Origin of the sequence: Streptomyces sp. IBSNAI002, from assembly GCF_052244475.1 — a bacterium.
In the GTDB taxonomy this organism is placed as follows: Bacteria; Actinomycetota; Actinomycetes; order Streptomycetales; family Streptomycetaceae; genus Streptomyces.
Genome location: NZ_JBQPXG010000002.1, coordinates 8,439,269 through 8,496,939, shown reverse-complemented (window position 1 = coordinate 8,496,939; position 57,671 = coordinate 8,439,269). Strand labels below are relative to the sequence as shown.

The following is a 57,671-nucleotide window of genomic DNA, read 5'->3' as shown; positions in this document are numbered from 1 at the left end:
GCTGCGCGTGGCGCCGCCGCCGTGCTCGTACTCTCCACAGCCATCCTTGCCGGCCCGGTCTTCGCGGCCGAAGCAGCCGATGGGGCGGGCAATCCGCAGCAGGAACCCACGTTCACTCTGACCTCGGTGCTCGTCAAGAGCACCCGCATCGAACGCTCGGCTGACCAGGGCATCGGCAGTCAGATCCTCACCACCGCCAACCTCACCAGCGACCGCGACGGCGTCACCGGAGAGGAGGCGACCATGTGCGTCCAGATGACCGGACCCGCTCCCTTCGAAGGCGGCGAGCTGTGCCACGGGACCTGGCGGCTGAGTGACGGAGAGATCAGCTGGCAACACTACGAGCCGCCTCACGCCGCCCCGCCCACCGACTTCGACATCGCCATCACCGGCGGCACCGGCGCCTATTCCACCGCCGCCGGCTACGCCCACATCATCCGCACCTCACTCACTGGACCGGGCGAGTACCAGGTGTTCCTCCAGACGCGCTGAAATCTCGGGAGACTGCAGCACTCGAGGAACAGGAAGAGCACGGCCTGGAAGGTGAGCAGCACTGAAGCGACCGAACTCGGGATCGGGGGCCCGCTCCGGCTGCCGCTCCCGAGCGTCGACCGGCCCCACCCGCCCAGGCGCGAAGCCACCCCTTTTCGCAGTACCGCTGCCCACTTCGAGGGCCACCCGCGGCGAGCCTGTCCACCACGAAGAAGGCTCGGACCGAAGACGTGCAGCAGCGCGGCCGCCCGAGTCAGCTGCTGAGGTCAAACGCGGTCCGGGGCTGGGTGAGGCAGGCCGAGGTCGACGCGGGCGACCGGGACGGTCCGACCAGCGGCGAGCGCGAGCTCGCCGCCCGGACGGCGACACGGGCTCGCCGGTCGTGACCGTTGCACGGCCTCGTGCAGGCTGGGTCTGCCGGATGGCCGATGGCCCTCGCGCTTCCCGAGACGGCCCGCGTGTCAGACGCAGAGGTTCAGTGACAGGGCCTCCAGGCGAAGGCTTCTCCCCGTGGTGCCCAGCGTGATCGTCGGACCCGCGGCCGGAGGGGTCCAGCCCAGGCCCTGTACGTGGCCCCGCCCTGCCACGTTGCCCGATCCGACCCGGATCTCGAGTGCCTCCAGCCGCAGGTGCCGCCCGACGGTCCCCACCTCGGCCTGCTGACCGTCGGCCACGTGCTGCCAGGGCTGCCACCCGATGTTCTGGACGTGGGCACGGACCCACAGGTCCCCGGCGCCTCGTGCCCTGATGCGCAGGGCTTCCAGCGACTCGCCGAGGCCGGTGGTGCCGGCGGTTGTGCCGTTGGCCCCGGTGAAGCCCTGCCAGCCGATGTCCGCCACATGGGCCTGGTAGGCGATGTCCTTGGCCGGGTCGGCTAGCGTGGTGCACGCGTTGTACTGGGCTCCCGTGTGCTGTCGGGACGTCTGCCAGGTACGGAGGTAGCCCTCGGCGCCCCGCATCAGCTCGTCCACCACGTCCTGACCGCCGCTGACCCGGATGTCCTCGATCCAGTCCGGTACGAGGCCGTAGTGGGTACCGCCGCCATCGGTGTTGACGTCCCACGCGCGCGAGCCGGTGACCTGCCGGTCGAGGACCGAGCCGCCGTCGGGACTGCGGAACGGGTAGCGGACGGGGTCCCCGTCGGCGGCCCGCGGACCGGGGAGTGAGGCGAATCCGTTCATGTCGGTGCCGATGCCGTAGCCGGCGCCGTACTTGGCTCGCAGGGCGGCGTACTTGCGGGCCTCGGCGCTGAAGGCCGGGGCTTCGTACATGTGGCCGGTGATGAACCCGCCGAGCTGGTAAACCCTCTCGGTCCAGCCCTCGTCCATCCAGCCGTGCGTGGAGAGCACCCCCGCGTAGCGCTCGGCTTCCATGATCTGCAGGGCGCGATCGGCCGCCTTGACGCTCATGTGGTCGACTTCGAGCATCATGCCGCGCTTCACCATGCCGCGCACGGCGTAGTCTCCCAGCGAAGTCAGGCCGCGCCGGTTGCACTGGCCCTGGCTCTGCAAGGAGGTTTCGTACCGTGGGAGTTCGGTGCCTGCGGGCAGAGCGGCCTGTATGCGTGACCGGGCCTCGTCATCCGGGACGCCGGCCGTCTGGACGGCGTATCCGTCCTCGGCGGCGAGCCCGAATCCGATGGGGTTGTCGTGCTGGGGGCCAGTGCAGGCCTCGGTCTCCCAGAAGGTGCCGGTGGACAGGAACTGTCCGGCGTTGATGGCCATGCCGGTGGTGCCCGTGTCGAAGCGGACGCCGCACAGGGCGTTGTCGAACTTGTGGCACAGGAACATGCTGCGCACGCCGAGGTCGTAGAGCTCGTCCAGGCCGCGCTCGATGTCGGCGGCCGTGCACCGGGCGTTGTCGAAGACCTGCTTGCAGCCGAAGGGCTCGGAGGTCTCCACTCCGAGGACGACGGCCAGTTTGCCCGCCTGAATGACCTCGCGGGCCTGGCCGGGGTCGGTGACGATGCGGAACCAGCCCTTGCCGGGGCCGCCGTACATCGTGTCCACGAAGTCCTGGAGTTCGCGGGTCTTCTGGATCTGGAGCCGGATCGCGGACATCTCGTCGCAGCCGCGGTCTTTGAAGAAGTACATCGAGCAGATGACCCCGTTGGTGACCATGTCGTTCACCAGGACCCGCTGGCCACCCCGCCAGGCCCGCTCCACCCAGGCGTAATAGGTCTGCTGGTGGGTGGCGGAGTCATGGGCGGGCCAGTCCTTGAAGGTGGGCCAGCCCGTCGGGTCGTGCATGCCGTCCCCACCCTTGGTGATCATGTCGAAGAGGGCGAGGACCCCGTTGGGGTAGTGCTCGGGGCAGTCCTTGAGGGCGTCCGCCGCACCGGCCGGGGAGAAGGCCTTTCCGCAGACCAGCCGTCCGCCGAAGCCCTCGTTCGACATCAGGTGCACGTGAGCGTCCACCCAGCCGCGCACCCTTTTCTGCCCGTCGGTTCCGGTGAACGGTGCTCCGGCGACGTTGACCTGGGAGTCGGGCGCTGGCCGGGAGACAGGGTCCCACCAGCTGGACGCGGCCGCCGTACCGGCCGGCACAGGGCCCAGCAGCACGAACAACAGGGCGGACAGCAGCCCGAGGAGGGGATACCGGCTGCGCCCGAAGGCTCTTCGTCGTCTCATCACAATCCTTGAATGTTGTGGCCATGACAATACGAAGGTGAGAGAGGGCCTTCCAGATGTCAACGGATTCACGCCGACGCGGCGGAACTGGGCCGAAACATGTCCCACACGACCGTACGTGCCACCCGGACCGCGATGTCGGTGCTGGTCAGGGCGCTGCGGGTGGAAACACGGTGGCGCGGATCGGGTGGGGGTGCCGGACCCGCGGTGCCCGAGAACGCATCCGTGCCGAGTGGATCGGCGCGGATGCGGCACCGGGGGCTCGATCTCATCTCGCGATCACCCGACCATGCGCATCTCCCCGGAAGCGATCCACCAAGCGCTCGCCGCTGATCGGACCGTCCCGGTCGCCCACGTCGCCCTCGGCCTGCCTCACCCAGCCCCGCACCGCGATCTCGGTCAGATCGAAATCCTTGGCGACCCGACCGACCGAGCGGCGCCGGCACAGCTCGACGATCGCGGCCTTGAACTCCGGCGTGAACGAGCGCCGAGGACACGCCTTCTTCTTCCCCGTCCTCTCCATGATGAACATGATCCTTCCGGGGCCGGCTCCGTCTCCAGCACGACGGACAGGATGCCGCTGGCCGACCTGGCGGAGAGCCGAGAAGGCTTCCCACGGGTGGCATCGGCCCCCAGCGAACCGGATCCCCATCGGGCCCGTTCCTGCCACTTCCGGATCCCGACGACACCAGGCCCGATATCGGGCGGCGCGGGCGGCAGCACAGCGCACCAGGACCGTCCCGCCACGACGGCGGACAAGTACTGCCCTCCCGGCACCAAATCGGCGGCGGTCATCGGTTCCTCACTGGCCTCGCCGGGGTACGGGCCCCGGCGCTGAACGGTGGGACGGTCACCGTCACGTCGACTCCGGACCCACAAGGCACCTTTGAAGCGCTGGCACACTGCGCCCAGTAGCAGGGCACCCAACGGCCACCACCAGACGGCCCTGCCGCCCGCTACTGAGGTTTTCCAGGGTGAGGTCGGCAGTGTGAGGGTCAGGCCGGTGGCGGTGATGCGGCCGTCGATGAGGTGGGGCGGAACGATCGCGCTGCCCGGCCCGACCCTCGACATCGCCGCGGCCCGCACCCACCGCGCCACCATCATCACCGTCCGTGAACGACTACGACGATTCCGGTTCTCGCGGACAAGGCCGGCCATCCGATCGGTGGACCGGAGCCGGGCCCCGCCGTGGGCCGATGGTCCGGTGAACGTGTCCGCCGTCGTCTTTTAGCGTGGACGTCTGGCCGGAGGCATCTGAGCCCGGCCGTCTACCTGGCTGTCGCGCAACAGGAAGTTCCTATGGAAAAGAATCGCTCTCGGGCACTTGTGGGTGTCCTGGCCGTCGCGACCTCAGTCGCCTTCGCCGTTCCCGCGTTCGCCGGCGGGCTGTCGGCACACTCAGTCCGGCCCTCACAGATCACCTGTACGTCGCCGAGCGACGAGAAGCCGCTGGACAAGAAGCTCCAACGGGACATCGCACATGCCATCGGCACCCACAAGTACGTCGCAGTCGCCATGTCCGACGCATCGACCGGGGTCCAGTGCACGTTCCGGGCGGACAGCAAGTACGACAGCGCCAGTATGGTCAAGCCGTCCATCCTGGCCGCGCTGCTGTACACCGAACACGGAAAGCTGACGCCGGAACAGAAGGCGGAGGCCGCGAACATGATCGAGAACTCCGACAACACGGCCGCCGTCGCACTGTGGAAAGACCTCTCCGACCTTGCGAACCCCCACCAGGCCAACACGGCGAAGTTCCGCGCGTTCCTCACCGCCGCCGGGCTGAAGGAGACCGCGCCGGATCCCGATCAGATCTCCTGGGGCCTGACCCGGACCACGGCCTCCGACGAGCTCAAGCTGCTCGGCCTGCTGAACGGCACGGACAACAAAGTCCTGGACGCCGCATCGCGCACCTACATCCTCGACCTCATGCGCTCGGTCCGGCCCGACGAGCGGTGGGGAAGCCCCGACGGCGTACCCGCAGCGGCATCGACAGCCGTCAAGAACGGCTGGCTCCAGCGCTCCATGACCGGACCCGACAACGCCTTCGACCGCGGTGACTGGAAGGTCAACAGCATCAGCACTGTCACGCCCAAGGGCGAAGGATCCTCCTCGTCAAGCCTCGTGATCCTGACCGAGGACAACCGAGTCCCGGCGGGCAAAACCCCGTTCTACGGCTTCAAGCACGGTGTCGACGACATACAAGCAGTGGCACGCGCCGTGAACACGGACCTCTACCCGAAGCTGCCCGAGGCCCAACGCGACACGCCACCACCGGTCGAGCCGTCCGCGTGAACACCGCCTGTACCTCCCCCAGAACTCCAAGGGCCGCAGTTACACCAGGGCGATGACCGTGTGCCCCCAGGGGCGGAGCACCCGCTCTTCCCGTGGCTGTACACGACGTCCGCGCAGCCCGGGAGCACGGCACCACCGACGCGCTCACCGCGGCCGCCATGTCCCTGTTGGGCCGACCAGGCCCAACAGGGCGCCAAGGGCACTGCCCGCATCCCCTACCACGGCCGGATAGCGTTCGCCCAGTCCGGAGGCCTCGCACACGATCAGCTCATGGCATCGTCGACGCGCTCGCCGCCCTGGGCCTGAAGTCCTGGGCGAACAAGGCCCACCAAGGCGCCGGTCGGCACATCCGAGTCACGCCAAGATCCGCTGCGTCGGCGAGCAGGCCCTGGCCGTGCCGAAGGGCTGGCGCCTCCTGCGGAAGCTCCGCTGCGGCACCAACCCGACGACCGACATCGTGCAGGCGGTCCTCGTCCTCCACCACGCCTCAACGTGAGGTTGGAAGACGCTGGAACTGACCATGGTCAGTTCCAGCACCGCCAAACCTTCTGGACGCGTCAGCGTTCGAGGTGGATGGTGTATTCGCCTTCTGTACCGACGGAGGTGCGGGTGATGTGGGCGTAGCCGCGGGCCGTGGAATAGGCGCCCGTGCCGCCGGTGATCGCGACGTCGAATTCGGTGGGCGGGGCGGTGCCGGGGGCGGGCTGGAGGTGTTGCCAGCTGATCTCGCCGTCGCGCAGGCTCCAGGTGCCCCGGCACAGTTCGGCACCGGGGGTGGGGGACATCTGGGTGCAGATGGTTGCCTCTTTCCCGTAGTCATCGTCGTTGCCGCGGGCCAGGTCGGAGGTGATGAGGATCTGGCTTCCGATGCCGTTCTGCTCGCTGCTGGCGATGCGCGTGGTACCGGTGTTCGTCGCGGTCAGCTCGATCACTTCGGTACGCGGCTTGGCCTTGCCGGTCTCACTTCCGTCGTCGGCCGCGAAGGCCGGCCCTGCGAGGGCGGAAGCGGAGAGTACGAGCGCAGCGGCCACGCCGCGCGTGATGACAGAGATCATGATCCTCGCCTGGTTCGTGCCCGCTACGGGGCAGCCGACAACGCTCCCCGCCCGCACGACGGCGGAGCGGGGAACGGACTTTTCACCACAAGCTTCACGGCACGGGCAACAGTCGGCGACCCGGAAGCGGCCGTAAGCAGCAAACCCTCCCCGGACCAGGAGGAACAGCCGGGGGCCGGGCGCGACTGGGCAGGCGCTGGAGAGGCGGGTGAGGGACGCAGGGACACCCTTTCGTCACGGGATTCCGGGCGCCCACACCGGAAGGAGCACGCCGGACCGGCCCCGAACCCGGCCGCTGATCCACATCTCCCCCGCGGCGATCACGACACTGCTGGCCGCACAGGCCTCGTCGTCGCGCACCCCACCGCGACCACGTCATTGACCAGGTGCTGTCACGTTGTCGTGGGCTCTGCCTCGTCGGCTGATGTGAGTTCCCCGCCCGATTGTTGAACCCCTTGTGCGAGCGGTGCTGCACCGAGGGCATCGCCTCACGGTGCGCAGCGCCGTAGGAGCGGAGCCTGTCCGTGACGACCACCCTCGGCACCCGCCCGGTCCGGCTGAGTAGGCGGCGGCAGAAGCGCCTGGCGGCCGGTTTGTCCCCACGGTTCCGCACCAGGATGCCGAGGACCCCTCCGTCGGCGCCCGCTGCCCGCCACAAGTCCACTGAGCCCTGCGCTCAGCCGAGCTCACCCCACGTGAATGATGGGTACCCCTGTTGCGACCGCGACAGCGAAGGGAAGCGCGGCCTTCTGGGCGGTGTTGAAGTGGAACCTCTCGGCGACCCGGTCCATCACCGGATCGAGTTCCTGCTTGCCCCGCTGGGTGGCGAGGATGGGGCGGGCGCGCTCGGCTGCCGGAGCCAGGTGGGCGTCAATGGTGTTCAACCGCTCCTCGTACGTGGTGCAGAGACTCCGGAGGTCCTTGTACGCCTTGCCGTCGGTGTTGAGGCCGGCTGACGGCCCGGTTTCTCCCGGCAGTCCGCCCAGGAGGGGCTTCTTGGGAGGCTGGAACGGAAGACAAACGTCAAGAGTGACCTTCTCTGCGCTGAGAGTGACCAGACGGGTGAGGATCCTCCCGTGGTCCTTGCCCGTCGGACGCAGGGATGGCGGCTGCTCGGACTGGGGCATGCCGATCCGCGAGGGAGCTGCGTGATGAGCCGGCGCGGGTCTGTGGTGATCGGTTGTGGCAGGCGGCGGGGCGCAGGCCAGGAGAGCGGCCACAGCACCACCAGTCACTGGGACGACGGTGACCAGCATGCCAAGGCGGCGAAGAGAAGCCATGAGATTCCTCGCAGGGCGGTACGGACATCGGATGAGTGGTCCCGGCGTGGGCCGGAGCGAGTCAGACGCGATGACACGCACCTTTCGCTGCGCACCATCCTGGTCCGAGCCTGTGCAGCAGCGGACCCTCCGACCGGCCCCCTCTCGGGAGGAAGCCGCGCCCCCAACCGGCCGATCGCGGCTTCCAGCGGTTCGGAACGCCGCGACCTCGAACACATGATGTGACCCTCTGGCCTTGGCTCGCCCTCGCCTCGTGCGAACCGTCGGTACGAGGGCCTTTGCGGCGAGGCGTCGGATCACGAGTGTGATGAGCGCCCGGGCCAGATGGGCTTCGGCTGGACCTGCACCGTCGACGGTGGCGGCAGGGTCGTCATCGTCACTCCACCCACCGCCCCGTGGTCACTCACACGGATGAGTTGATCAAGCAGTGATCACACATGCCCTGGCCAGGACCGTCCCAGCCGGGCGGCGCGGGCCCCAACAGCGCAACCGAGCCCACGTGGCGCACAGGCACCACACTGCTCGTACGGCTACGCACCGGCACGCGAAGGGGACGGATGAGCAGCGCGAGCGCCACCTGGGCAGGGAAATCGGGCGGCCGCATGCGCAAGATCGTGGCCACCGACGGACCCACCGTGGCGCGGATCCTCGTCACAGCCGTCGCCGGGTGGCAGGTCGCCCTCTGGCTGGGCGCCGACCAACCGCCGGTCTACGCCGCCGTCGTCCCGCTGGTGGCTCTGCGCGGGGACCCCCTGACCGCCCTGACCCTGTCGTTCCAGCGGGTCCTCGGCGTCGTCGCGGGTGTGCTGCTCGGCATCACGGTCCTCAACCTGGTGCCCCCCTCGACCGCCTCCCTCGCCCTGGTGTTGACCGCCTCACTCGTCCTGGGCATGGTGCTGCGGGCCGGCGGCCTGAACCTCCAGGTGGCCGTCTCCTCGCTGCTGGTCTTCGCCAACCCGTCTCCCGACGCGTACGCCTTCCATCGCCTCTGGGAGACGGCGGCCGGAGCCGTGGTGACCATTGTGCTCGCCCCGCTGCTGTGGCCGCCGAACCCCCGCCGCATCCTTCCGGACCTGGCCGAGGACTGCCGGACGCGGCTGCTCAAGGCCCTCGCCGGGTCCGTGGCCGCCCTCGGCACCGAGCCCATCCTGGCCCGCGAGAACCTCGCCGTCGTCACCGCGCACTGCGCAGCGGTCCGCGACGCCGCCGCCCGCGCCCGGGAAGCCGAGCGCCTGATGCGCTTCAATCCGCTGCGCCGCCGCCACCGCGCGGAGGTACGGCACCTCGGCCTCGCCGTCGAGACCGCCGACCGGCTCATCCCTCACGTGTCGGCCCTCGCTCTGGAGGTGGCGGCGTTCACCGGCCGCGCCGACCTCGCACCCGTCCTGGCCGACGCCCGGCCCCGACTCGCAGAACTGGCCGTACTCACCGGCGAGGCCGTCGAGCACGCCCTGGCCGGGAGCGACCCGCGGCCGGCAGCGGCTACCGCCCGCACCGCGCTCTCCGCGTACCTGCACGCGGACTCCCGCCCCGCCGCGGTGGCCCTGCGCCGCCCGTTCCAGCACATCCTGGACGACCTCGCCCCCGAGCCTGCTTCCTGACGTCCGGGAGATGCTGTCACTTCTGGGCAGCCCGGGATGACCCTCGGGCTGCCCGCGTCCGGAGAGGTGGGGGCAGGGCCGCTGCCGCTCGGAGTTTCCGATACTCGCGGCCGTTCGGACTCGCCGCGGTCCCCCACCGCGGGGGCCGGCCGGGGGATGCAGGGGGACTCGCCATCCTCGGATGGTGGAGGGAGTCGCCACCCTCCCCGGAAGGAAGCCGATCATGGGGTCTCGGATGTACGAGCCGGCCGATTTCAAGATCAAGGACGAGCAGGTCTTCGACTCCTGGTGTGCGCATTGTGACGGACGCCCGGTCGAGGAGGTCGCCCAGTACCCGATGTCCGCCGCGTCCCGGGCGGACCGCACCGCCGCGTCGCTCGGGAACGGAGCGCACGTTCACTACGTGGCCAGGGGCGACCGTCTGATGGTCGTTGTCCCGACCGTGTCCCAGCCGGTGCCGGCCTGACCGCGGGCACCATTCGGGTGAAAAGGCGCGGCCCACTCCCGCCCTGGACGGTGTCCTGCATGGTGAGGTTGCGCCAGCGTGTGAACCAGCAGACGGTGGGGACGCCCACCGCGGTTGCAGTACGCCTGAGGGGCAACGTCAAGGAAGCGGCCCCTGCCCGGCGCGAGACCGTGAACTGCGAGCAGGCCCTGCCCGGCCGCACCGACGATCTGACCGCGGCACGGGCCCACGGCATCATCCAGGCCTGCCTCACCACGCCGGCAGCGAACGGCAAGTGGTCCGTTACCGACATGAGATCGTGCTGTCGCGGTCGCTGCCGGCGAAGGTCCTCACCCACGTCGCCAACCGGCCGATCTGTGTGGCCCTCGCGGTCACGGCCGAAGGCCACCGCTACGCCCTCGCTGTGGGCCGGCGGCGAGGAGCGAACGCGCCGAACACTGGCTCCGGGGCCTGACCGAGCTCAAGAACCGCGGCGTCGAGGGGGCGTCGAGGACGTCTCTGATGCTGGTGTGCGACGGGCTGAAGGGCCTGCCCGACGCGGTCGGCGAGGTCCGGCCCGAGACCGTCGTCCGGGCCTGCGTCGTCCACCTGCTGCGGGCCATCAGGACTGGGACAAGATCGCGGAAGCATTGAAACCGGTCTAAACCGTTCGGATGCCCCCTGTGCCGGGACCTGTGAAGGGCAAGGATTCGGCGACGAGCCCGGGGCCGGCGTTGGTGACGCCGGATGGGCCGGCGCCATACCGGGGTCACCGTGCCTTCCGGTTGGGGATGACGGCGATGGGCAACGGCGTGCCGTACTCCAGTGGCAATCTTGACGATCTGCCCCGGACGTTCCAGCAGATGATCGTCCACGCCTCGCGGGGCCCCGGCTCGTCCTGGCGACGTCATCGGCAGCGGCACGGTGCCTACGGGCTGCATCCTGGAGCTGAGTCGCCTCCACCGGCGCCGACCGTTCTCCGTGGCCGAAGGCCGGTCGCGTGGTCCATCTGGACGGCGAGCAGTAGGGGGCTCGTCCATACAGATCACCGGATCACGAGAGGTTGAGGAGCTTTCACATGCCGGAGAACAGTGGGTGCGGCAGCAGCACGGGGCTGTCGGCGACGCGCGAGCCGCTGTGGACCCGGTCCGGGGTGCGGCTGCGGCAGTTGACGTCGAATCCCGGACGGTGGAACTGGCTGTTCCTGCCGGGTGGCCCGGGGCTGGGTGCGGAGACGCTGGCGGATCTGGCCCGCACCGCGGGCGTGGCGGGTGCGACCTGGCTGGTCGATCTGCCGGGGGACGGCTCCAACCGGGCTCCGGCGGGTGCGGGCACCGACCCGTACGGCCGGTGGCCGCAGGTCCTGGTCGAAGCCGCCCGGGTCTTGGACTCCACTGTGCTGGTGGCTCACTCGACCGGAGGGATGTTCGCCCTGTCGGTGCCAGAGCTGGAGTCGTGTCTGAGCGGGCTGGTACTCATCAGCAGCGCACCTCATGCGGGGTGGCGTTCGGCTTTCGGCGCCTATGCGGAGACCCACCCGCTCACCGGGCTGGAGGAGGCCGCTGACCGCTACGGCGAGCAGCCGGACGACGAGACCCTGCGGGACCTCACTCTGGCGGCCGCGGCCTGGAACTTCACTCCGGAGGGCCTGGCGGCCGGGCGTGCCGTGCTGGAGAGAGCCGCCTACAACCATCGGGCGGTGGCCTGGGCCGATGCCAATTTCGACGACGTCTACCGGTCGACGTGGAGCCCGGCGACGATCCCGGCGCTGATCGTCAGCGGCAGTGAGGATCACGTCGTTTCCCAGGACCTGTGGCGCGAGGCGCCCGGCTTCGACCGGCCGAACATCATCCACCGAGTCATCGAGAAGGCGGGCCATTTCCCCTGGCTTGAGCACCCTGGCCAAGTGCGTGCCGCCTTCGTGGAGTTGGTCGCCCGCATGGAGACCGGCAGGGACCACTGATGCATTGCCGCCTTGTCGGCGGCATGATCGTTTGATGGCAGGGAGGCATGAGGGAGGGGTACATCGCAGAGGTCTCTCGAGCGGGGTGTGTCTCGACCACACCACATCCCGCTACGGCAAGTGCAACTACACCAGCTGGGTTTCACCTCTCCCTGACCCTGGGCAACCGACGGAACCGAGCAGCGCGCCGGCGGTGTTGAGGATGACGTCGTCCACGTCGAAGGCCCGTCCGGTGACCAGGGATCCCTGGATGAGCTCCACGAGGGTCATCACCACGGCCGTCACCGCCGCCACCCGCACCAACCCGCGTGCCTGCGGCAGGAGCACCGGCAGGAGCATCCCGAACGGCACGCCCAGCAGGACGTTGCCGCCGAGCTGTTTCGCGGCCTCCCGGACGGAAGTCCCGTCGAGGTACAGACGGATCGACGCGCCCGGCTCGGTGTTGCTGTGCACGACACCGGCCGAAGCCGCCGAGGGCTCCAGGGTCAGGCGCGCCAGGACCAGGCCGAACAGCACCGTCCCGACGAAGGCGGCCAGCATCGCGAGGGCCCGAACCACCGGCCGACCGGGAGACCGGACCGGAGGGACGGCCTCCCGTGCCCGCTCAGGCCGCTTGCCCCGGCGCGCGGCGGCGAGCCCCTTGCGTACGTCCATGAACAGCTCCCTCGGTGACCGTGACCGACGCGTGCCTCGGATGCCCGTGTACCCGCTGACGTCGACGACGCACCTGCCTTGCCTCGCACGGCTACGCGGCTAACCGCTGTGGTCGATGCCGGTGCGCTGCGGCGGTCAACCGGCGTAGCGTGATGGGGTATGAGCGAGGTTGTGGAAGCCAGAGGTCCGAAGGTTCCGCCGCGTTGTCCTCCGAAGTCGCCGCCGCCGCAGAAGAGGCCGGTGGAGCCGCCGCGGACACAGCCGGCGACGAAGCCCAACTCGCTCACCGGGGTGCCGCCCCGGCTGGTCGTCGCCAACCGGCGGTCGAGGGTGATGGCGCTCCGTGCGGACCAGTGGGCGGCGAGGAAGGCCGCCGCGCAGGCTGCGCTGGCAGTCGCCGCATGGGACTACCCGCTGCTGGACGAGCACGACTTCCTCAAAACGGTGCACGGCTTGGTCCACGCGGCCGTGGCGGCCGGCGGGAAACGCGTCAGCATCCACCTCGCCGACCAGGACGCCGAGATCCTCGTCATGGTCCTCAACCACCAGACCGACGGACAAGACGATGCGGGGCAGGTCCCAGCTGAGGTGGCGGTGCTGCGCACCGTGGACGCCTGCGGCGCCCACACCGACCACGACGGCCACGCCTGGTGGGCGCTCCTCAACACCCAGCCCCGACAGAACGAGCGCCTGGCACAGTCAACGCCTGGCTCAGGACGCCACCGGCCTACCCGCAGCCCCGCCATCGGAGCGGAGTGAACCGTTCCGACTTCTCTGCCTCTCGGTTGTGAGGCATCAGAGAGGATGGGACGCGTACCCAAGATTCCTCATGCCATCTGTCAAACCGCGAGGGCCGTCGGCGGCGGGGTGCGAGGGCCAGAACGGCATGGGTGTGGCGTTGGCCCTCGGCTCGTTTGCGGTCGTAGGACCGGCGGGACTCTTCGGATCGTCGAATGCTGAATGGCGCGGAGGTATCGGAGTCGCGCTGGAGCCGTCGAGACCGACGCCGACGGCGAGGTGCTCCGGCCGGTTGGCGACCTTGCCCCCCGCGCCTTGCCCCCCGCGCCTTGATCCACAGCTCGTCGGTGCAAGCGACCGGCCAGAGCGAGTCGAAGGGCTGTGAGTGCCAGGCTGTGATCTCGTCGTTGACCGCGTCGGTCACCTTCGAGATGAGGTCCGGCGAGACGTCGGTGCCGTACATCTTCGCCAGATGGGACCGCATGTCGCGGACCGTCATACCACCGGCTTGGAGCGCCAGGGCCTGCGCCTCGAAACCTGACGGCCGGCGGGCGTTCTTCGGGACGATCTACGGTTCGATCTCTCCGTTGCGGTCCCGGGCAACGTCGACCTGGACCGGTCCGACGTCCGTCAGGGCCCTCTTCGAGGCGGTGCGGTTGCGGCTGTTGCCGCTGCCACGGCCCGCCGGACGCCCTTGTCATCGCCGAGGTGTTCACTCATCTCGGCCTGCGCACGCCCTTCGACCCCGGCTCTCCGCTTCGCTCCGGACTGGCTCTGGGGCAGAGTTTGGCGGGCAGTCAGTCCCGCGGGAGGGGGGTGACGACCACGTTCACGGCTTGGAGGCCCTTCGGGCCCTTCTCCACATCGAAGGTCACTCGGTCCGCCTCCTTGAGCGACCTGAAACCCTTGCCGACGATGGCGGTGTGGTGGACGAAGACATCGGCGCTCCGGTTCTCGGGGGCGATGAAGCCGAAACCCTTCTCATCGTTGAACCACTTGACTGTTCCTGCTGGCATTTCTTTTCCCACTTACTGAGGATTGGTGAACCGGCTTGGGGGAAATATCCCCGGATCCCGCCGGTTTGCGAATACCTCCATCAAACACCGTTCGAGTCCAAGGCCCGGCCCCCGTTCGGGCAATGGATGGGGCAGCCTAACGGTCAGGGGCCGCGCGGAGCACTGTCACGTTGCCGGCGGCGGGGTGGGGAGGTCTTCGGGTTGCCCCTCTGGGGAGGCGATCCGCTCGCGCCGTCCGTAAGGCCGCGGCTCAGCCGGCCGTGCCCGCGGTAACCGCTCCGTACACGGACCGTCCCGCCACGGCTGCGGACAAGTACTGCGCTCCCGGCCAGCACCGGCCCGCACAGCCCCGGCGACAAGGGATACGGGGCACCGTCACGTCAACTCCGGACCCACAAGGCACCTTTGACACGGTGGAACCTGCGCCCAGTAACAGGGCACCTGCTTTCACCTCCCTGCACCGGATGGACGGGACCGGGACCGATCACAACCGATTCTGGGGTGAGAGGCCCGCGCCAACGGCGGTCGAGCACGTTCGCGGGCTCCTGTCCGGCCGCCGGAGCGTTCGTGTCTTCGCCGACATCCACGGTGACGAGGTATCGATGGTCAGCTACCTCACGTACCGGTTCGAGCGCGGCGCCGACCACGGGGAGCGACAGCGACCGGCGAGTTTCCTCTCATCCCTGAACAGCGGGGACACGGACCCGACCGCCGCACTGCACATGCGGAGGACCGTGCCCTTCGCCAAGCGGTTCGCCGGGGCACTGGTCCGCCGGCGGCGGCTGCTGCTTCGCCCCGGTCTCGTCGCGGATCAGCTGGCGGCAGGCGCCGGGCGCGCCTGTCCCTGACGTACGAGCTGAGCGCGGGCGAGGTCACACCGGCCGAGGCCACGGCGCGGGGCCGCGCGTTCGCCGCGGCTCTGGCCTCGCTGTGACACGGCCCGGGCCGGGCGGTCCCGGCCCGAGTGAGTACGCCTGCACACCGGCACCACCAGCCGGACCCTCGAGAAGGCTTGGCCAAGCCCTCTTCGTGCTGTGCCGGGAGAAGGGCCCGCCCGTCGCCCGGCGGGCTGCACCCCGTGCACGACAAGCTGCTGCCAAGTACCTTCTCTGACCGACAGACAGCACCTATCGTTCGAACGAACAACAGGTGGTGAGGCGTCGGGGCTCCCCCGGGGCGGCGTACGACTCCCCCACCGCGGTCGACGAGCTTGGGTCGGTCTGACTCCCGGACTCCCTTCCGACAAGGAGAAGTACCTGTGTGCGGTCATCACGGCGGACAAGAGGCATCAGGCGGCAACTGCGGTGCTGGGCACGTCCACCCGCAGGGCGGACGGGGACGCAGGGACGTCCTGCGGCTCGGCGCTCTCATGGCGGCGGGTGGACTCGCCGCGCTCGTACCGGTGGATACGGCGCAGGCGCGGACCCGGCGCAGTGCCGCCGCGCCCGGGCCGGGGAGCCGCGTCACCACCGCCTACCCCGGGCACTCCCCCTTCGGATTCGACCAGTGGTCCGCGGTCGAGTTCGAGGTCCCGGCGGGCGTGAACCGAATATCGGTCACCCGCACCTTCGACCACTACGACGGGCTTCCCGGCATCATGTCCGATGTCCTCGACATCGGCCTCTTCGGGCCGTCGGGCTTCCGCGGCTGGTCCGGCGGGGCCCGTGACGCCTTCACGGTCTCGGGAGCGGACGCCACCCCGGGCTACGTCCCCGGCCCCATCGATCCGGGCCGGTGGTCGGTGGCCCTGGGGCCCGTCGTGTTCAACCCCCGAGGGATGAACTGGCGCGTCGAGGTCACCTTGGAGTACGGCCCTCCGCTGGCCACCACTCCCTTCGCCGTCCTTCCGACGTCCGCGCCGAGCCTCGGGCAGATCCCGGGGTTCCCGTTCCCCCTCCCGTTCTGGTACCGCGGTGACATGCACACCCACACCGTCCACTCCGACGGCGGCCGCACCCTGGGCCAGCTCGTGGCCGCGGCCCGGGCCGGCGGCCTCCACTTCCTCGGCTCCACCGAGCACAACACCAGTGCCGCCGGCGTGTCCTGGGCCGGCAGCATTCCGTCGGACCTTCTCGTCATCAACGGCGAGGAGGTGACCACCCGTCATGGGCACTGGCTCGCACTGGGTTTGCCCCAGGGGGAGGTGATGGACTGGCACTTCGGCCCCCGGGACTCAGGCGCCATGGCCCGGCACGCCAACCACGTGCGTGACCGGGGCGGGCTCGTGGTGGCCGCCCACCCGCTCACCCCGGCACCGGGGTCGTTCTGGGAGTTCGGCTTCGGCGACGTCGACGCCATCGAAGTGTGGAACGGCCCGTGGACCCTCGACGACGCGGCGGCCGTCGCCATGTGGGCCGCCATGCTCTCCTTCGGCCAGCGGATCCCCGCCGTCGCGAACAGCGACACGCACGCCCCCACCGACCTCGTCGGCGTCCCGCAGACCGTCGTACGGGCGACCGCGCTGTCCCGTGACGCGATCCTCGACGGGGTCCGCCGCGGCCACTCGTACCTGGCGGAATCCTCGAAGGTCCAGATCTCGCTCAACGCCAGCTGCAACGGCCGCACCGGCCAGCCGGGCGACTCGCTACCGGTGTCGTTCTTCGACGCGGTCGACGTATCGGTGCGCGTCTCGGGGGCCCCCAACTCGTTCCTGGCCCTGTACACCGAATGGGGCCTGATGCTGGCGACCTGGATCGGCGGCGACGGCAACGGCCAGCTGAACTGGCGCGGCTGGGGTCTGGCCTCGGTCTTCGCCCGCGTGGAAGTACGGCGCCCGAAGCCCGGCAGCAGCACGCTCGACCAGATGGTGGCCCTCAGCAATCCCGTGTGGTTCGGCCCGGCACCCACTCCGAAGCCCGTCTACCAGGGCGGCCAGACCTTCCTGCACACGGTCCGGTACCCGAACAGCTGGGCCCGCGTCGCTCCCGTCCCGGGCATCGGTGGCGCACCCACGTTCAACGGCCCGAAGGCCTCCCTCACCGGCCTGCCCGACGGGTCGGCCGCGGCCATCGCCCTGGGCAGCGACAACACCCTCTGGACCACCACCCGCCGGAACAACGGCCAGTGGCAGCCGTGGCAGCCGGTGACCGGCCCGGGCGGCGAGGGCCGGCCCACACCGGCCACCGACTCGGGAGCGGCGGCCGGAGCCGCAGCCGAAGCCGCGGTGCGGGCCGTCAGGGCATCCGGCGCTGCCGCGCGCATCGTCGCTGCCGGCACCGCGGCGGGGATCACGGCCGCCGGCCCCGCCGGAGCGGCAGCGAGCGCCGTCCAGTCGGGCGCAGCCGTCCTCGACGCCGCCATCGCGGGAATGCCCGACGGCTCCTGCCAGATCATCGCCACCGCCCCCGGCGGCAGGCTGTACCACCAGGTCCGGCAGGCCGACGGACGCACGACCGGATTCGCCCCCGTCCCCGGCCCGAACGCCGACAAGACCTGGACGTCCGTCAAGGCCGCCATCGCCGCCATGCCCGACGGCAGCGCCCAGATCCTGAGCTACGGCTCCAACGGAGACATGTACCTCGTCGTCCGGGGGCCGAACGGCGCCTGGGGCAACTGGACGCGGGTCCCCGGCGCCCAGGGCCGGCCGAACTTCGCGGGCCCCGCCCTCGACATCACCGGACTCCCGGACGGCAGCTCACAGCTCCTGGCGATCGGCCTGGACGGCATCGTCTACCACCAGGTCCGCCACCCGGACGGACGCTTCACCGGGTTCGCGACCCCGCGCGGAGTGACCACGCCCACGATGTCCGCCAGTGCCGTCGCCATCGCCGGCATGCCGGATGGAACGGCCCAGGTCCTGGCCGTCGGCGCGGACGGGAACGTCTGGCACGACATCCGCTACCCGTCGTCCTGGCAGGGATTCCGGCCCCTGGCCGGACTCCAGGGATCCGACCGCCTGCGCGGCGGGCAGCTCAGCATCGCCGGGATGCGCGGCGGGACCTCCCAGGTCCTCGTGATCGCCCCGAGCTGAACCGCCCTCTCCGCTCGCCCGATAGTCGTCGGCAGCGGTCTTCTCCGCCGTGAGGGCGGCGGAGAAGAGGACGCGGCAGGGTCCCCGGGGTGCACAGCAGTGCTGCGTGGTACCCGCACCGCCGGCTGCCCGGGGCCCTGCCACACCACCCCGCTCCGCTCCGCTCGAGAACACCGGACTCAATCGTGGCGGCTCGATCGATTCCGGGCCTGGAGCGCGGGCCCATTCTCAACGATTCAGGCACCATACGGTTTCTGGTGACGCGTCGGTCCAACACGGTCGGTTCGGCATCCGATCCCATTCCGGTCGTTCCGGCGAGTCGCGACCCGATTGGTGCGGCGGGAGCTGAAAAATCTGCGCGATCGCAGTGAACTGCGACGTCCTCCCGACCGAACCAACACCGGGGAACCTGTGTCTTCAACTACCACGCCCACCCGAAGGGTCCGCCGTGCGCGGGCCTCGTGGCTGGCTGCCGTGAGCGTCCTTACCGCAACCGTCATTCCCTCCTTGGTGGCAGCTCCAGCCCATGCGGCCGGACCCTGCACGACGCAAGCCAGCGTCGCGGGCGTCTACACGTCCGGCAACCAGACCTGCACGTACACTTTCCCTTCGGCGGGCAGCGAGCAGACCTTCGTCGTGCCCCCCGGCATCTCGGCCTTCACGGTGACGGCGACCGGCGGCCGCGGTGCGACGCCGCCCGCAACTCCCAACGGTCAAGGTGGCTTTGGGGGCGCCGGGGCCACGGTCAGCGCTGTTCTCCCCGAATCCCTTCTCGACGCTGACCGCACTCTGTACGTCGAGGTCGCGGGCAACGCTACGGGGAGCACCGGCGGCTTCAACGGAGGCGGCGGCGCGGGTGCCGGCAACGGTGGTGGCGGCGGCGCCAGCGATGTCCGGCTCACCCCGGGGCCCCTCTTGGCGCCCGACACCCGCCTCGTCGTCGCGGCGGGCGGAGGAGGCGGCGCCGCGGGCATGGGCGGCGCAGGTGGCGCCGGCGGGTCCGCGCCCGTCCCTGGTGGCCCGGGCGGCACGAACCCGCCGTTCACGGGCGGTGCCCCGGGACTTGCCGGCGGGAACTTCAACAGCCCGGGCGGACAAGGAGGTACCGGAGGACCGTCAGGCCCCGGCCCCACGAACCCTGGTGGGGTAGGCGGGACGGCAGCACCCGACGTGTCCGGCGGCAGCGGGGGCGGCGGAGGCGCGGGTGCGAGCGCCTTCAGCCTTCCCGGACCAGGAGGCGGAGGCGGCGCAGCCAACAGCCCGGGGCTCGGGGGAACGCCTGGCGGAACCGCCGGCACACTCGGGACCGGAGCCACCGCTCCGGCCGGCGGGGGCGGTGCGGGCGGCGGCGGCTACTTCGGAGGCGGCAGCGGAACGGTCAACGGAACGAGGGCATCCGGGGGTGGGGCCGGTTCGTCCTTCGTCGCCCCCGCGGCGACCTCGCGCACAGTCGGTCCAGGGCCGCAGAACCCGCAGATCGTGATCAGTTACCGCCTCGTCACCACGTCCACAACGGTCCTCTGCACCCCCAATCCCGTCACGGTCGGCGGGTCCGCGACGTGCACGGCGACGGTCAGTGACTCGACGGCACCGACCGGCACGGTCGCCTTCACCCTCAACGGAACCACCACGAACGTTGCGCTGACGCCCTCGGGCGGCAACACCTCCACCGCATCCTTCACCACGAGCACCGACCTCGCCGCCGGCACGTACCCGGTCGTCGCCGCGTACAGCGGCGACGCGACACACGCGCCGTCCACCGGCAGCACGGACCTGGCCGTCGAGCTCATGCCCACGACGACGTCCGTACTCTGCACCCCCAATCCCGTCACGGTCGGCGGGTCCGCGACGTGCACGGCGACGGTCAGTGACTCGACGGCACCGACCGGCACGGTCGCCTTCACCCTCAACGGAACCACCACGAACGTTGCGCTGACGCCCTCGGGCGGCAACACCTCCACCGCATCCTTCACCACGAGCACCGACCTCATCGTCGGCACGTACCCGGTCGTCGCCGCGTACAGCGGCGACGCGACACACGCCCAGTCCACCGGCAGTACCAACCTGGCCGTAGGCCTCATCCTCACTACGACCTCGCTCGCCTGCACCCCCAATCCCGTCACGGTCGGCGGGTCCGCGACGTGCACGGCGACGGTCAGTGACTCGACGGCACCGACCGGCACGGTCGCCTTCACCCTCAACGGAACCACCACGAACGTTGCGCTGACGCCCTCGGGCGGCAACACCTCCACCGCATCCTTCACCACGAGCACCGGCCTCGCCGCCGGCACGTACCCGGTCGTCGCCGCGTACAGCGGCGACGCGACACACGCCCAGTCCACCGGCAGCACCAACCTGGCCGTAGGCCTCATCCTCACTACGACCTCGCTCACCTGCACCCCCAATCCCGTCACGGTCGGCGGGTCCGCGACGTGCACGGCGACGGTCAGTGACTCGACGGCACCGACCGGCACGGTCGCCTTCACCCTCAACGGAACCACCACGAACGTTGCGCTGACGCCCTCGGGCGGCAACACCTCCACCGCATCCTTCACCACGAGCACCGGCCTCGCCGCCGGCACGTACCCGGTCGTCGCCGCGTACAGCGGCGACGCGACACACGCCCAGTCCACCGGCAGCACGACGCTGACCGTCAACTCGGGTGGCGGGGGCGGGGGCGGTGGTTCCCTGATCAACCTGAACGGCATCATCACCGCCTTCAACAACATCTCCATCAACAACAACGTTCAGAGCCCCGGCTCCACGAACACGACGAACCAGCGGTTCAACTCCCCTCCGTCGGGGCCCGTCCAGTAGACGTTGCAACCGTGGGGTGAGGTGGATCCTTCATCTCCGTCAGCCTCGCTGACTCGAGCGTCAAGCGGATCAGCGAGGCCACGTTCCATACGATCCGCTCCGAACGCGGTGGTGCCTACGGTGCCCCGCGTCCAGGCCGGGCTCCGTCCCGGCGGGCCCGTATCAACCGCAAGCGCGTCGTGCGGTTGATGCGGGTCAGCATCCTCGTCGGCCGGCACCTTGCCGACGTGGCGTCTTCGCCCGGGGCCTCCATCAGGGAGGCCCCGGGCATAGGTGCGAGCTTCGTCGAGCTTGCCCGCCCGACTCGCGCTGAGTGCGGCCTGCGAAATCGACTGGAGACGGTCGGGTTTCCCGCATCCGGCCGAGTTCGCACACGGCTGCCTTCCGGTGGACCGGGTCACGCTGTGACGGTCGATCACAGTCCAGGCCAGGCCAGGCCAGGCCAGGCCAGGCCAGGCCACCAATGGTGCTCAGGCCACATGAGGTGTTCCACGATCCCGTCCGGCAGGTCCGTGGGGATCATGGCTGCCAGGACCCGAGCCTGCCTTGCGGTGCAAAACGGCGCGGCACTTCACCTTGGGCGCTGGCCGCACGCACACGGCAACGGTCCCCCTCCTGGTGCCGGCCCCACCGTGCTCTGACGTACCACACCCCCACATCACCGCCAGCGTTACAAGGCACAGCATCGTCGGCGGACCGGCCCAACGTGGCTCCGGACCGACCGCCGGGACGGCCTCTCGTACCGGCTCAGGCCGCTTGCCCCGGTGCGCAGCGGCGTGCGACGCGTGCGCTGGATGCCCGTGTACCGCTGACGTCAACGACATACCTGCCTTGCTCACCGGATGCGAAGAAGGCAGGTGGGGGAAGCCTCGCCCGGCTACACGGCCAATTGCCGTGGTCGATGCCGGTGCGCTGCGGCGGTCAACCGGCGCAGCGTGATGGGGTATGAGCGGGGCTGTGGGATCCAGGGGTCCGAAGGCTCCGTCGAGTCTTCCTCCGAAGTCGCCGCCGCAGAAGAAGCCGGCGACGAAGTCGCGGTCTCTCACCGGGGTGCCGCCCCGGATGGTCAGCACCAAGCGGCGGTCGAGGGTGATGGCGCTCCGTGCGGACCAGTGGGCGATGAGGAAGGCCGCCGCGCAGGCTGCGCTGGCAGTCGCCGCATGGGACTACCCGCTGCTGGACGAGCACGACTTGCTCAAAACGGTGCACGGCTTGGTCCACGCGGCCGTGGCGGCCGGCGGGAAACGCGTCAGCATCCACCTCGCCGACCAGGACGCCGAGATCCTCGTCATGGTCCTCAACCACCAGACCGACGGACAAGACGATGCGGGGCAGGTCCCAGCTGAGGTGGCGGTGCTGCGCACCGTGGACGCCTGCGGCGCCCACACCGACCACGACGGCCACGCCTGGTGGGCGCTCCTCGACGCCCAGCCCCGACGCGGATCGCAGGGCTCACAGGTCCGCGAGCAACGGGGACTCTCATGGACACCAGCCCCACTAGGGCCTGTCGTCAACACCGTGCCGCACCGGTCAACGGGCAGATCCCCGAGCCCTACGGGTACGGACCGGTCGGGGTGGGGTCGTGGAAGACCGAGACTGATCTTCAGGGTCGCGATCGCCGGTCCCCGTCGAACGGAGACGACGAGGTGCCCGCCCGCACCGTCGAAAGGCCGTTCAGCGGCTGTCGGCACCTCGACCGCTTCGCACAACCCTTCACCCAAATGAGCGCCTCCCGTTCCGATCGCTCCACGTGCCGCATCACCCGAAAGGCCAACGCCATGGGCTTCACCGTCCGCTTCGAGCCCATCGGGACAGGCTGGGGCATCCCGCACACCGGCGTTCAGACCCTGTTTGCGGACCGAACCGCCAAGTGCCCTGTCGATTGCCCCGGTCCGTGCCCTAAAGGGGGCGGGGGTCACGGGCCGAACCGTGTCTGATCGACATGCCAGATTCAGTGAAGATCGGAGCGTCGACGTTTTCGCCGTCATTCTGCAGATCTGATGCGTTCAGAGGGCGGTACACCTGGTACCCCGACCTCTCTTTGAAAGAGATGCAAAAATGGTGAAGGTGATTGTCGGGCATGGCAAGTTCACAGACGAGACTTTCGTGGGACGGGGCACGGTGCGACTGCACACCGAGCAGGGGGCACTGCTGCCCCTGGAGAGCGTTCTACTGGCCGTCGAGGCGGGCGTGCCGGACGAAATGCGCAAGCTGTCCAGCGGTAGCCCCATCGAGAATTACTGCCTGAGTGCGCTGGGCCCCCGGTGGCTGAAAAAGGTGCGCAAATGCCTCGGGGATGGTGTCGAGTTGCTCGCGGTGGGTACCGATGATTTCACAGATCGGTTCAATTCGACACTACTTTGCACCGATCTTGATGAGTGTTCATCTATCAACGCTCATAACTGTAATGGAATTCTCGCGCAGATCGAACAAGACGAGGAGTGGGTGATACTGGCATGCTCCGAAAAGCTGGGGGACGGAGATTCCACCAGCAGGGAGACCAAAGGTGTCGATTCCACGCGAGACAGGCGCATAAAAGAACGTGAGATCCGGGACGCCTTCAAGACGTGGGCGTTCCAGCAAAATCCCAAGCAAGTTCGGGATAAGTACAAGGAACTTCCGCCCAAGGCGAAGGCGATGCTGACCGCGGACGCAGACCTCGACGCGCTCGTAAAGAACTGCAGAGCACTGGCCGTCAGCCTGGAGGAAGCCAGTGCGGGGGATGCGATCGCTTGCTACCTCACCAAGGCAAAAGCGCTGGATGACCAAATGAAAGACTACTTGGCAAACGATGCGGATTTCACCAACTATACAGCAAGATATGTGCTGCCCAGCCACGGAAAGCGCACGGAAGACGGAAGGATTCCGAGCTGGATCGTATACTCCTCGCTGACCGAGGACCAGCGGGCAATGCTCCAGCTGATCCTCGGAGGATCGAGTCTCGTAAGGAGGCTCCTCACGGATGGAAAAGACATCGAACACTATGTGAAGAACAAAACCAATCCCCTTAGTGGTGATGGCCTGAGCGAGGGGGAGAAAGCCGCCCTGGAGCGATTCAACGGGACTTCTCAGAATTCTGGCGGCACCGATGAGAAAGCGGCCAAGAGACAGAAGACTGAGACCGGCAACAGGAGTAAGGAAGAAGGATCCGGCCAGACTTCCGATAGTGAATGCGATTCTGCTTCCGAGCCGGACGATTTCTGTCTGGTGGTTTCACTAATACAGGAAACATACCAGAACGGCTTCCACGTAATCCGCGAGTCGGGCCAGGCAGTAACAGCAAAACTCATTGTGGACTGGAATGGGCTCATGCAGCAGGTTCCGGAGGGGGCCGCGCCCTGGTCAGTTTACGCCCATGTCAAGGAAAATCCAGAAGCCGAGGTGTTCACTGCGCACAGGAACTGCCTGATCTACAATTCCGACGGTTTCTGGATACTCGACATCCTCCCTGACGCCTGATCACGATCCATGCAGTCGGCACGGAGCCCGTCCCTGGTTCTTCGCGGGAAATGACGGGCGCGATCAACCGGGGCGGTCTGCCACCAGTGGAATGTCATCGACCAGGGCGAAAGTGTGGGTGACGTCGTTGACGCCCGCCGCGGTCGTGATGGCCTTGAGCTGGGTGCCGCGTTCGCCGCAGATCAGGTGGTGCCCGCTGCCGCCTTCCTCCTGTCGACCGGTGACGGGCCGGTGTGGCTCCCCCCTCCCCCTCCGTCTTCGTCGCCCCACGGCGACGTCGCCCGCAGTCGGTGCAGGGACACCGAACCCGCAGATCGAGATCAATTGCTGCCTCGTCACCACCTCCACGTCGATCGTCTGCGCATCCAATCCCGTCACGGTCGGTCGGCCAGTCCTCGACGTGCACGGCTACGGTCGACTCGACGCGCCGACCGGCACGGTCGACTTGACGGTGGACCGACACGGCAGCTGTAGTTCCGTGATCGTTTGGTCATAGTCGCTGGTCACGTCGTTGTGGCGGCTGTGATGTTGTTCCAGCGGCGGTGGGCCTCGGCTGCCCGGAACTGGTGGTGACGGCGCCAGGTGGACCAGTGCAGCAGGTGTGGGCCTCGGACGAGGAACGCCGGCTGCTCACCCATGTCCCCGACGACCTCACCTTCGCCGCCAAGCCCCAGCTTGCCGCCGCGGCGACCTGACACAGACCGATGCCGCCGAGGGCCCCGGAGTACTGGTGGGCTGTCCCGACGCAGTCGGTGGAGGACTTCTCGTCGCCGGTCTCGTCCACGATCAACACCGCGTCCGGGAGAGCGAGTTCACCTGCAGTCCAGGCTGCGATCCGGTCCCGGGCGGTGCCATGGTCGATCATCGCCCGGGTCAGGAAGTGCTGCCGGCGATGGGGACCACGGTGACCCAGCGCCTCGGCCAGGGTCCAGCAGTTGCGGGTGTCCAGCTCCATGAGCATCGCCTCGCACGTCTCCCGGGCCAGAGCACGCGGCCCGGGGCGCTCGAAGCAGTCCGCGATCTGCCCGCATGCCGCCCCGAGCACCGTCGCCCATGCCAGCTCGGCTACCGTGGCTTCCACGGCCACCTGCCCCTGTCGAGTCTTCACAAACCGTCATGATCATGGTGGTCGTACCCATGCCTACAGGCACCCCCACCACCGCTGACCAGCACCGACGCAACAGCGATCAAGAACTACAGCTGCCGTGGCTGATCTGCAACTGAAGGGACCGACGGCACATCGGAGCTCCGATGATCAGGCGACTTGGAGAGGTCTCCGGGCCATCAGGACTATGAATCAGCCCTGCCCGGTCGGAGTGCCGAGTTCTCTCGAGAGCCTTGGCGTTCGCCTGCAGTCCGAAGCCCTCCCCACGCGATCGTACGGTTGCCATCGCAGGGCCTTCGACAGTTCCCCTCGCATGCCCGAAGAGGATAGAAATCCAACCAATGGGCACATCGTTGTAGTTTCAATGGAGACCATGTGGAAGTGGGGTTAGGTTCTTTTGTGGGGGTGCCACCGACGGCGCCACTGAGGATGCTAGCAAAGGAACGGCAATGCCTCAGATCTACATCGTGGGGCACGGAGTTCGCCTCGACAGGAGAGCACTCATCGGCCCAGGCACGGCGATTTCGTCGCCGGTCCCGCACGGCGAGAAGCTCAATGCCAGCCAGATCATTTCCGTTCTCGAGGGCACCGACTCCGAGTTGAAGCCCCTCAATGGACCGCGGCTCGTCCCCGACTACCACATCAGTCCGCCTCCCGATGACGCCGAACTGCAGTGGATGCTGTCGCTGAAGAACCTCAGGTGCTCTGGTGAAGTGCTGATCGCAAGTGTCGACTTCACGTCAACCGCACTCTGCACGTCTCCGAGCAAGTGCGGTAAGGACGGCAGCTTCAATCATAAGTGCAATGGACTTCTGAGAGAACTGCGCGATGCGTACCCGGACAGCCTCCTTGACATACACCTGCTGATTTGCCGCGGGAACGCCGAGCCTTCGAACGTGGGCGCCGGCGCGAATCAGGTCGCTCGGGATGCGTTTCAGGCGTGGCTGCTCCGCCGTTCCTTCCGAGAACGGGCGGCGTTCTGGGAGTCACTGACGGACAGGGACAGGTTGGCACACCTCAGCCAGGCCGAGTGGCGCAGGTTCTCCAGCCTCTATGGCATCTACCGCTCCAGCATGGACAGCGACAGCAGGTTCGAAGGCTACCGGTCCTACCTCTCCCTCCAGAGGGCAGGCCGTTCGGACGACTACCGTGAACAGGTCCGGGCAGAGCTGGGAACACTCGAGGAGGCCTGGGCGGCGGACTTCATATTCGCCCAGGCCCGGTTCAGAACGTGGATCCGACGGGTCCCCGCTCAGGCACGGGCCAGGGCGGACTTCATCGACGACTGGAACGCGTCGTCCGCGTCGGACAGACGCGTCATCGCCGCGATCGACAGCGGCTTCTTCCGGTCGACCCTGGCGCGCGTCTTCGGCGACGCGCTGACACGGTGCGAAGCCCTCGAAGCACCGGAATCGGTAGAAGTACGATCGCGCAAGTACGGGGTCCTCGAGCAGCCTCGTCGACTCGACCTGGAGACCGCCCTGGCGGACGCCAACGCCAGACTGAACGGCTCCCACAGTGACCAGATGTGCTTCGTCGGAGCAGTGAAGGTGCCGTCCCACGTGTTCTTCTTCACGGAAGGGGACGGAAAGCCCTGTGATGCCTGGCGCGACCTGACCACCGCAGATCTGTTGAGCAAAAGGCCTGAAGCGAGGGACGGTTACGCGTACTGGCCTCTGCGCGCACGGACCGTGTATGTCGGGGACGTCAACCACTTCACCCCGGTGAAACTGGAATCCGGAGAAGCCAAGTTGTGTGCGGATCTCGACCAGTCGTGGATACTGCTCCCCGACCGGTGCATCAGCGAGCACTATTACAGCCCGGACGAGGAGAACGTCCATGCCACGGCCTGGGGCACCTTCGCCCATCCTGTTCCGCCGATGGAAACCGCCGGGGCGGGCGAACCCGGAACTTGGCACTTCCAGTCCGTACACACCCCGGGCGTCCCCGGAATCATGACGGTCGTCCGGAACGGCGACAGGTACGACCTGACTTCGAACAGTGGCGACAGCGGATACGCGGTCCACGACGAGCGGCAAGTCCTCGCCGGGTGCGCGACCTTGTCGAAGATAGTGGTCAGCACCACCGGGATGGGCCTCGGTTCGGCCCTCATGTATTGCGTCTCCGTGAACGGCCAGCACGACGGCTCGGTTTCGGCCACGGCGGTGCCACCGGACGCTCTCGGATTCTTCACCCGCCTCGGGTTCGCCCACCCCGCACATTTCAGCCAGGACGTGGAGACGAAGTACCACGAGTACCTGGAAAATCTGCAGGAGGGCGATGAGGTGGTGGCCCTCGCGGAGTACCTTGCGATCGCCGAACGGACCGCCAACCTCTACGCCAACCGGACAGAACTCGCCTGCCACGCATGGGCGAGCCTGAGCAAGTCGTGGCGCCTCATCGACGAGCAGTACCTGAGCGAGATGGTCAGCCGCGTCAGCCACCAGGCCGCGACGCTGCTCGACAGCTACGCCAACGCGTACCAGAACTACCGGAAGTCCAGCTTCGTCGGACAGCTGGCCAAGAGGAAGGCGCGTTCACAAGTCGGACCCCACTACGCGGCCTTCTGCAGGGAAGCCGCCGGAACGAGCTCGGTACTCGCCTACCTCGCGGAGCACGGTTCCCCCGCGGCGGCCGTCGTACTGCCCGTGATCACGGACATCACGAACGGAGTCAGGGCAAAGCTGACGGGCACTTTGTTCTAGGGCGTGCATCGGGTTCTGATCAACCTTGCCGGGTTGGGTGCGTGGATGAGGGCGGCCACGAGAGCCGGGCAGCCATGGGGCGAAGCCTTCGGAAAGGCGATGCATCTGCTGTCGCGGGCCCGGTTCGATCACGACCTGGCCCGCAGGGAGATCGCCGGCCTGCTCGCCGATGAACTCGCCGGGCAGGAAGTGGTGCTGGTGGTGGACGAGACGGGCGATGCGAAGTCGTCCACGGACTGCGCGGGAGCCGGCAGGCAGTACTCGGGGGCCATCGGTGGTGTGGGTCTGTGCCAGGTGGCGGTGCACTTGGCGGCGGTCACCTCGACCACGTAGATGGTGCTTGACCGGGCCCTGTACCTGCCGGCGGACTGGGCCGCGGACGAGGAACGCCGCCAGGCGGCCGGGGTGCCGGAGCACGTCGTCTTCGCGACGAAGGCACAGCAGGCACTGGCCATGGTCACCGACGCACTCGCCACGGGGATCGCAGGGCGCTGGTTCGCGGGCGACGAGGTGTACTGCGGACGCGAACTGCGTCGGGGCATACGCGCGCTGGGTCTCGGCTATGCGGTCGGTATCTCTGCTTCGTACCAGGTCACCGACGGGGCCGGCCACCGTGGGCAGGCCCGCAAGCTGATCGACAGGGTGCGGCCCGGCCAGTGGATGCGCCGCCGGACCGGGCACGGGTCCAAGGGCACCCGCGCGTACGACTGGGCCTGGCTCGACGTCCGCCCCGACGAGAACAAGACCAGTGCCGGAGCCGGAGCCGGAGCCGGAGCCGGAGCCGGGACGAGTGTGCTGGTCGCGCGGCGGCACCGCTACACCGGCGAGGTGTCCCTCTTCCGCTGCTGGGCGCCCGGCGACGTCGCGCTCGGCACGCTGGTGGAAGTGATCTGCCGTCGGTGGCGGATCAAGGAAGCCTTCCAGCGCGGCAAGGGCTTCACCGGCCTCGACCAGGGCCAGGTGACCTGCTGGAACTCCTGGATGCCTGATCACTGTTCTCCCTGATCGCCGCCGCGGTCCTCGCCCTCACCACCGCAGCCGTCCAAAGAGAGCACGGAGCAGCAGCCCGACCTCGTCCCGCCGACCTGCCCCGAACTCATCCGACTCCTGCGGGCCCTCGTGCCCCCACAGCCCGTAACCGTGACCACGTCCTGCACTGGATCGCCTGGCGGCGCCACCACCAAGCCGTCGCCACCGCCTCCCACCAGCAACGACACCACCGTCACGATCAGCCGTGAACCAGAACCACAGCTGCCGTAACGAGCTCGTAGCGGACGATGTAGCGCTGACGTCCGCGGGCGGCAACACCTCGACCGCGACTTCACCACGAGCACCGACCTCGCCGTCGGCACGCACTCAGCGGTCGCGTCGCATCGTACAGTCGCGACGCCACACGCGCCCGTGTTCACAGCCCTGGCGCCGCGAACACCACGAACCAGCGGTTCAACCCACCTCCGTCGAGGCCTGTCCAGTAGACGTGGTTACCGTGGGGTGAACACCTCCACCCCCACCGTCGTTTCACCGCCGAGTACTCATCACCCAGGCCGAGTGCGCACTCACCTCGTACGAGCGCGCCCGCAACCGGCCGAGTTCGAACGCCACTGCTTCTCCGATGGATCGCGCTCCACTTCGTGTGATGGCTGCGACATGCCACTCTCGGCGCAATTCGCTGTCAGTGCGCTGTTCGGCGGTCAGGCTGTACCTGTTGGTTCACGTCCGGGTCAGGAGCTGGCTTTGCGGTTCAAGGTGTCATGGCACTTCGACTTCCCCAAGAACCCCAACGTCGCACCCGGAATCGTCGCGGACCTGGAATCCCCGACCTGGGTCCGGGAGGGACGGCCCTTGGTACTGATCGGCGGCTCCGGCACCGACCCCTACCGCCATCGCTACCGGGCCACGGAGAGCGAACGCCGCGGTAAGACCCACAGGTGAACGGGCCCGCCGCGCGCGCAAAGACAACCGGCCGTGCCCGGGACGTGATCTCCGCCGAGGGACCGGCCGCGGCACGGATCGTCGTCACCGTCGCCGTCGCCTGGGAGACGGCGCTGTGGCTGGGGGCGGAGCAACCGCCCGTCTACGCCGCTGTCGTCCCGCTCGTGGCCCTGCGCGGCGACCCCATGACCGCGCTGTCCGCCTCCCTCCAGCGCGTGCTGGGCGTCGTCGCGGGCGTCCTCGTCGGCATCGTCGTCCTGAACATCCTGCATCCTTCGACCGCTGCGATCGTCCTTGTCGTGGCCATCGGTCTGGCCGCCGGCATGGTCCTGAGGGCCGGCGGCTCCATGAACGTCCAGGTCCCGGCCTCCTCCCTGCTGGTCTTCGCCAGCACCTCCCCCGACGCCTACGCCCTGCACCGCCTCTGGGAGACAGGAGCAGGCGCGGCCGTGACGATCCTTCTCGCGCCGCTGCTCTGGCCCCCGGACCCCCGCCGCACCCTGGCCGCTCTCGCCGCGGACTCCCGCACCCGCCTCATCCAGGCCCTCACCAGCACCACCGCGGTTCTCGGTACCGACCCCGGAACAGCCCGTGACAACCTGGCCGCCGTCAGCAGCCACATCGAAGCGGTTCACGGCCACGCCGCCCGGGCCCGCGAAGCCGAACGCGCCATGCGTTTCAACCCCCTGCGCCGGAGGGACCGCAAGACCGTCACAAGCCTGACCCGCGCCGTGGCCACCGCCGACCAGCTCACCCCACACCTGGCAACCCTGGCCAGAGAAGTCGCCGAGCTCACCGGCCGGGAGGACCTCGCCCCCGCCCTACCCGAGGCCCGCCGCCACCTGCCCGGCCTCTCCGCATCCACCGCCAAGGCGATCACGGACACCTTGCACGAGACGAGCCCCCAGCAGGCCCTGACCACAGCACGCGCCCACCTCGCCGCCTACGCCCGAGCCGACAGCCGCCCCGCCGCCACAGCCCTGCGCCGGCCCTTCAAGCGCATCCTCGATGACCTAGACCGACACCTCGCGCCATAGGCCCGAGGCTCTGCCTAGCGGGGCCCAGGCGCACCATCCAGGGGCATCCTCCGGAGAATCAGCTGACCGGGGGATGCCCCCATGCCAGTGCCGGCAGCGATGATCAGGGAGTCACCGGTCAAGGCGGCCGGTCGTGTCGAGTTCCCAGGGAGTCCCGCTGTGCTGATCGAAGTGCATGTGAACGCCATCGCCCGCAACGGGCTTCCGTTCCCCGCTTCGGTTCTCCGCGCCGTCAGGTGCGGCCGGAGCGGGCATCCGAAGGAAACGACCGAAATTGCAACGCCTGCTCCGTAACCTCTCTTCTTCCGGCCCGTCCGCGAGCCCCCAGGCGGCGCTGTACGCACTGTGCGTCAGCTTCTTCATGATCTGCCTGGACGCCACCGTCGTGAACGTGGCCCTGCCCGACATCCGCACATCCCTCGGGGCCTCGCTCAACGAGGCTGTCTGGGTCAACAGCGCCTACGCCCTCTGCTACGCCGTACCGCTGATCCTCGCTGGCCGGCTCGGCGACCGGTACGGGCCCAAGCGGCTCTTTCTGGCAGGTCTAGCCGGATTCACCCTGGCCTCGCTGGCCTGTGCGCTCGCCCCGAACGCTCCGGTGCTGATCGCCACCCGGGCCGTCCAAGGCCTGGCCGCGGCACTGATCGCACCGCAGATCATGTCGCTCATCGTGCATCTGTTCCCCACCGAGCGGCGGGGCCGGGCGCTGGGTGTGTTCGGAGCGGTCGGCGGCGCCGCGATGGCCGCAGGACCGGTGGTGGGCGGGCTGCTCGTCGCCTGGACCGGCTGGCGGGGCATCTTCCTGATCAACCTGCCCGTCGGTGTCGCCGGATGGATCGCCGCGTACCGTCTGCTGCCCGACTGGCGGCCCGCCAGGGGCCACCGGCTCGACCCGTGGGGCATCGTGCTCAGCGGCCTGGGGCTGACCGCGCTGGTCTTCGGCGTACAGAGCGGCGAGGCCTACGACTGGGGCACCGTCGCCGGACCCGTCACGATCCCCACGGTGCTGGCCTTCGCGACCGTGTGCCTGACGGCGTTCGTGTGGTGGCAGCACCGCAACAGGAGCGAGCCGCTCCTGCCCTTGAGGCTCTTCCGCAACCGCGCCTTCTCGGCGGCCGCTACGGCCGGCGGAGCCATGGGAGCAGCCATGATCGGCATGTTCCTGCCCCTGATGATCTACCTGCAGAGCGACCTCGGCTACAGCGCACTGGCCGCGGGCGCCGCCACCGTCCCGATGTTCGCCCTGTCCTCACTGTGCGCGCGGTTCGCGGGCAAGCGGTCCGACTCCACCAGCCCACGACGGCTCGCGGCCCTCGGCTTCCTGCTCCTGATCGCCGGGATCGGCTCCCTGACCTTGCTGCTGCACCCGGGCACCGGCCTGTGGACGCTCATGCCCCCGCTGCTCGTCACGGGCGTCGGGATCGGGCTGGTCTCCGCGCCGCTCGCCGGCATCGCCACCCGCGGCTTGGAACCCTCCCTGGTCGGCGCTGCGTCAGGGGTGTTCAACACCACCCGACAGCTCGGCGGAGCCCTCGGCAGCGCGGCGACCGGCGCACTCCTCCAGGCCCACCTCGGAAACACCCCGACCAGCGCCACCCAGGCCGCGCTCGCCTTCCCCGTCGCCATGCTCCTGATCGGCCTCGCATGCTGCGCCGCCGTCCGGCCGACTCCTGCCGCACGAACCGCCTGAGCTCGACGGGCCGGTGTTCACCGGTGGCCGCCATGCCGCTGCCGCGGTTCGACGGCGGTCGTCTGACCTGGGTCCTGCGAGACCTGCCCGTCGAACTGGTCCGCCGAATCCGTTCCGACCGCGTCATGCGCCTGCCCAGGCCGCCTCGCATCCACGACCCGAAGGGCGGGCCGCCGCCCAAGCACGGCAAGGCAACGAGGCTCCCGTACTGATGAGGTGAGACGTCGCACGTCTCTCTCAACGGCACGGAAGCCTCGTGCAGTGCTGACACCGACCGCGTCACCCGGTCAGTGGTCACGCTGGATTCGGATCGCGCGGTACCTCTATGCGAGTCGAGATGGCCCGTGTCGAGGTGGAACCGTCCAGGTCATCCCAGGCATGGCGGGATTCCGCCGCGGAACATGCCTACGGGCCGAGATGGCGCTCACGCCCCACCCCGCCCCGGAGTCGGCGCACTCAGGCCGTCCCGGGGTGACCGAAGGGATTCCGCGGCCCGTCCGTCATCCGAGCGGATCCGGAGGCCGGTGGTTGCCGTCAAGGAGTCTCCGGGCATTCCTTCCAAGCCACGTGGTAGACGGTACTGACGCTGGCGTCCGTGGAGTCCATGGTCATGAAGCTCGTCTGAGTTCGCGGGTTGGAGGTGCCGGGGTTGACCCGGAGCTCGGTGTTGATGTTGAAGTTTCGCTTCTCCCCGCACGGTGCCCACACCAGGTCGCTGTACTCGGTCCGGTCGGTGGCCTGCCAGTTGTCGTCGTAGGGTCCGTCGAACCGATGGGAGCGCTGGGTCGTCTGGGGCATGCCCTGGAAGTAGTAGCCCGCACGCTCCACGGCGTTCGCGCCGGGCTGGAGGAGCGCGTATCCGCGGTAGTCCGCTTGGATGATGGCGTACGTGAAGCCGCCGGGGACGTGAGCGCGGAGGCTGAGCTGGCAGTTCTTGCGGAAGTCCGTGGCGGCGGAGTCGGGCCCGATGTGCGCGAGGTAGTCACTGTAGGTCACGGTGAAGGCCGTGTTGTCGGGGGCCACGTCGACCGTCGCCGTGCCCTCCGGGCAGCCGGAGCCGTTGACCGTCACCAACTCGATGACGATCTTGTCGGGCGGCGTGGGGAGGGTGGACACGTCGGCGCTGCTGCTGTGCGCCGGCCCGGCCAGCGCGAGGAGGAGTGCGGCGGCAGCGCCGCCGGTCATGACTCGCTTCATGTTCGTCCTTTTCCGAGGTGCGTGAGCGGATGGGCTGCGGTGGAAGCCGGACCAGAGGTCAGGCAGCCGGGCATTCCTTCCATTCCAGGTGGTACTTGGTGCTGACGCTGCCGTCGGTCGAGTCCATGGCGATGAAGCTCAGGCCCTGGGGGTCGCTGCCCGCGTTGACGCGCAATTCGGTGTTGATGTTGAGGGTGCGCTCTTCACCGCAGGGCGCCCAGACCAGGCTCGCGTAGTCGGTCTCGTCGCTGGCCTGCCAGTTGTCGAAGAGGGGGCCCGTGAACTGGTGTGTGCTGCGCGTGGTCTGGGACATGCCCTGGAAGTAGTAGCTCGCGCGCTCCAGGGCCGAGGCTCCGGGCTGGAGGTAGGCGAAGCCCCGGAAGTCGGCGCGGGCGATCGCATAGGTGAAGCCCTGCGGTACGTGGACTCTGAGACCGAGCTGGCAGTTCTTGCGGGAGTTGATCGGGTTGGACCCTGCACCTGCCTGCGCGAGGTAGTCGCTATAGGTGACGGTGAAGGCCGTGTTGTCCTCGGCGGCGGCCACGGACGTGCTGCCCTGCCGACACCCCGAGCCGTTGACGGTTTGGACCTGCACGGTGATCTGCCCCGGCGGGTTGGCTACGGGCTGAGCCTGTGCGGGGATGGCAGTGAGAGCCGCTGCCAGGGCCAACGTTCCACCGCCCAGAACATGACGTAACGCCATGATGTCTCCTCATTCGGCGAGCACAGGCCGTGGATTCGGCCTGTGGCGCGGATCAGGACAACAGGTCGTGGAGGTTCTGTGAAGAGAGCCGGATCAAGAGCTCCGTTACGTCGGCCGAAGCCGACCGCCGTCTCCGGACGCCGTGCGGAGCGCGGTCGCCACCATCGTGCGACGTGGAACGCCTGCGGCCGGCACGGTCGGGCCCGCGCGCACCGAAGCGAGCTGTTCGTTCGAACGACCGAAAACCATCGCAGGACGGCGTTCGGCCGCGGCCGTGCTGTCCGGGCGGGTTCGGGCGGGGAGGGGCGCTCGGGTGGGCGTACGAGCTGCTGCATCCGGCCGAACACATCGAGCGACCTCGGCGTTCAGGCGCACATGATCGGACTGCTTCTGATCATTGCGCATGAAGAGAAAGGCCCCCGGTGACGCACTTGTACCCCGCTGACCCACACGACCGACCGCAGGGCGGGTCCCGCGGCCTGGCGGGCTGGCGCCGCCTCGCCGTCCTGGCCCTGGCCTCCGTCTTGGCCCTTTACACCGTCAACTCCGCCAGTGCGCAAGGTGTGTGGGTGACGCTGCCGGCCAAGCCAACGGCTGCAGCGAAGCTGGGTGCGGCCGCGGCGGACTGCCCGAGGGGATGGAAGGGAACGTGCGTCTACGCGGTCGCGGGGAGTGGCGCCGAGACGACGCTGGAGGCCTACAACCCCGCCAAGGGGACGTGGATCAGGCTGCCGGACCTGTTGTCTCCGGCTCGATCGAGCGTCGCGTCCACGACCGCGGACTGTCCCGGTGAGAAGCCCGGCGACTGCGTGTACGCCACCGGCGGCACCACTGGTGGGTCCAATCGGCTGAACCATCACGAGGCCTACAGCTCCAGGATGAACGCCTGGCTGTCGCTCCGTCCCATGCCGACCGCACGGATGAACGCGGGCGCGGCCACGGCCCCCTGCCCGAAGGGATACGGCCTGCGCGGTACCTGTGTGTTCGTCACCGGTGGCGACGCCGGTACCCCCACCGCGACCGTGGAGGCCTACAGCCCCGAAACCGGCACCTGGGCCACCTTGCCACCGCTCCAGCAGGCACGCGCCTTCCACGGCAGCGCCGCGGCCGCCTGCCCCAGCGGGCTGGGACTCAAGGGGGTCTGCGTGTACGCGTTCGGCGGCGTCGATACCACCGCCACCCTGAAGACCGCCGAGGTGTACAGCCCCGCCACGGACACCTGGCAGTACCTGCCCGACCTGCCGGCGCCCCGCAGGGGACTCGGTGCCGCGGCGGCGCCCTGCCCGGAGGGCGCGAAGGGCGGTTGCGTGTACGCCGTGGGCGGACTGAATGCCGCTGCCGAGCCGGTGGCGACGCAGGAGGCGTACAGCCCGGCCGGCAACGCCTGGCTCGTTTTGCCGTCGATGCCGACGCCCCGCAACGAGCTGGGTGTGGCCGCGGCCCCGTGCTCCAAGAGCACCAAGCGGCACTGCGTGTACGCGGTCGGCGGCTTCCTCTCCTTCAACTCTGATCCGACGAACGTCACCGAGGCGTTCGCCATCGAGCACCCGCACGGCCGGCCCAAACCGCCGTCGAAGCCGAAGCCCGCTCCGACCGAGGGCGACTGGGACGACATTTCAGGACGGGCAGAGAGCAGGTGGGGCGATCAATCCGCCGTGCAGTGAATATAGACCCAGACGTGACTCGGATGGATACTCCAGCCCGTTAGGGTTCCAGCGACGCTGCGGTAGTTTCCCTGGATGAATGCGTCGGGCTTCGAGCCGGTGTATCGGATCTCTACCCCTCGAGGGATTCTCCACCCCGAGCCGTGATGATATTCGACTCCGTTCAGGTGGCTCCCCGGGTCGCACCCGCCTTGAGCCTCGACGGTATGCCAGAGGGTCAGCTTCGCATGCCCCAGAAATATCTCTTCTCTGGGGCCAGATCCCGCCGATTCCGATCGGGGCACCTCGCGAGTGGGGCTGGCATAAGCCGCCTGCGCTGCCGGTGCTCCCGCGCAGAGGGCCGCGGAGGCAAGAACCACTCCGATCGCCCTCCATCGGAATCTCCGGACTTTGGATTTAAAATTTTTCACAGTCTCCAGAATTCCCTTCATTGTCAGATGTTCCATCCGGCTTGCACCAGGCTGGTCATGACATCATCCGACAGCAACCCGTCGGCGTAGCACTGACCCAGTACGGCCTTGCAGGCCACGAGGTCGCCCTTCTCCACCTCGTTGAGGAATCGGGCCGCCTGCTCGAACTGCCCACTGCCGATGAGGCGCGACAGGAACTGAACGGCCATGACCCCGAAGACGGTTTTCCCCTTCTTGTCCAGCTCGAACATGTAGCGCTCGCGGCCGAGGGCGGCGAAGGACTTCCATTCCGCGCCCGACAGGAAGCACTTCGAGACGTCTTCCATGCGGTTGATCGCCTTGTACTCCCTGATCCTGTTCGCGGTCTTCCGGTCCCGTTCAGTGAGCTGATGGAGCTTCAGCAGCCCGTTCGCAAAATCCGTCACGAACAGGTCGTAGAGGTAGTCGACGATCTTCTTGTCGGCCTCGATCCATGCCGAGTCCATTCCTTTGATGTCGCGCCGCATCTCATTGCTTCCGGACCTGCTGGCCGTGCACGAAACGAAGCGCAGACTGCCGATGTCCGGGTAGCGCGTCCTGTCGAGCAGCCCGCCGCAGGTGTGTTCGTCCGGGAAGGAACATCCTCCGTTGCACAAGTACACGTCCGTGTCCACGAGGAGCACCCACGGCTTGTCCTTGCCCGACAGGCCCAGGGTGTTGCTGAGGGTGTCGACGGCACGCGGACGTTCGTCCGGCAGGAGTGGGGACACCACCATGTTGGGCACCACCTGCCCTTCGTCCACCGGGCAGCCGCCGCCGATCTCCACCATGGCTCCCGTATTGGCCACGGGATAGGAGACCTGGCTCTGCGGGACCGCGCCCTTCCTCATCTCGTCGAGGATCTTCAGCGAGGCGGGGCCGGCGAGAGTCTCTCCGGGGTTCGCGTAGAGGTGGATCGACGGGGACCCGGGGACCAGGTAGGTGTGGCCCTCGAAACTGCCGTGTCCGATGACCACCTTCATCGGGCCGGACGCGGTGGTGAGCACCGAGCCGATCGCGGCGCTCTTCGCAGCCACCTTCAGGTGGTCGTAGTCCCCCCGGTATTCGCGCACCCTGAAGGCCGCCGCCCGGAACCACTCCTCCCATTCATCCTGTGACTGCCACGGGTCGGGGATGCCCCAGACGATGTCGCCGCGTCCCATGGTGAGCAGCCATTCCCGGATCTGCTGGTCCGGCTCGGCCGAAGGCGGCAGCACGTCAAGCAGGTCGAGGTACCCGGCTCCGCCGGTCAGGCCGTTCTTGTGCGCCCATTCCATGCGCATGCGGAAGACCTGCGGATCCATGGTGTCCTCCGATCCTCCCTGCTCGTGCCCACCGTTCGCGTGCTCCACGTGTGTCCGTTCCTTCGTATGCGACGTGCCTGTTCTCCGGCATGGTGCAGAACTTGCCGGCAGAAAGGGTGATCGCTCAGGCGGACATACGGCCCCCGAAGCATGCCCGTGCGGGTCACCGATGGGCCGGGCCCGATGGTTGCCCTTGCGTCGGCCCCAAGGGGAGCGCGGGAAGGAAAGTGCGGAGCATACGGTGACGTACAGGAGCACGAAAGGAAGAGAACATGTCCTCACAGAACCTCGAAAAAGTGATCGCTGATGTAGCAGAGCTCATTACCGAAGTCACGGGCGTGGAGCCCCCCGAAGGAAAGCCGCTCGGCAGCGTCGAACTCCTCGATGACCTGGACATCGATTCGCTGGCCACCGTCGAAGTGGTCGTAGCAGCCGAAGAGCACTTCGGCATCCAGATCGACGACTCGGATGCCAAGAAATTGGTCACCGTCGGGGACGTGGCACGGCTCGTGCGCCGCCGGCTGGACCAGGACTGATGAGCGCCCGCGCCATTCGGTTCCCCACCGGTGCGGCGCCATTCGCGATCGGGAGCGCAGGATCCCCCGGGGCGCTCCGGCTCACGGGGCGGGACGCTCCCAAGCACATCATCAACGCCCTGGCCTTGGAGGCGTATCTCGACGGTTCACAGCCTCATGCTCGATCGGTCGAGCTCGAAGACGTGGTGGACGTCGCCTCGGTCCTGCCGGCCGACGCTCGGATCGTACGAACCCATCACTCCGCGGACGGCAATGGCTGCTGGCTGGCCCGCGGAACTGGATGGACGGCGCAGGCGGAGAGGATCCGGGCCGCAGAGCGCCACCTCGTGCGGATCACCGTCACCGCGGTGGCCGAGGAGACCGCCGAGCGAGTGGTCCGCGACATCGTCGACGCCACGAGGACGAACCGCTCCGACCCGTCCGATGTCGAGATCGGCTTCTGGCACCTCGGCGACCGGGGAACCGCCCGACGGAGCACACGTTCGCTGCCGGCCCAGCCATGGCAGAACATCCGGGGGAACTACACGGCCTCGGTCGCATCCCGCTTCGGGGAGCTGGCATCCCTCGCTCCGGACGACCTCTTCGGTTCGATTCTCGTCATGCACGGTCCACCCGGCACCGGAAAGACGACGGCGCTGCGATCGCTGGCCTACGCATGGCAGAGCTGGTGCGCTTTCGAGTACGTCCTCGACCAGGAGAAGATCCTGGCCTCCGCCGACTACCTGGCCGAGGTCGCCTTCGGGAGCGCCGCCCATGAGTCGGGAAGGCCCGGCCGGCCCTGGCGGATGATCGTCATCGAGGACGGGGACGCGCTCATCCGGGCGGACGGCGGTCGGGCGAGCGGCGCCCAGCTGTCCCGTCTGCTCAACATCACCGACGGCATGCTGGGGGCCGGCCGCCGGGTCCTCGTCGCCATCACCACCAACGAGGACCTCCACCGGGTCCATCCGGCGATCACCCGGCCGGGTCGCTGCCTGGCGGAGATCGAGTTCGGCCTGCTCAGCGCCGCGGAGGCGGACACCTGGGCGGAGCGGAACCCTGGCGGGCCGACCACCTCGGCATCGGGGCCGACGTCCCTCGCCGAGCTGTACGCCCAGCGGGCCGGGGCCAATCCCGCGAGGGAACGGCTCGGGCGCCAAGCAGTGGGCGCCTATCTCTGAGGTCCGTGGACAGTGCGTGTGGTCGGCCGATGTGGCTCCAGGCGTTCGTGTGGTCTCTCATCCGGCCCGACCGCGGCGCACCTTCGGCGTGTTCCCCACATGCATACCCTCGGGTATGAACGAAACGATCGGGTTCATCGGGCTGGGAGACCAAGGCGGACCCATGGCACGCCGCATCCTCGATGCGGGAATGCCGTTGGTCGTATGGGCGCGCCGACCCGATGCCGTCAGGTACTTCGCCGACAGGGGCGCAAGGGTTGCGGCCGACATCGCCGAGCTCGGCTCGCACTGCGACCATGTCGGCATCTGCGTGTTCGATGACGATGGTGTCCTCGAGGTCGCCCGCCGGCTCGTCCCGGCGATGAAGCGCGGCAGTCGCATCGCCGTCCACTCGACGGTGCTGCCCGAAACCGTCCTGTCGCTGGAGCAGCAGTGTGCCGAGAAGGGCATTCTGCTCATCGACGCGCCGGTGAGCGGGGGTGCGGAGGCTGCCGCTGCCGGAGCGCTCACCGTCCTGTGCGGCGGTCCATCGGAAGCCTTCGACGCCGCGCTGCCGGTGCTGCGTACCTTCGGGGAGCGGATCGTGCTCCTCGGTCCGGTGGGCTCGGCGCAACGTGCCAAGATCATCAGCAATGCCGTCTTCTCCGCCCACATGGGCATCGCCATGGCGGCGCTCGACGCCGGCGCGGCGCTGGGCGTCTCACGCCCACAGCTGATCGAGCTGATCCAGAACAGCCCGGCCCAGAGCGTCGGCTTCCAGGTCTTCGCCCAGTTGCCGGCCCCCACCGCATTCGCCCACCACGCCGCGAATCTGACCAAGGACATGAACCTGTTGAAGGCCCTACTGGGCTGCCATGCGGCTACCCGCGAGCTCGACACCGCTTCCGCACGTTTCCTCGAGGCTGCCACGACCTGAGCCGGCGCGGCGGTGGCCGTCGGCGCGCCCTGTCCCTGCGGCGGTGGCCGACGGCACTAGGACTCGTGTCCGTCCCAAGTGGGGATCCCGAACGACTGCCCGTCGGGGAGACTCGCTGTGATCGCCGACTGCGGAGGAGTTGCTCCTGCCCGTAGCGGGTTCCTCCGGGGACCAGGCCCGACAGGTCCGGCATCAGTTTGTGTTTGCGGATGCTGGAAGGGAAGCCATGCAGTTCGGGATCTTCACCGTCGGAGACGTCACACCCGACCCGACCACGGGCCGTGCGCCGGGCGAGCGCGAGCGGATCAAGGCGATACTGGCGATCGCGCAGAAGGCCGAGGAGGTCGGCCTGGACGTGTTCGCCACCGGCGAGCACCACAATCCGCCGTTCGTCCCCTCCTCCCCGACGACGATGCTCGGCTACATCGCCGCGCGCACCGAGAACCTGGTCCTGTCCACATCGACGACACTGATCACGACGAACGACCCGGTGAAGATCGCCGAGGACTTCGCGATGCTGCAGCACGTCGCGGACGGCCGCGTGGACGTCATGATGGGGCGGGGGAACACCGGGCCGGTCTACCCCTGGTTCGGCAAGGACATCCGCGACGGCATCGACCTCGCGATCGAGAACTACGCGCTGCTGCGCCGTCTCTGGGACGAGGACGTGGTCACCTGGAAGGGCAAGTTCCGTACGCCGTTGCAGTCGTTCACCTCGACCCCCCGGCCGCTGGACGGTGTCGCGCCGTTCGTATGGCACGGTTCCATCCGTTCGCCGGAGATCGCCGAACAGGCCGCCTACTACGGTGACGGGTTCTTCCACAACAACATCTTCTGGCCCGCCTCCCACACCGCGCAGATGGTCAGCCTGTACCGGGAACGCTACGCCCACTACGGTCACGGCACGCCCGAGCAGGCCATCGTCGGGCTCGGCGGTCAGGTGTTCATGCGCAAGAACTCCCAGGACGCGGTGCGCGAGTTCCGTCCGTACTTCGACAACGCGCCGGTGTACGGCCACGGCCCCTCGCTGGAGGAGTTCACCTCCCAGACACCGCTGACCGTGGGCTCCCCGCAGCAGGTCATCGAACGCACCCTGTCCTTCCGCGACTATGCGGGCGACTACCAGCGCCAGCTGTTCCTCATCGACCATGCCGGCCTGCCCCTCAAGACCGTCCTGGAACAGCTCGACCTCCTCGGCGAAGAAGTGGTACCCGTCCTGCGCAAGGAGTTCGCGAACCTGCGCGCGGCCGGCGTGCCGGACGCGCCGACGCACGCGGCGCGCGTCGCCGCCGCCCAGGAGGCACCGAAGAAGGAGACCCGGGCATGAAGCTCGTCGTCGTATCCGCGGGGCTGAGCTCGCCGTCCTCGACCCGCCTGCTCGCCGACCGTCTCGCGGCCGAGACCCTCCTCCACCTGCGCGCCGAACCGGAGGTCATCGAACTGCGGGACCTGGCGACGGAGATAGCCCGGCACCTGGTCACCGGGTTCCCGCCCGCCCGCTTGGCCTCCGCCCTCGACGCGGTGGCCGCCGCCGACGGCCTGATCGCCGTCACACCGGTCTTCGCCGCGTCCTACAGCGGCCTGTTCAAATCCTTCTTCGACCTCATCGACAAAGACGCCCTCACCGGCAAACCCGTACTCCTCGGCGCCACCGGCGGGACTCCCCGCCACTCGCTGGTCACCGAACACTCCCTGCGCCCGCTGTTCACCTACCTGCGCGCCCTCGTCGTACCGACCTCCGTCTACGCCGCCTCTGCGGACTGGGGCGATGAGGGGCTGGCCCAGCGGATCGCCCGCGCGGGCACGGAGTTGGCCCGCTTCGTCACGCCCGCCTCCCAGGACGGGGTTCCGGACGTCGACACCACCGCCGCGATCGCACCCCGCTCACTGACAGGAGCGATCACATCCGTGCATCCCGCACACGGCTTCGAAGTGGTCCCCTTCGAAGAACGGCTCGCCGCACTCCGGGTCGACCACTGAGGTCTCCTCCCCCGGCGCGGGGGCCGACCGGAGGAGGCCCGTGCCGGTCCACGTCTCCTACCGTTTTCACGAAGGCCAACCTCCACCAGAGGGACGTGATCTCCGTGATGCACCAGGGATACCGGCGAGTAGTCGTGGGTGTCAGCGGCTCTATGGGCAGTGTCGCCGCCCTTCACCGGGCCGTGAGCGAGGCCCGCCGTTTCGATGCCGAGGTGCTGGCCGTCATGGCCACCACCCCCAATGTCCATGCCGCCGACCACATCACGGTCGAGCGGACCATGGCGGAAGGCGCGCTGGCTTCCGTGCTCGAATCCGCCTTCGGAGCGGATGGCCGGCCCCCTGGCCTGCGCTTCCACGCCTTCGCCGCGCTGGGCAGCGCCGGACTCGTGCTCACTGCGGCAGCCGACCGGGACGATGACCTCCTCGTCGTCGGCGCTCCTCGACGGCGCCTGCTCCCCGGCTTTTCCACGGCGCGGTACCTCATGGCTCACGCAACGTGTCCGGTGCTCGTCGTACCCCTGCCGAGCCTGCGGAAGCGGAGAGGCACCTCATCGCTGCACGCCTCGGAGGTCTGACCCGCGCCTGGAAAGACATCGACCAGCCTCCGTTTCATATTGGCTATCAGGACATACGCTCACCAATCATGTGCGGTCGATCACCGTCGACAGCACATCGCGGGACCGGGCCGAACCTGATGCCAAGGAGCTCTCTTGTCTTCCGCACATGCCGCTGAGCCCCGACCGGCAGACGCGTTCAATCCGCCCCGCGGGCTCGTGGGGATGCTGACCGCCGCCGCGTTCCTGATCTTCGCCCAGGCATTCATGATCGCACCGATCCTGCCGCAGCTGGCCCACGCGTTCCACTCCACACCCGGCACGGTGGGCCTGGCGGTGCCCGCGTATCTGGTGCCCTGTGGCGCGATGACGCTGCTGTGGGGGCCCCTGTCCGACCACATCGGCAGGAGGCGGGTCATTCTCGGCTCCTTGGCAGCCTTCACCGTGCTGACCGCCGCCACAGCCCTCGTCGGCAGTTCCGGGTCCTTCATCGCCATGCGGCTGGCCACCGGCATCGGTGCCGGTGGCGTCGTGCCGATCTCGCTGGCACTGATCGGGGACGTCTTCCCGTACGCCCGGCGCGGCCGGGCGCTGGGGTGGGTGTTCGGCGGCATGGCCGGCGGCATCGCGGTCGGCTCCAGCGCAGGCGCGCTGGCCGAACCCCTCGTCGGCTGGACGGGCCTGTTCCTCGCCATCGCGTGCGGCGGGGCGGCACTGCTGGTGCTGGCCCTGGTCGTCCGCCTCATCCCCGAGTCCCCCCGTCCCGCGACCGCACCCTCCCTCGGCGCCGTCGCCTCGGGCTACCGGGCCCTGCTGCAGACCGCCCGGGGCCGGCGCACCTATGCGTACATCCTGTTCAACGCGGTACTGCACTCCGGGATCTACACGTGGCTCGGTCTCTACCTGCTCCGGCGGTTCGACCTGGGCCCGGTCGGCATCGGGCTGGCCCTGCTGGGCTACGGAGTGCCCGGTCTCCTGCTCGGCCCTGTCATCGGCCACCTCGCCGACCGCACCGGACGCGCCCGCATCATCCCCGCCGGGGTCTGCCTGGCCGCCGTGTGCGCGCTGCTGCTGGCAGCCGAGCTGCCGGTGCTCGCCGTGGCCCTGGTCGTGGCCGCGCTGTCGCTCGGTTACGACATGACCCAGCCGCTGCTCGGCGGCATCGTCACCGACCTGCCGGGCCGGCCCGGCCAACGCGGCCAGGCCCTGGGTCTGAACGCGTTCTGCCTCTTCGTCGGATTCGGCCTGGGCAGCCTGGTCTTCCAGGCACTGCTCCCCGCGGGATTCTCCGTGGCACTCACCGTATTCGGCTGCGCCGCACTGGTCGCCGCCGCGGTCGCCGTCCCCCTGTTCCGCAACGAGCGGGCGCGCTGACGCCGGATCCCCGGGGCGGTTCCACTCCGCACGCCCGGACTAGTCACGACTCCTGACGAAGATCGTCCTTTTCGGCCCGCCGTTCAGTGGATGCGGGGCGAGGAAGCCGGTGGCTACTTTGCGTTCGCGGCCACAAACCGCTCGAACGGGCAACCCGGACTTCCTCAGAGGGAGCACGTGCCCACGTCACAGGAGGATTTCGGATCGTGTCCACGATGCCGGTCGGCGGTCTGGTGCCCCGCGCGACCGAGAACCCCGCGGACGTCATCGTCCGCAACGCCAAGGTCCACACGGGAGACCCGGCCCGGCCCGGCGCCCAAGCGATCGCCGTGCGCGACGGCCGCGTCCTCGCCGTCGGAGACGACCACGACATGGCCACTCTGGTCGGTCCCGCGACCCGTGTCGTCGACGCGCTCGGCCGCCGGATCGTCCCCGGGCTCAACGACTCCCACCTCCACGTCATCCGGGGCGGGTTGAACTACGTGCTGGAACTGCGCTGGGACGGTGTGCGCAGCCTCCACGAGGGACTGGCGATGCTGCGCGAGCAGGTCGCGCGCACGCCCAGGGGCCAGTGGGTGCGCGTGGTGGGCGGCTGGTCGGCGGAGCAGTTCGCCGAGCAGCGGCTGCCGACCGTGGCCGAACTCAACGCCGCCGCCCCCGACACGCCGGTGTTCGTCCTGCACCTGTACCAGTCTGCGGTGCTGAACCGGGCCGCGCTCAAGGCGGCCGGCTTCACACGGGACACCCCCGAGCCCCGCGGCGGGCAGATCGTACGCGGCCGGGACGGCGAACCGACCGGCATGCTGCTGGCGGCGCCCAGTGCCCTGATCCTGTACTCGACGCTCGCCAAGGCCCCCGTCCTCGACGACGAGGACAAGAAGACCTCAACCCGCCACTTCCTCAGGGAACTCAACCGCTTCGGCCTGACCTCGGCCATCGACGCGGCCGGCGGCTTCCAGAACTTCCCCGACAACTACGCCACCGTCGTCGACCTCGCGAAGGCGGGACAGCTGTCCCTGCGGATCGCCTACCACCTCTTCCCGCAGACCGCGGGCCAGGAGATCGCCGACCTCACCCGCTGGATCGAGACGGCCCGCCCCGAGGACGGGGACGAGTGGCTGCGGCTCAACGGCGCGGGTGAGAACCTGACCTGGGCCGCGGCGGACTTCGAGAACTTCACGCAGCCGCGCCCCGAACTCGCCGAGGAGTACGAGGCGGAGTTCGAGAAGGCCGTACGACTCCTCATGGAGAGCGGCTGGGGCTTCCGTCTGCACGCCACGTACGACGAGACGATCCGCCGGGACCTCACCGTGTTCGAACGGCTCGCCTCCGAGGGGCTGTTCCCGGCGGGCAACCGCTGGCTGTTCGACCATGCCGAGACCGTCAGCGCGGCCAGCCTGGACCGCATCGCCGCCCTGGGCGGCGCCCTGTCGGTACAGAACCGGCTGTCCTTCCAGGGCGAGGCCTTCGTCCGCCGCTACGGCATCGGCGCCGCGGCCGACGCGCCGCCGATCCGCGCCATGCTGGAGCGCGGCCTGACCGTCGGCGGCGGCACCGATGCCACCCGCGTGTCCACCTACAACCCCTGGGTCGCCCTGCACTGGCTGGTCTCCGGCCGTACCGTGGGCGACCTCCTCGTCCGCCCGCCGTCCAACCGCGTCGACCGCGGGACGGCGCTCGACATGTTCACCACGGCGGGCGCTCGGCTCACCGGCGAACAGGACGTGAAGGGCATCCTCGCCCCGGGCTACCTCGCCGACTTCGCCGTCCTCTCCGCGGACTACTTCGCCGTACCGGAGCCCGCGATCGCGCACATCGAGTCGCTGCTCACGATCGTGGGCGGCCGCATCGTCTACGCGACCGGCGAGTACGAGGGCATGGACGAGGAACTGCCGCCCGTGAGCCCGGCCTGGTCCCCGGTCGCGCGCTTCGGCGGCTACCGGTCAGCCGGATCCCGAGGCCTCGGCGGCGTCCGCCAGGCCGAGCTGATCGGCGAAGCCGTCGCCGAATCCGGCGAGCACCTGCGGTGGCGGGCCGGGCAGGGCCTCGCGCCCCTCCCCCGGGACGCGTACGGGGTCGGCTTCTTCGACCCCTGCATCTCCCTTTGAAACCACATCGGTTCATTCGCATCACCCCTATGAAAGGCATTCCCATGTTCGACATCGCCCAGGTCACCGCCGCGCCCAGCCCCGACCTGCTCACCCCCGACAACTGCGCCGTCCTCTTCGTGGACCACCAGCCGCAGATGTTCTTCGGCACCGGCAGCGGCGACCGCACCGGGATCATCAACTCCACCGTGGGTCTGGCGAAGGCCGCACGGATCTTCGACGTTCCGGTCGTGCTGAGCACCGTGGCGGCGGAGTCCTTCTCCGGCCCGATCCTGCCGCAGCTCGCCGACGTCTTCCCCGACCAGAAGATCATCGACCGCACGACGATGAACGCCTGGGAGGACGAGGCCTTCGTCGAGGCGGTGAAGGCGACGGGGCGCAGGAAACTCGTCATCGCCGGCCTGTGGACGGAGATCTGCGTGGCCCTGCCCACGCTGTCCGCCCTCGAGCAGGGATACGAGGTGTACGTGGTGACCGATGCGTCCGGCGGCGTCAGCCCCGAGGCGCACGGGAACGCCGTGCAGCGCATGGTCCAGGTCGGCGCCATACCGATGACCTGGGTGCAGGTGCTCCTGGAGCTCCAGCGCGACTGGGCCCGTGCGGAGACGTACGTCGCGACCACCGACCTCGTCAAGGACCACGCCGGCGCCTACGGCCTCGGTGTCGTCTACGCCCAGGCCGTGATCGGCGCACACGCCGCCGGCTGAACCGGCGGCGCACGGAGAACGAGACGCACAGGAACGGCGGGAACGTGATGGACACCGGACTCTTGATCCTCCGGCTGGTGACGGGACTCCTGGTCGCCGGGCACGGGGTGCAGAAGGTGAGCTTCCGACTGGGCGGCGATGGCCTCGCCGGAGGGAGCGAGGAGTTCCGGCGGGACGGCTTCCGCGGCGGCCGGCTCACCGCCCTCGCGGCGGGCGCCGGCCAGATCGGCTCCGGCCTGTTCCTGGCCGCCGGGCTGCTCACTCCCGCGGCGGCGATGGCCGCCGCGGGAGTGATGACGGTGGCGGTGACCGTCAAGTGGCGCAACGGCCTCTGGGTGCAGCACGACGGGTACGAGTACCCGCTGTTCCTCGTCGTCGTGGCGGCGGTGCTCGCGCTCACCGGTCCCGGACAATGGTCGGTGGACCACGCGCTCGGTCTGACGCCGTGGCCCGTGTGGGCCTCGGTCACCGCCCTCGTCGTCGGTCCTGTCAGCGGGCTGCTCACGCGCGCCCTGCTGCACCGCTCCACCATCGCGGAAGGAACCGCCGAGGATGCGCTCGCTGTTCGTTGACGCCTTCCGGACGCTGGTCCCCCGCGAGGGGGACCAGCACGGTCCGCTGCCGCCGCTGCTCCTGGCCCTCACGGTGGTGACGGGGCTCGTGGACGCGGTGAGCTATCTGGGGCTCGGGCACGTCTTCATCGCCAATATGACGGGCAACGTGGTGTTCCTCGGCTTCGCCCTGGCCGGCGAGCGCAGCCTGTCCGCAGCCGCCTCGCTCGTCTCGCTGGCGGCCTTCCTCACCGGCGCACTGGCCGGCGGCCGCTTCGGCCTCCGGTCCGCCGCTCACCGGGGCCGTCTGCTCGCCTCTGCCATGGGCGTGCAGACGGTCCTGTTCGCCGGGGCCCTGGGCGCGGCCCTGGCCGGGCACGACAAGGTGGACACCGGCCTGCAGTACACCCTCATCGTGCTGCTCGGCGTCGCGATGGGGTTGCAGACCGCGGTCGTACGGCGGCTCGGCGTCCCGGATCTGACGACGACCGTGCTCACCCTCACCCTCACGGGGCTCGCCGCCGATTCCGCCACGGCCGGTGGTACGGCGCCGCGTCCGGGTCGGCGCATCCTGTCCGTCGTGGCGATGCTGTCGGGTGCCCTCGTGGGCACCCTGCTCCTTCTGACGGTCGGGCTGTCGCTGGTCCTGGGCGTGGCCGTGGCGCTACTGGCCACGGGAACGGTGGTGCTGTGGCGGCTCTCCCACCCGGCCGCGCAGTGGGCAGCCAGGCCCTGATGCCGCGCGGCCGACCGGGGCGTCGGCTCTCCGGCCGGCCGGCGCGCGGCCTGCGGGCACCGGCGTTATGAGGTCTCCGGTTCGGGACCGACGGCCGACTCGTCGCGCGCATCCATGTAGAAGTCGGACACGACGCGCCATGCCTCGTCCTCCCGGTGGAACACCTTGATCGAATGCGTCCTTCGTCTCGGGAGGACCGACCCGTCCGCGGTCTGCTGCCCTTCCCGTTCACGGTAGGTCTTCACGACCACGACGTCGTCCGTCACCCATCGCAGGTGCGTTCGGGGGGATCCCGCCCACCGCCCGGCCAGGAACCTCGGGTCCGTGAACAGCGCGCGCAGGCGGCCGAGAATGGCATCGCGGCCCTGAAAGGTCTCGCCGAACACGTTGGTCAGCTCGGCGTCATCGGCGTACACGTCCAGGAACGCGGCCGCGCTGTTGTCCTCGTACCCGGCGTCGATCTCACGGATGCGACTCCAGACCCGCCGTTCTTCCGTCTCGTGGTTCCGCGCGGTGGGGCCCTGGGCGTCAGGCGGACCCGGCGAGGACGTTGCGCGGTTCCAGCTCACGACGTCGGCCCAGGTGTTCTCCGGCCGGCGGCGCAAGGACGGTGTGCGGCCGGCGGCGGGATTGCCGAGGCAGACGATGAGCTCCGGGCGCACGGTCTCGGGGAGGCCGAGCAAGGTGGCGGCCGCCGTCCTGCTGAAGGAGGTGACCGGCCCGGAACCCAGCCCCAGGGCGTGCGCGGCGAGCAGCATGGTCGCGGTGGCCGTGCCCACGTCGACGTAGGGGCCGGCGTCGGCCGGGGTGAATCCGTACGATTCGGCCCGGGCCCAGTCGACGCACACCACGATCGCGGCCGTGGGTGCCTGGAGCATGCCCGGAGAGACCATGCGCAGCGCGTGGAGCAGCGCAGGCCGGTTGACCACGACGTACCGGTGGATGTGGCGGTTCCCGGCGCGCGGGGCGTAGCGGGCACTGTCGATCACCGCCTCCAGGTCGGCCCGCTCGACGGGGTCCGTGGTCAGGCTGCGGACCACGCGGCGGGTGCGGATCGCCTGAAGGACCGGATGGCCCCGGATGCGCCCGCCCGTGTCGTTCATGAGGCCTCCGTCGCATCCAGACCCAGCCGGTCCACCAGGTGTTCGGCCAGGGTCCGGCACAGTGCGTCCACCGTGGCGGTGTAGGCATCCGGGTCGCCTGCCTGGACGGCTGCCCCGTCGGCTTGCCGCCTGATCTCCTCGAGCAGGGGCCCCAGCGCCCCACCCGCCTGCGGAATGATCATTCCCGCCAGTCGGCCCGCCGCGGTCAACAGGCGCTTCGGCCCGTTCTCCGCGGCCTCGTCCAGCTGGATCCTCGCCGCCGTGACGAGATAGGCCAGGAGTTCGACCGCGTCGTCCTCTCGGAGCACGAGGCCCTCGGCCGGGCCGGGCTCCGGGGTGCGCGCGGGTGGCGCAGGCATCGAAGACATGGTCAACAGCATCACACCGGAGCACCGCCGCGGCATCTCCGGACCACCGCCGCTGCCTCTGCTTCCATGGCATCCCTTTCGGGCGGTCCTCGCTGCCCGGAAGGCCGGGCGTTGGTGAATGCGGACCACGGGCACCCGCGCCTAGCTTCGTCGGACAGCCCCTTCCGCTATCACTCGAGGCGTCCGTGGAATCCGAAATCTCCGTCACCCCGCACGTCCTGTTCGAAGGCTCCGACGAAGAGGGAAACCCGATCCGCCGACTCCAGTGGCAGTGCCACCCCAGCATGAACGGACACATCCTCCAGGAGGTGTGGTTCAGCGCCGCCGGCAGTACTCCCACCGTGTACTGGGAGGCGTGGCGGGTGCAGAACGGGATCGTGCAGGACGCCGGCGGATCCCCGCTCGCCGACGCCGCCCACTGCGTGTGGAGCGCTCCGTCCGCCGCGGGCGACTGGCACGTCCAGGGCAACGTCTACTGGGCGGCTGACTTCCGCCCCGAGGACGAAGGCTTCGTACCGGTCACGCAGGCCTGGTTCCACACCCCGGTGCTCCGGCGTGCGTCGGGGCCCATGTGCCACATGACAGGACTGTTCGACCACCACTGGGGCAGTGGCACGGGCCACGGTTCCTCCGAGGGCGACGGGGAAGCGGACTGCACGGTGCAGGTGCGCACCTGCACCGTGAACGCCGCGTTCCACGGCACCACGCCCGAGTCGGCGAACAGTATCCGTGACCGGGGCTTCACCGTCGGTGGACGGCGGCTGCACGGCCGGCGATACGGTGACGGGGTCTATTTCACCGAGAACGCCAAGACGGCACGGGGATACTCGAAGGCCGGCAATGAACGGGGGGTCGGCCCCGTGATCGAGGTCGCGGTCACCGGCAAGGTCGCCTGGCTCGACGAGCGTGAACTGGACGCCGCCCTCAAGAGGCGGGACCTCTCGGGGTTCCCCTTCGCCGAGTCCTCCGAACAGCGGGCCTACCTGCTCAGGCTCCTGGACTCGCAGGACTACGAAGGGTCGACGAGCCCCATGGTGTCCGTCGGTACCTTCCTTTCCCAAATGGGCTACTCGGCGATGTACCTGCACCCTTGGAAGGAGGTGGTGGTCTTCGACACCGATGCCATCAAACTCCTCGGTGTCGAAGAGTTCGAGCCGCAGCCCCCGGCCGCCGAGCACCCGGTCCCACCCGCAAGCCGTCGCGCGCGGCGCACCGTGCAGCCGGTCGATGCGGAAGAGTCGGCTCCGCGTCCGCGCAGGACGAGGCCGGTAGATGCGGAAGCGTCGGCTCCGCGGCGGCGCAGGGCGCAGTCGGTCGGCCCGTCGTCCACGGTGAAGAAGCCTTCGAAGCCGCCGACCGGGCCGGTCATCCAGCCCGCACCGTCCAAGAAGAAGAGCGGTCAGCCGAAGTGCGTCATCTCCTGAACGCCCGGGAGCGTCGCCCGCGGTCCGCCGGTCACGAGCCGAGGACGTCCTCGCGGCGTGCGGCGAGGTAGTCGATGTAGCCCTCGTAGTCGGCCGCCTTCTGACGGAAACGCTCCAAGGTCGAAGCATGGGTGGTGATCATGAACCGCTCCTCCCGGAGTGCCTGGACGACCGTCCCCGCGAGATCCTCCACGGTGATCGCGTTGTGCAGGAGATACGGCGCCTGGTCTGCCATCGGCGTGCGGACGCCCTCGGGGCACAGCACCGACACGCGGACTCCGCGGTTTCGGTAGGTGAAGGCGAGCCATTCCGAGAAGCCGACCGACGCGTGCTTGGTGGCCGCGTACCCCACGCTGTCCAATTCGGTCAGCAGCCCCGCGGCGGAGGCCGTGTTGAGGAGGTACCCCTCCCCGCGTTCGAGCATGTGGGGCAGGACATGGCGGGCTGCCCACACCTGGCTGATGAAATTGACGCGGAGGATCCGGCTCCAGGCGGCCTCGTCCGCGAGACCGTCCATGCGCGTGCCGATGCCGGCGTTCGAGCAGAAGAGGTCGATCCTGCCCTCCTTGCTGAGCACGTCTCCCACCAGCGCCTCGATATCGTCCTCCCGCGACACGTCCGCCGGGACGAAACGGGCGGCCCCGATCGCGTGCGCCCGCTGCTCGCCGGCACCCGCTGCCAGGTCGGAAGCGATGACCGTCGCCCCCTCGGAGACGAACCGCGCCGCCATGCCCAGGCCTATGCCACTGGCCGCACCGGTGACGACGACGATCTTCCTGCTGAGATCCATGCGCAAACTCCCGCGGAGAAGTGGGCCGGCTGACCTCCACCGGATGGGATCGTTCCGTCCGCAGCCGCCGACCAGCGCCAGTCTCCCGACCTCCCGGTTGGCCTGGATCCACTCTTGGAACGGTTTGCCGGCCTAGTACCGAGGGCGCCCCGGGCTGTCGCCCGGGGCGTTCTCGGCCGGTCGTGCGCCCTTCACGGCGTCCGCCTGCCGAGGCGGGCACCTGCCGGCAGGCCGACGAGCACCAGGAGACCGGCTGCCGCGGCGTAGGCGACGTGCTCTCCGGACAGGCTGAGGGCGCCGTGTCCCACCCATCCGATGGCCCCTGCGAGTCCGGCGAGCATCGTGGGGCCGATGCCGCTGCCGATCTGCAAGGCAGTGGTCGTGACCGCCGAGGCGGTCCCGTGGGCGTGGTCCGGAACGTCTCGCAGGCCGGTGGCGGTGAGGGCGGGGAAGGCCAGGCCCTGCCCGAGTCCGGTGATGCACAGACCGGCCAGGACCGCTCCCCCGTACGGGCTGTGTGCTCCTGCCGTGCACCACAGCAGCACGCCGCCCGCGGTGAGCAGGATCCCCCACAGCAGGAGCGGGCGCGGTCCGTGGGTTTTCATCAGTCGCCCGGAGGCGAGCGCCGCCACCGTGACGGCCACGCTGACGGGAAGGACCGCGAGGCCGGACGAGGCCGGGGACATCCCGCGGACCTGTTGGAGGTAGAGCGGCAGCAGGAACAGCGAACCCGCCACGCAGAAGTAGAAGGCAGCGGCCGTCACCGCGGCGGTCCGCACGCCGGGCACCCGCAGCAGACCCGGGTCCAGCAGGACGGCGTCCCCGCCGCGGGAGCGTCCGCGGCGCCACCAGAGGTATGCGCCGGCCGCGGCAATGAGGGCCGTGGCCGCCGCGAGCAGGCCGCCGCCCGGCCGGGAGGCCATGTCGGCGCTCAGGACGATCAGCACGATGGCCGCGACCAGTGCTCCCGCACCCGTCGTGTCCAGGCGTGCGCGGCGGTGCGGTGCACCCGCCGCCGGCAGCCAGCGCACGGCGGCCAGCACGGTGGCCGCCGCTGTCAGGGCCTGGAGGCCGAACACCCAGCGCCAGCCGAAGGCACTGGTGACCACACCGCCGAGTACCAGACCGGCGCCGTAACAGCCCGCCTGCGCGGCGGAGAACACCCCGAGGGCGCGCGAGCGCATGGCACCGCTGGGATACGCCGAGGTCAGCAGCGCAGTGGCTGCTGGCATGGTGATCGCCGCGCCCGCGCCCTGGAGGACGCGTCCCGCCACGACCACCCAGAAGGCGGGCGCGACGAAAGCGAGCACGGCACCCGCCGCCACGGCAGCCAGGCCCCAGGCGAGTACGCGGCGCCGCCGCAGCCTGTCCGCCATCGCCCCACCGCACAGCAGGAGCCCGGCGAACGCGATCGCGTACCCGCTCGCGGCCCAGGAGAGGTCCTGCGCCGAGGTGGCGAACCGTGTGCCGATCGACGGCAGGGCGCTGTTCAGTACGGCGACGCCCCCGGCGTCCAGGCCGGCTGCCGCGCTCAGCACGGCCAGGGGTGCGTACCGGGCGAGCACCGGTCCGGCGGACGCCGGCCCGTCGGTGGCTGCCTCGCGGCCCGGGGAGGGCGGAGGTGTTCCGTCAAGGCGTGTGGCCATGGGTGGGCTCCAGGGAAGTGGCGGGAGGTCCGGACGTCCATGGACCGGGGCCGCCGGTCTCCGTGCCGCCCGCGTCGTCATGGCTGTCTGACACCAGGCTGCGGCGGGAAGGAGGCTCCCACGAGACACCGCTGTGAGCACGTACCGGTGGGGGTGGTCCTGCCAGGGCCACCCCCGGCCGGTCACGGGCCGATAATCGACGTATGGCACCATCCGCCGCACCGCATGAGCTGGCTCACTTCCTGCGCTCGTGCCGGGCCCGGCTGACCCCGGAGGCCGCCGGCCTGCCCCGGAGCAGCACCCGACGCCTGGACGGGCTGCGCAGGGCCGAGGTCGCCGCACTGGCCGGGATCAGCCCCGAGTACTACACCCGCCTCGAGCAGGGCCGCCAACGCCACCCGTCACCCGATGTCCTGGACGCGCTCGCCTCGGCCCTGCAGCTCGACGACCACGCGCGTCTCCACCTGCACCACCTGGGAGCCGCCGGCCCCGCGCTCCCGGCGGATCCGGTCGCGGTCGAGACCCCTCGCGTACCGCGGGCGACGCTGCAGCTGCTCCATTCGCTCACTCCGTGGCCCGCACACGTGGTCAGTCCGATGCGCGACATCCTCGCGTGGAACGACGCCGAGGCCTGGCTGCTGTTCGACTTCTCCGAGCTGCCCGCCCGGCACAGGAACTTCGCCTGGTTCGCCTTCTGCGACCCCCGCGCACCCGAGCTCCTCGCCGAGTGGGAGGCGACGGCACGCAGCAACGTCCACCGTCTGCGGCACGCGCTGGCGGCCGACCCGCACAACGCCCGCGGAAGGCAGCTGGTCGCCGAACTGGCGGAGCGGAGCAGCCGGTTCGCCGAGATCTGGGAGGAACACGAGGTGCGGGGACCGACCACCGGCAGACATCGGTTCCGCCACCCCCGAGCGGGCGTGCTCGACCTGGAGTACACCGCCTACGTCGTCCCCGGCGCCCACAACCTCGAACTGGTCGTTCTGACCGCGGGCGAGGGCTCCCCCACGCACGAGGCGCTGCTGCGGTCGGCAGCCGAGCGCCGGGTGCACCCCGGCTGACGCCGGACGGTTCGTCGAGTCACTGAGCCTCTTTCATCCTGTCTCTGCGGGGTGAATGGGCAGGTCAGCGGGGTGGATGGTGACATGGCGAAGCCTCCGTCGTTGGTGTGGTGATCTCACTCATCACATCGGTGCCGGAGGCTTCGTTGGTTCCGTATCCTGCCACGCTCGACGTCCCGCATGAGCTGGTTGAGCATGTTTCCTGGCTTCTCCATGCCCGCCGACAGGAGCTGAACTCTCCCTGGCGGAGGCTGGGTTGCTTCAAGCAGGCTCTGCTTGCACTCGCCCACCTGCGGAAGAACGAGACATTCGCGCAGGTGGGAGCGGGGTTCGGGGTGTCGGAAGCGACGGCCTGGCGGTACGTCGAGGAGACCCTGGACGTTCTGGCCGCGTGGGCTCCGGGACTGCACGAGGCCCTCGTCGGTCTGGGTGAGGAAGACTTCGTCATCGTTGACGGCAGCCTCATCCCCACCGACCGGATCGGAGCGGACGAGCCGTACTACTCGATGAAGCACCGCCAACACGGGATGAACGTGCAGGTGATCGCCCGCCCGGACGGCACACCCCTGTGGTTCTCCCGAGCCCTGCCGGGCCGAACCCACGACCTGACCGCGGCCCGCGCCCATGGCATCGTCCAGGCTTGCCTGACCAGGCAGATCCTCGTACTCGCGGACCGCGCGTACCAGGGCGCCGGCGCGACCGTCCGCACCCCGTACTACCGGCACCGCGACCAGCCCGAGCATTACCAGCAGTTCAACCGCGACCATGCCCGCCTCCGGGCACCCGGCGAACGAGCCTTCGCACTGCTGAAATCGTGGAAGGTTCTTCGACGAGCGCGATGCTCCACCAACCGCATCGGCACCATCGTAAAGGCCGTCCACACCATCCTGACCTGCACCTATTCAGGATGAAAGACGTTCACTCGGCGCCGCCGCACCACCCTCACCTGTACGAACGCCTCCGAAGGCGTGGGAGGGGCTCGGTCCCGCCGTTCACCCGCTCAGGTCTTCCAGCTTCTTCACGGCTTCCTGGATATCCCTCAGGGAACTTGCGAGGTCCGCGACGATCGTTCTGAGCGCGGGTTCCTGCTGGACGATTTCCTGGATGACCAAGAACGGGATCGGAGCGGGATCCCGCTTCAGAGAGTAGGGACCCGGCGCATGGGCGGAATCGATGAACCCGAGTGATTCGAAGTTCTTGAGCAGCGCACTGAAGAACGAGCAGGCGATCTCGAGGTTCTTCAGGACGGCGACGCCCTGCTGGTACCAGTGATATACACCGGCCCGCTCTGTCTGGGACAGCCTCGTCTTCCCTTTCCACTGCGCCCTGAAGGTTTCCACCGATCCGGCGTTCCCGATTCCACCCGTCAACGTCTGGCCGTTCACGTAGCCAAGAGCGCGCACCACGCTGTCGTTCACGAAGAGTTCCAGGATTTCTGACGCTGCGCGAGTTTCATACGCCGGCAGACAACCGGCGAATTCATCCCCGACGTTGCCGGCATCCCGTATCATCGCGGCCGATCCATATACGGTCACGTACGCGTCCGCAAGGGCCTTGAGCGCGTGCTCAGAAATCGCCAGCTGGACACCAAAAAGCCCTGACTCGATATCGGATATCAGCTTTTTACCATCCGCTTCCTTGCGGGCTACATCTGACGCATACCGCCCATTAATTGCCTTTTCGTCAGCACCACATTCGAGCATCATCCCCACGAAATCGTCGTAACTATCAATAAACTTCACGAAGCTGCATACATCAGCCTCAAGCAGCTTCACGGAAACAGCGCCATCATTCACGAGCCCCCTTAGCGAGACTTTCCCTGACTTGAACGTGTCTCGAATCCCCTGGAGGCTTACGTGCGACGACCGCACAGAATCGATCACTGCACTCCTGACCACCTTCAGGCGGGCACGTTCTCGTTCTGAAAAAATCGAGAAATTATGCGCGATCCGATCACCCGAAATCATCGGCCTCATCGGGCCCACGAGCAGCAACGCTTCCTCGATTTCTTTCCGCGCCAAATCCGCGAAACCGAGAAGGGCCTTGGATATCCCGCGCACATGAGCAGCCACATCTCCAAACTTTTCTTCGTTCAGACTTTCATCCGAATACTTCCACATGCGCTTCGAATTCTCTTCGATCCCCTTCTCAGCCTTTGCGAATGCGTCGCAGGCCTCGACGAAATCTCGCAGCGCTTCATCGGCACGCAGATACAGGGGGCTCTTCGGACGGGTAAGGTCGATCTTCTCCATCGAGTTTCCTTTCGGTAGTTTCCAGAACGCGAATTCCCTTCCACGGCCCGGAGAAAGTCGCATGCGGCCAGGGTGCATCCCGTCCTCTGTCCGAGGGGCTCCCGGCCGGGCAGTCTTGCGTGCACGCCGGCGCCTCACCGGTCCCCGCCCATGGGACGGCGGGCGGGGCGGGAAGAGCGCCGGGGCACAGGCGTCTGGACCCGCCGGACGACGCAAGCGGGTTGA

47 protein-coding genes and 5 pseudogenes (1 of these 52 cut by a window edge) are annotated in these 57,671 nt (G+C 68.9%); 34 read left to right on the top strand and 18 right to left on the bottom strand.

Annotated features, from left to right (window positions below; translation table 11 throughout):
* On the top strand, positions 1-492 hold the 3' portion of the coding sequence (locus tag ACTVZO_RS39390; protein WP_443302959.1) for a hypothetical protein. 12 nt of this gene lie to the left of the window's left edge; 492 of the gene's 504 nt are visible here — the last part of the coding sequence; its start codon lies off the left edge, out of view; it ends in the stop codon at positions 490-492.
* Between the two features lie 461 nt (positions 493-953).
* On the opposite strand, the gene ACTVZO_RS39385 is transcribed toward ACTVZO_RS39390, so the two are convergent.
* A complete protein-coding gene (locus tag ACTVZO_RS39385) occupies positions 954-3,122 on the bottom strand; it encodes a discoidin domain-containing protein (protein ID WP_443302958.1) in 2,169 nt (722 codons plus the stop codon).
* Between the two features lie 268 nt (positions 3,123-3,390).
* Complete coding sequence (locus ACTVZO_RS39380; RefSeq protein WP_443302957.1) at positions 3,391-3,654, bottom strand: transposase; 264 nt, start codon at positions 3,652-3,654, stop codon at positions 3,391-3,393.
* A 767-nt stretch (positions 3,655-4,421) separates the two neighbouring features.
* Between ACTVZO_RS39380 and ACTVZO_RS39375 the strand changes: the two genes are divergently transcribed.
* Together ACTVZO_RS39375 and ACTVZO_RS39370 are read left to right on the top strand one after the other, a co-directional pair.
* Positions 4,422-5,417 carry a serine hydrolase gene (locus ACTVZO_RS39375; protein ID WP_443302956.1) on the top strand — a complete coding sequence of 332 codons (996 nt, stop codon included), beginning with the start codon at positions 4,422-4,424 and terminating at the stop codon, positions 5,415-5,417.
* Between the two features lie 104 nt (positions 5,418-5,521).
* Positions 5,522-5,913 (top strand): annotated as a pseudogene (locus tag ACTVZO_RS39370) (hypothetical protein); the annotation flags it as partial.
* 61 nt (positions 5,914-5,974) lie between these two features.
* Here the strand turns inward: ACTVZO_RS39370 and ACTVZO_RS39365 are convergent.
* The 3 genes and pseudogenes from ACTVZO_RS39365 to ACTVZO_RS39355 form a co-directional block, all read right to left on the bottom strand.
* On the bottom strand, positions 5,975-6,472 hold the full coding sequence (locus ACTVZO_RS39365) for a hypothetical protein (protein WP_443302955.1): 498 nt from the start codon (positions 6,470-6,472) through the stop codon (positions 5,975-5,977).
* 400 nt (positions 6,473-6,872) lie between these two features.
* Positions 6,873-7,130: pseudogene (locus ACTVZO_RS39360) on the bottom strand (DDE-type integrase/transposase/recombinase); the annotation flags it as partial.
* 28 nt (positions 7,131-7,158) lie between these two features.
* Positions 7,159-7,599 (bottom strand): hypothetical protein, encoded by a 441-nt coding sequence (locus ACTVZO_RS39355; RefSeq protein ID WP_443302954.1) that lies wholly within the window; start codon positions 7,597-7,599, stop codon positions 7,159-7,161.
* 710 nt (positions 7,600-8,309) lie between these two features.
* Between ACTVZO_RS39355 and ACTVZO_RS39350 the strand changes: the two genes are divergently transcribed.
* The 4 genes and pseudogenes from ACTVZO_RS39350 to ACTVZO_RS39335 all read left to right on the top strand — a co-directional run bounded on the left by ACTVZO_RS39350 (position 8,310) and on the right by ACTVZO_RS39335 (position 11,761).
* Positions 8,310-9,353: an FUSC family protein gene (locus ACTVZO_RS39350; RefSeq protein WP_443302953.1), complete on the top strand. Its 1,044-nt coding sequence runs from the start codon at positions 8,310-8,312 to the stop codon at positions 9,351-9,353.
* A gap of 223 nt (positions 9,354-9,576) precedes the next feature.
* The gene (locus ACTVZO_RS39345) at positions 9,577-9,819 is read left to right on the top strand and encodes a hypothetical protein (RefSeq protein ID WP_443302952.1); all 243 of its coding nucleotides are present in this window, start codon (positions 9,577-9,579) and stop codon (positions 9,817-9,819) included.
* Positions 9,820-10,156: 337 nt separating this feature from the next.
* A pseudogene (locus tag ACTVZO_RS39340) lies at positions 10,157-10,460 on the top strand (transposase); the annotation flags it as partial.
* 416 nt (positions 10,461-10,876) lie between these two features.
* Entirely contained in the window at positions 10,877-11,761 is an 885-nt protein-coding gene (locus ACTVZO_RS39335) for an alpha/beta fold hydrolase (protein WP_443302951.1), read from the top strand.
* A gap of 126 nt (positions 11,762-11,887) precedes the next feature.
* Here ACTVZO_RS39335 and ACTVZO_RS39330 read toward each other — a convergent pair whose 3' ends face one another.
* Positions 11,888-12,415, bottom strand: a complete 528-nt coding sequence (locus tag ACTVZO_RS39330; protein WP_443302950.1) for a VanZ family protein — start codon at positions 12,413-12,415, stop codon at positions 11,888-11,890.
* A gap of 240 nt (positions 12,416-12,655) precedes the next feature.
* On the opposite strand from ACTVZO_RS39330, the gene ACTVZO_RS39325 reads away from it, so the two are divergent.
* Entirely contained in the window at positions 12,656-13,174 is a 519-nt protein-coding gene (locus ACTVZO_RS39325) for a hypothetical protein (RefSeq protein ID WP_443302949.1), read from the top strand.
* Here ACTVZO_RS39325 and ACTVZO_RS39320 read toward each other — a convergent pair.
* Positions 13,143-13,721: a transposase gene (locus ACTVZO_RS39320; protein WP_443303416.1), complete on the bottom strand. Its 579-nt coding sequence runs from the start codon at positions 13,719-13,721 to the stop codon at positions 13,143-13,145. The genes ACTVZO_RS39325 and ACTVZO_RS39320 overlap by 32 nt on opposite strands.
* A gap of 229 nt (positions 13,722-13,950) precedes the next feature.
* On the bottom strand, positions 13,951-14,169 hold the full coding sequence (locus ACTVZO_RS39315) for a cold-shock protein (RefSeq protein WP_443302948.1): 219 nt from the start codon (positions 14,167-14,169) through the stop codon (positions 13,951-13,953).
* 602 nt (positions 14,170-14,771) lie between these two features.
* Here ACTVZO_RS39315 and ACTVZO_RS39310 point away from each other — a divergent pair.
* The 5 genes from ACTVZO_RS39310 (at position 14,772) to ACTVZO_RS39290 (ending at position 24,415) form a co-directional block, all read left to right on the top strand.
* Positions 14,772-15,017, top strand: a complete 246-nt coding sequence (locus tag ACTVZO_RS39310) for a hypothetical protein (protein WP_443302947.1) — start codon at positions 14,772-14,774, stop codon at positions 15,015-15,017.
* Between the two features lie 410 nt (positions 15,018-15,427).
* On the top strand, positions 15,428-18,139 hold the full coding sequence (locus tag ACTVZO_RS39305) for a CehA/McbA family metallohydrolase (protein WP_443302946.1): 2,712 nt from the start codon (positions 15,428-15,430) through the stop codon (positions 18,137-18,139).
* Between the two features lie 972 nt (positions 18,140-19,111).
* Positions 19,112-20,956, top strand: a complete 1,845-nt coding sequence (locus ACTVZO_RS39300) for a beta strand repeat-containing protein (RefSeq protein WP_443303415.1) — start codon at positions 19,112-19,114, stop codon at positions 20,954-20,956.
* 1,062 nt (positions 20,957-22,018) lie between these two features.
* The gene (locus tag ACTVZO_RS39295) at positions 22,019-22,681 is read left to right on the top strand and encodes a hypothetical protein (RefSeq protein ID WP_443302945.1); all 663 of its coding nucleotides are present in this window, start codon (positions 22,019-22,021) and stop codon (positions 22,679-22,681) included.
* A 333-nt stretch (positions 22,682-23,014) separates the two neighbouring features.
* Entirely contained in the window at positions 23,015-24,415 is a 1,401-nt protein-coding gene (locus ACTVZO_RS39290; RefSeq protein ID WP_443302944.1) for a hypothetical protein, read from the top strand.
* 63 nt (positions 24,416-24,478) lie between these two features.
* On the opposite strand, the gene ACTVZO_RS39285 is transcribed toward ACTVZO_RS39290, so the two are convergent.
* Together ACTVZO_RS39285 and ACTVZO_RS39280 are read right to left on the bottom strand one after the other, a co-directional pair.
* The gene (locus ACTVZO_RS39285; RefSeq protein ID WP_443302943.1) at positions 24,479-24,784 is read right to left on the bottom strand and encodes a hypothetical protein; all 306 of its coding nucleotides are present in this window, start codon (positions 24,782-24,784) and stop codon (positions 24,479-24,481) included.
* Between the two features lie 361 nt (positions 24,785-25,145).
* Positions 25,146-25,376, bottom strand: a pseudogene (locus tag ACTVZO_RS39280) (transposase); the annotation flags it as partial.
* Positions 25,377-25,969: 593 nt separating this feature from the next.
* Between ACTVZO_RS39280 and ACTVZO_RS39275 the strand changes: the two are divergent.
* The 6 genes and pseudogenes from ACTVZO_RS39275 (at position 25,970) to ACTVZO_RS39250 (ending at position 33,096) form a co-directional block, all read left to right on the top strand.
* A complete protein-coding gene (locus ACTVZO_RS39275; RefSeq protein WP_443302942.1) occupies positions 25,970-28,225 on the top strand; it encodes a hypothetical protein in 2,256 nt (751 codons plus the stop codon).
* Between the two features lie 45 nt (positions 28,226-28,270).
* Positions 28,271-29,230 (top strand): annotated as a pseudogene (locus tag ACTVZO_RS39270) (IS701 family transposase).
* A 729-nt stretch (positions 29,231-29,959) separates the two neighbouring features.
* Positions 29,960-30,157, top strand: coding sequence for a hypothetical protein (locus ACTVZO_RS39265; protein ID WP_443302941.1), 198 nt, complete (start codon positions 29,960-29,962; stop codon positions 30,155-30,157).
* Positions 30,158-30,201: 44 nt separating this feature from the next.
* Complete coding sequence (locus ACTVZO_RS39260; RefSeq protein ID WP_443302940.1) at positions 30,202-31,194, top strand: FUSC family protein; 993 nt, start codon at positions 30,202-30,204, stop codon at positions 31,192-31,194.
* Positions 31,195-31,468: 274 nt separating this feature from the next.
* Positions 31,469-32,884 carry a DHA2 family efflux MFS transporter permease subunit gene (locus tag ACTVZO_RS39255; protein WP_443302939.1) on the top strand — a complete coding sequence of 472 codons (1,416 nt, stop codon included), beginning with the start codon at positions 31,469-31,471 and terminating at the stop codon, positions 32,882-32,884.
* A gap of 23 nt (positions 32,885-32,907) precedes the next feature.
* Positions 32,908-33,096: a hypothetical protein gene (locus ACTVZO_RS39250; RefSeq protein ID WP_443302938.1), complete on the top strand. Its 189-nt coding sequence runs from the start codon at positions 32,908-32,910 to the stop codon at positions 33,094-33,096.
* Between the two features lie 322 nt (positions 33,097-33,418).
* Here ACTVZO_RS39250 and ACTVZO_RS39245 read toward each other — a convergent pair whose 3' ends face one another.
* Both ACTVZO_RS39245 and ACTVZO_RS39240 read right to left on the bottom strand, forming a co-directional pair.
* Positions 33,419-34,081 (bottom strand): DUF4360 domain-containing protein, encoded by a 663-nt coding sequence (locus ACTVZO_RS39245; protein ID WP_443302937.1) that lies wholly within the window; start codon positions 34,079-34,081, stop codon positions 33,419-33,421.
* A 58-nt stretch (positions 34,082-34,139) separates the two neighbouring features.
* The gene (locus ACTVZO_RS39240) at positions 34,140-34,784 is read right to left on the bottom strand and encodes a DUF4360 domain-containing protein (RefSeq protein ID WP_443302936.1); all 645 of its coding nucleotides are present in this window, start codon (positions 34,782-34,784) and stop codon (positions 34,140-34,142) included.
* A 422-nt stretch (positions 34,785-35,206) separates the two neighbouring features.
* Between ACTVZO_RS39240 and ACTVZO_RS39235 the strand changes: the two genes are divergently transcribed.
* Complete coding sequence (locus ACTVZO_RS39235; RefSeq protein ID WP_443302935.1) at positions 35,207-36,448, top strand: Kelch repeat-containing protein; 1,242 nt, start codon at positions 35,207-35,209, stop codon at positions 36,446-36,448.
* 433 nt (positions 36,449-36,881) lie between these two features.
* Here the strand turns inward: ACTVZO_RS39235 and ACTVZO_RS39230 are convergent, their stop codons facing one another.
* Positions 36,882-38,228 (bottom strand): hypothetical protein, encoded by a 1,347-nt coding sequence (locus ACTVZO_RS39230; RefSeq protein WP_443302934.1) that lies wholly within the window; start codon positions 38,226-38,228, stop codon positions 36,882-36,884.
* Between the two features lie 224 nt (positions 38,229-38,452).
* On the opposite strand from ACTVZO_RS39230, the gene ACTVZO_RS39225 reads away from it, so the two are divergent.
* From ACTVZO_RS39225 to ACTVZO_RS39175, 11 genes are all read left to right on the top strand, one after another.
* On the top strand, positions 38,453-38,716 hold the full coding sequence (locus tag ACTVZO_RS39225) for a phosphopantetheine-binding protein (protein WP_443302933.1): 264 nt from the start codon (positions 38,453-38,455) through the stop codon (positions 38,714-38,716).
* On the top strand, positions 38,716-39,876 hold the full coding sequence (locus ACTVZO_RS39220) for a DUF5925 domain-containing protein (RefSeq protein ID WP_443302932.1): 1,161 nt from the start codon (positions 38,716-38,718) through the stop codon (positions 39,874-39,876). Before ACTVZO_RS39225 ends, ACTVZO_RS39220 begins: the two co-directional genes overlap by 1 nt.
* A 115-nt stretch (positions 39,877-39,991) precedes the next feature.
* A complete protein-coding gene (locus ACTVZO_RS39215; RefSeq protein WP_443302931.1) occupies positions 39,992-40,792 on the top strand; it encodes an NAD(P)-dependent oxidoreductase in 801 nt (266 codons plus the stop codon).
* A gap of 226 nt (positions 40,793-41,018) precedes the next feature.
* Entirely contained in the window at positions 41,019-42,119 is a 1,101-nt protein-coding gene (locus ACTVZO_RS39210; protein WP_443302930.1) for an LLM class flavin-dependent oxidoreductase, read from the top strand.
* Positions 42,116-42,772, top strand: a complete 657-nt coding sequence (locus ACTVZO_RS39205) for a CE1759 family FMN reductase (RefSeq protein WP_443302929.1) — start codon at positions 42,116-42,118, stop codon at positions 42,770-42,772. The genes ACTVZO_RS39210 and ACTVZO_RS39205 overlap by 4 nt, the downstream gene beginning before the upstream one ends.
* 107 nt (positions 42,773-42,879) lie before the next feature.
* Positions 42,880-43,347 carry a universal stress protein gene (locus ACTVZO_RS39200; RefSeq protein WP_443303414.1) on the top strand — a complete coding sequence of 156 codons (468 nt, stop codon included), beginning with the start codon at positions 42,880-42,882 and terminating at the stop codon, positions 43,345-43,347.
* A gap of 135 nt (positions 43,348-43,482) precedes the next feature.
* Positions 43,483-44,700, top strand: a complete 1,218-nt coding sequence (locus ACTVZO_RS39195; protein ID WP_443302928.1) for an MFS transporter — start codon at positions 43,483-43,485, stop codon at positions 44,698-44,700.
* A 215-nt stretch (positions 44,701-44,915) separates the two neighbouring features.
* The gene (locus tag ACTVZO_RS39190; RefSeq protein WP_443303413.1) at positions 44,916-46,808 is read left to right on the top strand and encodes an amidohydrolase; all 1,893 of its coding nucleotides are present in this window, start codon (positions 44,916-44,918) and stop codon (positions 46,806-46,808) included.
* A 44-nt stretch (positions 46,809-46,852) separates the two neighbouring features.
* Complete coding sequence (locus ACTVZO_RS39185) at positions 46,853-47,515, top strand: hydrolase (protein ID WP_443303412.1); 663 nt, start codon at positions 46,853-46,855, stop codon at positions 47,513-47,515.
* A 47-nt stretch (positions 47,516-47,562) separates the two neighbouring features.
* Positions 47,563-48,087 carry a DoxX family protein gene (locus tag ACTVZO_RS39180; protein WP_443302927.1) on the top strand — a complete coding sequence of 175 codons (525 nt, stop codon included), beginning with the start codon at positions 47,563-47,565 and terminating at the stop codon, positions 48,085-48,087.
* Positions 48,068-48,802: a DUF1275 family protein gene (locus ACTVZO_RS39175; protein ID WP_443302926.1), complete on the top strand. Its 735-nt coding sequence runs from the start codon at positions 48,068-48,070 to the stop codon at positions 48,800-48,802. Before ACTVZO_RS39180 ends, ACTVZO_RS39175 begins: the two co-directional genes overlap by 20 nt.
* A 65-nt stretch (positions 48,803-48,867) precedes the next feature.
* Here ACTVZO_RS39175 and ACTVZO_RS39170 read toward each other — a convergent pair whose 3' ends face one another.
* Both ACTVZO_RS39170 and ACTVZO_RS39165 read right to left on the bottom strand, forming a co-directional pair.
* The gene (locus ACTVZO_RS39170) at positions 48,868-49,905 is read right to left on the bottom strand and encodes a nitroreductase family protein (protein ID WP_443302925.1); all 1,038 of its coding nucleotides are present in this window, start codon (positions 49,903-49,905) and stop codon (positions 48,868-48,870) included.
* A complete protein-coding gene (locus tag ACTVZO_RS39165) occupies positions 49,902-50,273 on the bottom strand; it encodes a DUF6092 family protein (protein WP_443302924.1) in 372 nt (123 codons plus the stop codon). The genes ACTVZO_RS39170 and ACTVZO_RS39165 overlap by 4 nt, the downstream gene beginning before the upstream one ends.
* Positions 50,274-50,458: 185 nt before the next feature.
* Between ACTVZO_RS39165 and ACTVZO_RS39160 the strand changes: the two genes are divergently transcribed.
* A complete protein-coding gene (locus ACTVZO_RS39160) occupies positions 50,459-51,697 on the top strand; it encodes a hypothetical protein (RefSeq protein WP_443302923.1) in 1,239 nt (412 codons plus the stop codon).
* Between the two features lie 31 nt (positions 51,698-51,728).
* Here ACTVZO_RS39160 and ACTVZO_RS39155 read toward each other — a convergent pair whose 3' ends face one another.
* Positions 51,729-52,487: an SDR family oxidoreductase gene (locus tag ACTVZO_RS39155; protein ID WP_443302922.1), complete on the bottom strand. Its 759-nt coding sequence runs from the start codon at positions 52,485-52,487 to the stop codon at positions 51,729-51,731.
* 191 nt (positions 52,488-52,678) lie between these two features.
* Positions 52,679-54,133, bottom strand: a complete 1,455-nt coding sequence (locus tag ACTVZO_RS39150) for an MFS transporter (protein WP_443302920.1) — start codon at positions 54,131-54,133, stop codon at positions 52,679-52,681.
* A gap of 203 nt (positions 54,134-54,336) precedes the next feature.
* Here ACTVZO_RS39150 and ACTVZO_RS39145 point away from each other — a divergent pair, with 203 nt between their 5' ends.
* Both ACTVZO_RS39145 and ACTVZO_RS39140 read left to right on the top strand, forming a co-directional pair.
* The gene (locus ACTVZO_RS39145) at positions 54,337-55,194 is read left to right on the top strand and encodes a helix-turn-helix domain-containing protein (protein ID WP_443302919.1); all 858 of its coding nucleotides are present in this window, start codon (positions 54,337-54,339) and stop codon (positions 55,192-55,194) included.
* A gap of 107 nt (positions 55,195-55,301) precedes the next feature.
* Complete coding sequence (locus ACTVZO_RS39140) at positions 55,302-56,105, top strand: transposase family protein (RefSeq protein WP_443302918.1); 804 nt, start codon at positions 55,302-55,304, stop codon at positions 56,103-56,105.
* Positions 56,106-56,186: 81 nt separating this feature from the next.
* Here ACTVZO_RS39140 and ACTVZO_RS39135 read toward each other — a convergent pair whose 3' ends face one another.
* On the bottom strand, positions 56,187-57,446 hold the full coding sequence (locus ACTVZO_RS39135) for a hypothetical protein (RefSeq protein WP_443302917.1): 1,260 nt from the start codon (positions 57,444-57,446) through the stop codon (positions 56,187-56,189).
* Positions 57,447-57,671: the final 225 nt, after the last annotated feature.

Coding starts and splice junctions, on each gene's coding strand:
- ACTVZO_RS39385 (WP_443302958.1), bottom strand. CDS start 3,122: ATGAGACGACGAAGAGCCTTCGGGCGCAGCCGGTATCCCCTCCTCGGG.
- ACTVZO_RS39380 (WP_443302957.1), bottom strand. CDS start 3,654: ATGTTCATCATGGAGAGGACGGGGAAGAAGAAGGCGTGTCCTCGGCGC.
- ACTVZO_RS39375 (WP_443302956.1), top strand. CDS start 4,422: ATGGAAAAGAATCGCTCTCGGGCACTTGTGGGTGTCCTGGCCGTCGCG.
- ACTVZO_RS39365 (WP_443302955.1), bottom strand. CDS start 6,472: ATGATCTCTGTCATCACGCGCGGCGTGGCCGCTGCGCTCGTACTCTCC.
- ACTVZO_RS39355 (WP_443302954.1), bottom strand. CDS start 7,599: ATGCCCCAGTCCGAGCAGCCGCCATCCCTGCGTCCGACGGGCAAGGAC.
- ACTVZO_RS39350 (WP_443302953.1), top strand. CDS start 8,310: ATGAGCAGCGCGAGCGCCACCTGGGCAGGGAAATCGGGCGGCCGCATG.
- ACTVZO_RS39345 (WP_443302952.1), top strand. CDS start 9,577: ATGGGGTCTCGGATGTACGAGCCGGCCGATTTCAAGATCAAGGACGAG.
- ACTVZO_RS39335 (WP_443302951.1), top strand. CDS start 10,877: ATGCCGGAGAACAGTGGGTGCGGCAGCAGCACGGGGCTGTCGGCGACG.
- ACTVZO_RS39330 (WP_443302950.1), bottom strand. CDS start 12,415: ATGGACGTACGCAAGGGGCTCGCCGCCGCGCGCCGGGGCAAGCGGCCT.
- ACTVZO_RS39315 (WP_443302948.1), bottom strand. CDS start 14,169: ATGCCAGCAGGAACAGTCAAGTGGTTCAACGATGAGAAGGGTTTCGGC.
- ACTVZO_RS39310 (WP_443302947.1), top strand. CDS start 14,772: ATGGTCAGCTACCTCACGTACCGGTTCGAGCGCGGCGCCGACCACGGG.
- ACTVZO_RS39300 (WP_443303415.1), top strand. CDS start 19,112: ATGGGCGGCGCAGGTGGCGCCGGCGGGTCCGCGCCCGTCCCTGGTGGC.
- ACTVZO_RS39295 (WP_443302945.1), top strand. CDS start 22,019: ATGGTCAGCACCAAGCGGCGGTCGAGGGTGATGGCGCTCCGTGCGGAC.
- ACTVZO_RS39290 (WP_443302944.1), top strand. CDS start 23,015: ATGGTGAAGGTGATTGTCGGGCATGGCAAGTTCACAGACGAGACTTTC.
- ACTVZO_RS39275 (WP_443302942.1), top strand. CDS start 25,970: ATGCCTCAGATCTACATCGTGGGGCACGGAGTTCGCCTCGACAGGAGA.
- ACTVZO_RS39245 (WP_443302937.1), bottom strand. CDS start 34,081: ATGAAGCGAGTCATGACCGGCGGCGCTGCCGCCGCACTCCTCCTCGCG.
- ACTVZO_RS39240 (WP_443302936.1), bottom strand. CDS start 34,784: ATGGCGTTACGTCATGTTCTGGGCGGTGGAACGTTGGCCCTGGCAGCG.
- ACTVZO_RS39225 (WP_443302933.1), top strand. CDS start 38,453: ATGTCCTCACAGAACCTCGAAAAAGTGATCGCTGATGTAGCAGAGCTC.
- ACTVZO_RS39220 (WP_443302932.1), top strand. CDS start 38,716: ATGAGCGCCCGCGCCATTCGGTTCCCCACCGGTGCGGCGCCATTCGCG.
- ACTVZO_RS39215 (WP_443302931.1), top strand. CDS start 39,992: ATGAACGAAACGATCGGGTTCATCGGGCTGGGAGACCAAGGCGGACCC.
- ACTVZO_RS39210 (WP_443302930.1), top strand. CDS start 41,019: ATGCAGTTCGGGATCTTCACCGTCGGAGACGTCACACCCGACCCGACC.
- ACTVZO_RS39205 (WP_443302929.1), top strand. CDS start 42,116: ATGAAGCTCGTCGTCGTATCCGCGGGGCTGAGCTCGCCGTCCTCGACC.
- ACTVZO_RS39200 (WP_443303414.1), top strand. CDS start 42,880: ATGCACCAGGGATACCGGCGAGTAGTCGTGGGTGTCAGCGGCTCTATG.
- ACTVZO_RS39190 (WP_443303413.1), top strand. CDS start 44,916: ATGCCGGTCGGCGGTCTGGTGCCCCGCGCGACCGAGAACCCCGCGGAC.
- ACTVZO_RS39185 (WP_443303412.1), top strand. CDS start 46,853: ATGTTCGACATCGCCCAGGTCACCGCCGCGCCCAGCCCCGACCTGCTC.
- ACTVZO_RS39180 (WP_443302927.1), top strand. CDS start 47,563: ATGGACACCGGACTCTTGATCCTCCGGCTGGTGACGGGACTCCTGGTC.
- ACTVZO_RS39175 (WP_443302926.1), top strand. CDS start 48,068: ATGCGCTCGCTGTTCGTTGACGCCTTCCGGACGCTGGTCCCCCGCGAG.
- ACTVZO_RS39170 (WP_443302925.1), bottom strand. CDS start 49,905: ATGAACGACACGGGCGGGCGCATCCGGGGCCATCCGGTCCTTCAGGCG.
- ACTVZO_RS39165 (WP_443302924.1), bottom strand. CDS start 50,273: ATGTCTTCGATGCCTGCGCCACCCGCGCGCACCCCGGAGCCCGGCCCG.
- ACTVZO_RS39155 (WP_443302922.1), bottom strand. CDS start 52,487: ATGGATCTCAGCAGGAAGATCGTCGTCGTCACCGGTGCGGCCAGTGGC.
- ACTVZO_RS39150 (WP_443302920.1), bottom strand. CDS start 54,133: ATGGCCACACGCCTTGACGGAACACCTCCGCCCTCCCCGGGCCGCGAG.
- ACTVZO_RS39145 (WP_443302919.1), top strand. CDS start 54,337: ATGGCACCATCCGCCGCACCGCATGAGCTGGCTCACTTCCTGCGCTCG.
- ACTVZO_RS39135 (WP_443302917.1), bottom strand. CDS start 57,446: ATGGAGAAGATCGACCTTACCCGTCCGAAGAGCCCCCTGTATCTGCGT.